This is a genomic window from Polaromonas aquatica, from assembly GCF_042659145.1.
Classification (GTDB): Bacteria; Pseudomonadota; Gammaproteobacteria; order Burkholderiales; family Burkholderiaceae_C; genus Polaromonas; species Polaromonas aquatica.
Genome location: NZ_JBHSRS010000079.1, coordinates 1 through 55,977 on the forward strand (window position 1 = coordinate 1; position 55,977 = coordinate 55,977).

Genomic DNA, 55,977 nt, shown 5'->3' on the forward strand with positions numbered 1-55,977 from the left:
TCTTTTCGATTCGCTCATCTCAATCTCCTAAAACTGATTTTTACCCATCAGCTAAGGAGTACGTTTTTCGGGGGCAAGGTCATAGGAGCACGCCTGGATACTTTCCGCAGAGGCATAAGCAGCGAGTCTTTGTGCCCACCAGTTCTTTTCCATCACCTCGTCTCGTTTGGTATAGCGCATCAAGGTAAGCCGCTCATCACCGGAGTCGACTGCGGCCTTCCTTTCCCCAATCAGCAAGACCATGGAATTCACCCTTGCCTGCTCCCCTCGCACCTGGAAGAAGTACTGGGACGCAAGATCACCGGACTCAATCAATTCCTTGAAGGCCTGCAATGACTTTTGCTTGCGGCCATCGATTTCAGCCATGTACGCATCCGCACCGTCACGCCGAGCTTGCAGTCGGGGTGATATCTCCTGAAGCTGTTTGAAGTTACCGCTGTAAGGCGAAGGCTCCTGACCAGCAAGCGCCTCAGACAGCGATTTAACCGACTCAGCATCCCTTTTCAGCATGCCGACGTAGTAGTCCTTGTTTGCCTTGACTACCTCGGTCAGACCTTTGTCTGCCAACGCTAGGGCCTGCTCCCGTACGTCACTAGACATGCTGCGGCTCAGCTTGCAAGTGGCTATGACGTACTTGTACCCGGCATCGTTGGTCGCCACAGCCCATTTGGTTGATCCGCAGTCTGCGAGGTCATCGAGGATTTTTCCATAGGTAGGCATTTCACTAAAGTGCCTGGCACCTTTGACCGTTTTGACTTCCGCATCAGTGCAGCCGACCAAGAGGCCTGAGAGAAAGACGATGCACAGCGGCATGATCAACCCGAGTTTGAGTTTGTTCATTATTGGTTTCTTTCGCAATGTAGATAAATGAATGAAGGGAAGAGCTAAAAAAGAAAAGATGTAATTCGCATGGTGATAACTCAGGAATCCTTAGTGTAAATATACGACATATCTAAGACTATCTGAGGATGCCTCGCGGTATTACTCGCTCAGAAGTCGATCCTGATTTGCCGTTGTTTGCGCGGCGGTTAAAGGCTGCGCGATTGAGTTCAGGCCTTTCGCAAGAACGCTTGGGGGTTGCTGCAGGTGTGGACGAGTTTTCTGCCAGCGCAAGAATTAACCAATATGAGCGCGGCAAGCACACACCGGATGTGTTGACTGCCGCTCATTTGGCAAAGGCATTGAAAGTGCCCTTGGCATATTTCTGGGCTGCTGAAGACGACCTGGCGAAACTCATCCTCTGGTACGGCCAACTCAATGCCAAGAGCCGCAAGACCCTGCTGGCAACAGCTGATGAGCTATCGCAGCAAGAATAATTCGATGATCAATCACCTTTAGCCGGTACCTGCCCCCTCTCCACATACCCCCAGAATCGAGCCTCAGCCTCGATCAATCGCTCAATCAAGGTATCGTCCCTCTGGATCCTGTGAATCCGCACAGACCTGCCCTCTTCCAACACAGCCAAATCCACCACCCGTTGACCCGTAACGGCCAGTAGGTGCATCAGATCAAACCGCACATGTTCAGGAGCCCCGCCCTGCCAGAGAGGCAAGTCCAGCGAGGTGACCTGCAAACATTGCAATAGCCCCACCTCGGGTGACTGAACCTCCCATCGGATGGCGGCACCCATCCAGGGGAATTCGGGATGGCGTACCGTTTTGGAAACCTGTTTGATCGGGTTTCCCGTGCGTTTCGCATACACAGTAGCCACCAGCGGACTCAGCAGGCTCTGCCAGCTGGACTGCCCATGCAGGTCTGAAGGCGTCTGGATCTGGGTCAGCAAGCCCTGCTTCTCATGCCAGATGTCCAGCATGCTTCGCGTGGGATCCAGCCCCATGATGGCTGCGGCCTCCGAACTGAAGATACCGCGTTCAAAGTGGGACTCATTGGCGGCTGTACCGCCGTTTTGACGTCTAGCCAACGTGACGGTCAGTCCTGTCGGGGCTGACGTCCAAGTTTTGTCTTGTTTCAGGTTGCTCATGGCTATTCCTTTCATGGATGGTGCAGTGGTTTGGATTTCTGAGCGTCTTGTGCATGGAACTGCCTGACGTTGACCCGCCAGTCCGCAGACTGCTCAGGTGCCAGGTCTAGGTAGTGCAGCGGGCAGTCGTAGTAATACGGGTGCACGCTTTCCTCCAGCGCTTTGTAGCCCCATCCTTCGGGGCTGGATTCCAACAGGTCGCAGCGGATGAAGTTGATGGACTCGCCGGATTTCAGTTGAAGGCAACCCTCGTGGATTGCCGTGAGGCACACCAGAGACCAGAGCACATTGCCGACAAGTTGGTGCTCCAGTACTTTGGATTTGACGAACTCGTTGTTGCACTCCCGTGTGAGCATTGCGATCAGCTGATCGCGGGTTTTATTGGTAAATAGCCAGCCCATGAGGCTTCTCCTTATTGATGGATTGAATGAAATGGATGGACGAGTTGCACCGGCCGGACTGGTCCGGACGGTGCGCTCGATGTCGGTTGGATAAATGGCTGGGCCGCTCAGACAATCAGCTCCATTGCTTGGCTTAAGGCACGGTCCTTAATTTGGGCGCCCAGTCCAAACCAGGCGGAGTCCATGCGGTAGTCGCTGCTTTTGGCGCGCCTCTCGTGATCCACAAACTCAGTGACTGAATTGAGCAAGCCCCAAGCTGTGCCTTTGGCCGACGAGAGTTCAGCCCCCCGCCCATGGCCGTTGAACAGGTCTTGGATTTTCTTGAGGGACCGGCCTTGTGCCACACGCTCGTTGGCGCTCACTGACACTTGGGGCAGGTCGAGCAGCTTGCGCAGGAAAGTCTCGGCTTCCGAGTCGTTCACCTTTCGCTGGCTCAGCTCCTTCATGCTGCTCATGAACTGATCCCACTGGGATACAGCGATTCCGAGTTGGGATTTCACGAGTGAGGGTTCAAACACGGTGTTGTGAGGAACTTTCACCGCGCCTCTGGCGTTGTTGATCGCGACTGCCAGCGTGTTTGCACAAACCACCCGCACAGTCGTGTGGGTCGCAGTGGTCGCCAGGGTTCCATCACAGGAGGTGGCCAACAGGATGTAGCCATCCACGCGGTCACCACCTTTGAGCACTGTCTGTTTGCCGGTTTTGGCGAGCGCCCAGAACTTGCGGCCTTCTTTGAGCACACCGGCGGTTTCCAGCTCATAACCAGAAGCCTGGGTCAGGTCCTTGTAGAAGTTCAAGACCGCCAGCGGCTGCACAGTCTTGTACCGGCGGCTCACTACCGACAGGGCCTTGTGGTTGTCGCTGCGGTAGAGGACCTTTTGGTCTTCGAAAGCCAGCAAGGAGGATTCCGCGAATTTGCCGGGTTGGAACCGGACAGGGGTTTCGCAGATGGTCCAGTCCATGCCGGCCTTTTGGGCCCAAACATCTATGGACTGTTTGACCGGAAGGCGGCTGCCCAAGGCGTGCCAGGGGGTTTCGCCGACATAAGCCATTTGTTGGATTTCGTGTGACATGTGAGTGTTTGCTTTCAATAAGTAAGCGTGACCGGACCTCTGCAGGAATGCAGAAGCCTGGTGTCGCCGGGGTTAGTGGATTTGCGGAGAGATGCGCGATGCGCAGGGAAAGCTAGGTGCGGGGTGCACCGCCTTAACCCGCATTGGGACGGGAATCCGGATCAGAGGGACGGTCAGGATCCGACCTTGGACCGCCATTGAAATCCAGTGCGAGATCGTGCGGTCCGAGTCCAAAGCCAAAGGGGGGCAGTCTGGAAGGAGAGTCACCGGGCACCCCGCCCTCTTCCTCCTCTTCGTCCAAGTCGACATCGGTGGGAGGTTCACCGAATCGGCCGTGGAAAAAGCCTGGGCCGCGCGGTCCGGCAAAGCCTGCAGCCTGCCGAGAAGCGGCTTCGAATGGGGTTGGACGCTGGACGTAGTCCATGCCGGCGTCAAACGGATGGCCGCAATGTTTGCAGGTCTGGTTTTCAAGCAGATGAGCGTCTAGGATTTCTCCCAGCCGAATTCCGGCAATGGCTCCTGCGGTAGCCCCCGCAAGCGCGCGCAGCGTCGCCGCCGCAATGGAGATTGGATCTGCCCGGAAGTCTTCCCACTCGTGGGGGAAGCGGACATCGCTCATTCCTATGCGGTCGCTGCCAACAATGCCATAGACACCGCAGGCGGCGCCTGCGACCGCACCCAGAACCCCGCCTATCTTTCTGGCGAGGTTTCTGGGGCGGGTGTCTTCCTGATGGCAGTTGGGACAGATACAGATAAGGGGTGGTGCTTGAGGCTGGGCCTCGGCTGAGGTTGGGGCTTTGGGGTCGCGTTTGAAGATGTTCAGGAGATTCATGGTGATGCGCTTTCTTGAGGGTTGAATCAATGAGGTCTCAGACAGCGGGTACGGAACCCAGGCTGCTGAGGGTGTTGAGGGCGCTGATGGCGTCCTTGCGGATGTGGGCGGTGTAGCGGGCAAGCAGGAGGCCACAGACCAGGCCGCCCACGAATGCGAGGGAGAACGCCGCAAGCGTTTCAAGGGGAGAGGTGTTGACGATCATGGGATCCTTGGGTGAGTTGAACAGACGGGCGAAGCGGAAAGAAATCGATTTGATGGACGCTCAGTGCCTGGGGTAGCCCAGGCCTTGGGAGACCATCCGGGTGGACAGGGTCTGCGCGGCTTCCCGCCTGCCCTTGACGGTTTTGCCTTGCTCGCCTCGTAGCCAGGCGTGGCAGGTGCCAAGCAGCTCAACTGCTTTGGCGAGCTGGGCCTGCAGGTTGCTGATCTGGGTGTTAAGGCTGGTAATGGTGGCCTTGACGTCTTCGCACAGGCCTTCGAGCTTGCCCGCCTCAAAAGAAGCGGTCTTCAGATACTCTTGATCATTGGCTAGGGTGAGGTTTTCTTGTTCGAGGTCGTGGGCAGCTTCGGCGAGGCTGGCGATCAGACCGTCACCGGCGAGGAAGGCGTAACGCTCCATTTCCTCGTGCGTGAGGTGGCTTGGGTATGGCAATTCGGTTTCCTTATTTGGTTGAAGTTGAGACTGGTGTCATAGGTGTTGGCTGGGCCTTACCCACACCACAGGCTGTTTGTCACGGCGATGCAGCGAGTCGCACAGTGCTGCACCGCTAGGTGCTCTCGGGTTGTCGGCCAGCAGTGCGCCAACCAGACGGCAACCGAAGCCGTCCTTCATGGCGCAGCCTTCGCATACACCGGCGTTGCCTCCCTTCTGTGAAAGAAAGCGCTCGCCGTGCAGCTGTACGCTGTTCTCATCGTCTGAAAACGTGACGCGGCTCATTCACTGGTCTCCCGTGATGGCAGCCACAACAGACTTGAAGTGGCTGACGTGGAAGTCGCACTCACAGGTGATGTGGCCGTCATGGCGCACCTTGAGGTGGGTTGGGCCCAGTGGCGGGCCTTTGCGGTACAAGTCCATGCTGTGGTGCTCACTGCCACGGGTGCCGTGCGCTTTCTCGAAGCCCATGCCTTCCAGCAGGGCGACGTGCTGGCGAAGGGCGTCGTGCCTGGCCTCGTACTCGGCCAGTAGCTTGCGCATCTTTGTGGCCACCTCGACAGCCTCGGCGTTCTTCAGCACGCGCTTGATGACAGCCTTGATGATGCGGTCTGCGTCGTGCGTGGCGTCAAAGGTTGCGTTGTGGCTGCTGCCATGCACGTCGCCGGTGTTGACACGAATGCCGTGCTTGCCCTCGATGGCGGAGACGAAGGCGCTGATGCGGTTTTCTCTATTCCAGTTTCCGCCCGTCAGGCTGAAGGTAAGGCCTCCGGGCGTGATGACCCTGGCTGTGATCCAGTCCGGGTTGCCCTCGATGCGAACGGGTTGTGCGGTCCACAGGCCTTGTTTCACGCCAACAGCCACAACCTCATGCAGCTTGGCGATGGATGCGGCCTTGTACGCATCTCGTTTGTTCAGGTTCATGTCGTTTCCTTTCGGGAAAAAGAAACCCCGCCGAAGCGGGGTGTTGGTGGGTAGATCTGTTGACTCCGTAGCGGTCGGAGTCACAGGCCGACAGTGCGGCGGCAAAACCGTCCCGATCTATGTCACGTAGAGCCGGGAGGTGTCCAGGCCTTGTGTCTCCCGAGCTGTGCGGATGAGATCGGCCATCACGAGGCCAAACGTCTCCGCCGATCTCTCTGTGGGGAAGTCGGCAACGATTTCGATGTGGCCAATTTCGAGGTGCAGTGCAACTGACCAGAACTGGGGTTGGGTGCCTTCGGGGTGTTCGTTGGTCTCGAAACGCTGGATACAGTCATCAGCCTCAACGCATCCGAACACTTCGACTGCGTCGTAGTGATGCAGGGGCATCTGGGGATTGGTCAGGTCAAACGGGACGGTTGAAGTAAAGCCAGCTCCGGGGCGATAGCGGGCTTGGGGTCTAAGGATGGTGGCGCCGTCTGGTAGGCTGTGTCTCTGAAGACCTAGACCGTCCAGCAGGCTTTGGTGCTGCTGGGTGGTCATCTTGAAATGGCTGCGGGCCCAGCACACGGCCCCGATGACAGCGGAGGTCACGAGGCCGCGCGGGTTCAGGCGCCAGCAGAGGTCGCGGTCAATGGTGATCAGGCCTGCGCCTTCGTTGGGTGGGATGTAGGGATGAAATTTGCGTGAATAGATATTGGGAATCGGGGTTGGCATGGATGACTCCGGTTTGGGTGCCATGAACGACACCCGGGGTTTTAAGGGGTGGGTCCGACCGCTCGCGAGAAGCGGGCATAAAAAAGCCGGCTTGCCTCTTGAAGCAACCGGCTATGCAAATCAGGGATGGGATTAGGGAGACGACATGACTTGTGCGGTAGTCAACCCTGATCTCACTAAAGAAATATGTAACTGAAAAATTCTAGATTCGACAATTCACGCTTCCTACTCCATTCGCCTAACGAGATTTATGAGAAGTCATTCGATGCGCCTCATAACGTTCCAGCAAGCAATCCGACAGATGTAATGTCACGCCAACGATAAACCTCGACTCCGCTCGTGTCGGGGCAAGCGCGCCAGGTGCCTTACCGTGCGAATCACCAAGAATGTTGCGAGCTTCGGCGATTTCGGTGCATAGACTTGCAATAGAACGGCTCATCTTGTGGGATGGATCGGAGCCTAAACCGCAGAAGGGCTTACAAAGCTTAAGAAGCTGCGGAATTGTTATGCCTCCGTGCATCTCCAAGTTTTCGGTATGGGCGATATATTTAAGAGTGGCTTCCAACGCCGACTTGGCTGAAGAAATAGCACCATCTGGTGCACTATTCAATTGAGACAAAGCTCGACCAGCCTTTTCATAGGCGTCTTCAACAAGCAGGAGTTTGTCGATCGAGAAGGTGTTCAGTCCTTGTCCTGTATTGTCGGGCGGACCGAAGATGCCGCTTCCCGATCGGGTGAGCATCTCCAAATGGGCACTGACGTAGCCAAGCAGCTTCTTTCCTTTCAGTGTCTCTTCTGAGAACTGAACCAGTTGCACACCACTGTCTGTGCTGACGTAAATTCCCAGTGATGACGTTCCAAGAAGTTTTAAGGCTGGCAAAGTGTACGGTGAAGTTTGAAGCTGGCTTGCGAATTCATCCAAACGAACCTGCGTCCTTAGTGGCTCATGGTGGAGCAAATCCAAGGCTCTGCCGATGATCAGCTTCATATCCTTGAACAATGACAGAGCAATACGTTTTCTCGCAGCCAGCATCACACAGAAAGCATTGAATTCTGGGATGTAGGGTGACCTCCCATCGCTGGCAATAAATCGCCGCTCTTCAAGCCACCGCAAAAGATGCCCATCTCGACGATGATCGCGACGAAATTCAGCGGCCGCAATTTTGGATCCTTGCACCCATTCCGTTGAAATGACCGCCAGAAGTTCCGTGGCCCGGTCGGTGATGCCGAACCTCTGTAGTGCTGAGAAGTGACGTTCTTTCAACGCGGTGAGCGTCGAGATTTGAATATCTTGCTTTTTGGTCATCTTTGGATTGTGGGGGACCACTGGACCGAGCAAGTCTGATGGTGCCTGTTGCGTTTCTTAAATCTGGACTTTCGCCATGTCGAAAAATGCTCTATCATTTACACAAGGCGTCTGAGCCGAACCTGTTCCCGGGTTAAAGCAGACATCACCTCGCAATGTCAAACGGACTTCAATCCGGGTTGATGCGTAATCGGGAAACATCGACCTTTGTTTGATTGGAGAACGTATGGCAGCCATTGCCCTGACGGAAGCATCCGTCGTTGCCGTTAAAAACTGTTTGCGGGATGAGTTTCCCGATGCCAAGTCGGCTCATGTCAGCGAGGCCTTAGCGTTCAGCTTAGGCTACAAAACGCATGCAGCTCTTCGGGCCGCATTGACCCCTACAGAACCAGATCCTCCATTTGTGCTGCTTCGTACTGACAGGATGCGCGCTCGATTGGTTGAATTCGGCTACCAAGACGACCCTGAGTTTGACTTTGAGCTGTTGATCAAACCACCTCCAGAGGTCATCTCGACGGTGCCGAGCTCCGCCTACGAAATCGAATACAACACTTTGCGAAAAAGGGCGTGGAGAAACTTGATGGTGCTCGCAGTCAACGCGGCGTTAGAACAAAAACTCTTTAGCCTAAAAGCTGGTGACAACCGTTTTCCGGACAACATGCGTCGCGGTCATCCCTTCGAATTCGTATTGCCGAATGGACTTGCGGCGCGTGGAGCTGTCAGCGATGCAGGATTTGATGAATTGAGCGTCCATGCTGCTGTGAATCCGAATCCCAGACATATGGACGTTCTTACTTTTGGGGCTGGCTTGGAAAGCGGTGATGCGGTGGGATCGACTTGGGTTGAGCGTCGCGACGGTGCATGGATTCAGACATCAGAGACCAGCTTTCATTGCCGCCGTGCGCTTTTACCGGTACTTGCAGGACTACGAGTTGAACCGGCAGGTTATGGAGATCGTGGCGGAATCATCATGTAAGCCAGAGGTGAGTGGCTCGCTTTGAGCCACTCATACTAGGGAAATATAGGCAGTTCTCTTGGTCAGCGCCATGGATTGAGAAATCTGCCTTCTCTGGCACTCATGATCGCGCAATAAAGACATTAGCCTCAATGGCTTCATGATTTTTTCTCATCGATCAAACCGATGCCTTGGGTTAGTCGGAATTGCAGACAGCCGTCGTAGTTTTCCCGGATCCACCGTCCTTCTGGTGACAAATAATGCTGAACCACGCCATGGCGCCTGAAAACATCCAGTGAGAGCGGGCGATTCGCGTGGGGATTATGAAAAATCTGAACCCCATCACTGATACCCTCCGAAGGGACGCCGATGCTTGCCCTACGCATCTCGGAACGACCGCTGCTGTCAGTCCCCCAAGATGCAGCCACGTATCCAGGCTTTGGAACTGAGGACATTGCGACAGTTTTCCCCCATGTTGCCACACAGGAAAAGAGAACGGCGCTGACCTCTGCCCAATCGTCATTCCCGAAAATTCCCATCTCGATAGTTGCGCCATTGTCTTTTTCCACCGAGCTCAACTGGACGCTTGGAGGTCCTTCTTTGTAGGTATCAGGATCTCGAAAATATGCAGTCTCATCGACATAGTCGTCGTAAAGCAGTGCGCGCATCGGGCGGTCGTACTGATATTGAAAATCAGGTTGCTCGAACGGTGCAACCGCGATCACAAAAGGCTTGCCACCGACATGCGGAAGCCGGCGATATGAATCCCTGTATTTCCGCAGCTTCGAGAGCAGCGCGCTCGACAGTCTGATGATCGCCTCACGATTCAATGGCCAGAAGTTCTTTCTGGCTACTTCCTCCGTCATCAGGCGCACTTTTTCCCACTCCGGCGTAGCACCGTCGGCTGCGTTGGCGGTTACAGCCTCTACCACCACCTCGCCATACTCCGTTTTTAGATGGAAGTCTGGACTGGCGTGCGACCAATCCATGGTAAAGCCGTATTCCCTGAAGAGCGCATGAAGATAAATTTCCCAGAACGACGAGTTGAAAGTGGTCTGGAACTCACGACCAAGCTTGTTATCACGGTCAGGAAATCCTTGGGCCCAGCCTTCAACGATCTCGCGCTCTGCTCGCCGGGAAGGCACGCTCGTACGCTTAAAGTTCTCGTGCTGCTTGTCCACGGCTACGACTGGCTTGAATAGATCCATAACGAGTTACGAAGAAGCTTTTTTGGAGGCAGGGGCTTGGCGCGGAGCCGATTTGGGCATCAGGGCGTCGCAAGCCGAAACCAGCCGAAGAGCGTATGAATCTCCGGCCTCTCGAACGCGTGATTCCGAAAAATAGAAAAGCCACATTAACAGCATCACCACAGCAAACAACAGCGTCACCACTTCATCTGCGCTAAAGATTGCCTCAAGGTTAGGGGCGGCGGAGATTCGCTGGGGTAACTGGAAAACGCCACGTCGAATGACGACCCAAGCGATTATCAGCAGACTTATGAGGAATCCGATCCAACGCAGCCCATAGCCGTTGCGCCGAAAGCCATAGGTCACATTGGCGTGAAACAAGAGTGAGAACTTCTTCGTGTCCCTCGTGTTTTCCCGCAGCCAGCCACATCCCGCAGAATAAATGCCGTCAGCTGCCGCTGGGTCAGTCGCCTCTTCCTGAACCGTTGGAAAGGGATTGTTAATTTTCTTAGCAAGAAACTGGTGGTAGCGAGCCGTGGTTGGCGCATCCAACATGTCATCACGATGCCTGAGTGCTTGGGTGCTCGGCGAACCACCCCAGCCATTCCACAGAGCCTTTTCATGCCTTTTTCCCATGCTGCGCGCTACGTCGGCAAGCAGGTAAACCAGGCCGATGCCTCCTATCACGCTGGAGAGGACGGCGAGCGCGCGAAGCTGGGGTAAATACATGGCTGCAGCCATGACTATTAGCGGTGAAAGACAGAGGAATGCAGGAGTCAATCGCGCTCTTCGCTCATAAGGGTCCAGCACAAGGGCTAATTTCGACAGCCAGTCGCCGTTCATGAGTGCCGCTTTCATTCCACGTCATCCTCGAAAAACGGGACCAATTCCATGGGCCCTTCCCCGTTTCGCGCTGGCATGTTGAAGGAATGCCTGATCCATTTACCCTTGGTTCTGCCTACCTTGAAACCGCGTCGAGCAAAAGCATTGGTCACAACCTTCTTGGGGTGTTTGGGCGCCTTTTCAGATGCAGATGCGAAAGCAATCCGCTTGGGCTCGTGGCTTCTGGGTAGACGCTTTCCCACCAGCCGATCCAGAGCATTGGTCGAGACGTTGTGCCGGCCACCGTGGTGTGGAATTTGCACGAAGGTCACCGTACTGGGCAAGTCGATCCCCCTGTCAGCCGCATAGTCGGCTGCCGCCACCAGAGATTCAACCCCCGCATCACCAGTGAGAAGATAACCACGACCACTATATCTAGCCAGCAAGATGGCGCTGCTTTCGTTCTCAGCGCTGGTTGTAACGGATTCCGGCAGAAATTCAGCATCCCATACGCCCTTCAGCTTTTCAAGGGCTAATTGACCTGTTTCCATAACTTGGTCCAGCAGCTTCCCCAGTCCCAACTCGGGTGTCTTTTCAAACTTCGGCACCAGCTCATGAACATATCGGTTTTGTTTGGGGGATAAAACCGTGAAGATACCGATCTGAGCTCCTGCAAATGGCTCGTAAATACGGCGGTCTTTTCGTATTGCTGCTTTTTCCAGCGCGTATGCTGCGGACATCTTTTGCTGAAACCGCTTCTTAAGGCTATCGTCCGTGATTCGGCCGTCGTGGAAGTAGTGACGGATCTTTTCCGAATGTGCCCACGGGCGATGCATCCAGACTTCGCCGACTGACATGTTGTTCACGACGTACTCTAAGCCGGCAGCATGGTCATTGTCCGGATGAGAATTGACCAGATAGTCAACGTGACCGGTGTTGTAGTTAGTTTTTAGGTGGGTGACGAGTTTGGGGCCGTATTCGGACGTCCCGCCGTCATACACCAACACGCGAAAGCGGTCCCCTTCGCGCCATCGAACCGTGATTGCGTCACCGCAATGCTCGCCGGTACCCACCGGTAAGAACTCAATTTCCAATCCATCAGCCATGCGCAACCCCTGTTATTTGTTACTTCCTTTGTAGATGGGTGCTGCCAAGCATCGGCTTCACACCCTTGGAAACCCTTACATATGGACACATCTGTAAAGTTCAAGAGGTTGGTGCGGCAAAAGACGTAGTCTGAAGCAGGCGTCAAGCCTGCCCCGTGATTCCCACCGCCTGCCGAAACGACTGGACGACGCCTTTTGGCGCTATTTGACTAGACCATGCAAGATCTGCAGAGGCCCTTCACCTACAATAATCTGGACCGCGGGCAGCCCATCGTCGCTCATCCCCAGTGACATCTGGATGAGTTGAATTAGGTCTGCCTGGCTGGGTGCGGCTGAATAGCCTGGAGGGTGGCTATGCCATTCGCCGACGTAGCCAACCACGTCTGCAGTTCGGCGCTGCGCCTCGGCGACAGCCTCTTTGAGCCCAGCTACGCCACGCTCGAAGGACGCGGCATCTCCCTTGCTGTCTGGCGGTGCCGGTAGCGCTGACACAATAAATAAAGCGTTGATATTCAGATCGTGATATCCCAAAAGGACGCCCCCCGTCTCATTGGGAAACGAAGCGTTTCTTAGCTCCCGAAGCTGAGCCTCAAATCCCTCGTCGAAAAACAGTTCGTGAGGGCCTAAACTCTCCCTGCGCTCTGGTTCAACGGTGATTTCATGTAGCTCTACAGAGCCTGCAGACGGGTTGCGCTGCCATACCCGAATAACGGCGGCCTCAACTGTGGAGAGCCTTTGAACCTGTTCAGCCAACGTGCTGGCCTGATTCAGCACTTTAGAGTAAGGCATGGCCACTGAGATGTCGCGGCAGCCCGCACCGCTCCAAAACGAAGACACAGTGCCGGCCAGGTGCTTCGCTCCCCAGTCTTGCTGAATCAATGCTCGGTAATACTGAGCTTCCAAGGTGCGGAGCCTTCGCAGGCGCTTTTTATCCTCGGCCAACATTACGCCCGCATTCCCGTCCGGCGTGATGAATACAGACACGTGGCGAACAACGGTGTCCACACTGCTGACTGCGCGTGGATATTCCAGGGTCGTTGAGGCGTCCACTACCAGTGCGCAACTGGAAATGGCCTCCATTACCGCCGGAACTTCGAGCTTGGATGCGTCCAAATTAAGTGGACGGATTTGCACCGCACCTTGCATCACCGCCTCATTCACGCTCGCGACTGCTGCAGCTTTGGGCACTCCGATATGCTGGGCAAAAGCGACATGTCTTGATAGGTTGTGAGGCTTGACGTGGTCTTTGTCGATCACTGTCCATTGCCCCCAGCCCGAGCGCGACCAAATATTCATCATGGCGCTGCCCAACGATCCGGCTCCAATCAACACCGCTTTTGGTCCCTCCTCCGCAAGTCCGGACTGTGCCCTGGCCCTTGCAGCACTGTTGCCATAAAGGATGGTCATTGGAAGGATTTCCAAAGCTCTCCAAGCATCAGTGTCTGGAGTTCCTGCCAATCCTGCCTCACGGTAGTAGGTCTTATCCAGCCTTGTCAGCGCTCCAGTCTTTTCGCCAAGCGCAAGGCCGCCTACAGCCACAATAAATGCGCGGCGGGTCATGCTCGACGGTTCGGACCCCTCAGTGCGGCGCACTGGGATATGAAGCAGAACGACGGAGCTTTGCGTGTCAGACGCTGCAGGAGTCCCCTTTTCGTCCACGCGACTTCGCAGCATTTCCTTGAGCGTAGGCAGGAGTTCAGTCCCACGACGGGAAAGCAGATCCGAAAGTTGACCAAGGGTGGCCGGGTCTCTCTCTACAAAGCCGTGAAGCACAGGCGCCAGCGTTAGTTCGAAGGGTTCACTTCTTCTGGCTTGAGGGTTTTGCTGTGCGGCTTCAAGAAACAACGTGACGCCAGCGTCCTCATCGCCATTGCGCTCTCCATACTGCGACAACATGAAACGAGAGTCTGGCGCCTTGTGCAGCGCATCGAAATTCCAGGGCAGCACCAGTTCGTAGCGTGACTGAAAAAATAGTTGCTCCACAGGTTGATCAGCGGGATGAAGTTCTCCGCGAGAATTCTTTTCAAGCCACCATTGGATGCGGCGCAGGAAATTCTGTGGCGTCCAGGTCCTATGGACAGCGGCTGGCGTTTCGAAATAAAGACACAGGTTTGCTGCATCGCCTGGAACACCTTGATTCTGGTGCATGAGAACCGGGAAGTCCCGGCGAAGAGCGAGAACGTTAACCAGCTGCTTTGGCTCAACGGGCACGCATATGGCCAAACGTTCGCGGAACTCGATGCCAAAGCTGCTTCGTGAAGGCACACCATCGCACTGGACGTTCACCACAAAAATTTCAAAAGTGGTTTTACCGTCAATAGTCTGCCGCAGTATTTCGAGCAGCTCATAGTCATCGTGGCGAACGATGGCATCATGCACACCGCTTGCACGGGTAATGCTCAACGCTGCAGCATCAGGCAGTGCTGCAACATTAACTAGCTCGTGGTATTCCACCGGCATTAGCCAGCTCGTGGTGGCGAAGAGATGATGGCCGCTGAAGATCCGATTGCTGCAGAGCGTGTCCAGCTCATGCCAGACGATGTAATTTCAAACTCGATAGGCTCGGGCTTGTTGGCGTTGGGTTCCTCCATCGTGACCAACACCTTGCGCCCGCCGACCTCGTCCAAGTAGCGCTTGTAGGCCTTTCGTGCCTGGATGTGCGGCGGTTGGATTTCCTTATACATGTCTTTGGAGTCGGGCACAGGCTTGCTGCAACTGACGATGTAGGAGTTCTTTCGACCCATGCCCAGCAGCTCTTTGATCAAGGGCTTGGGCTCGGTTTCCGTTTCACCTTTTTCGTCACTAAGCGCCTTGTAGCTGCAGTGGTGCGGAATGTTGTAAAGATCCCAGGCGAGGCGATTTTCGTTGCCGTGATATTTCGTAATCTTGACGATTTCCTCCATATCTTCCCAGTCGGCATCACCGACTTCCAAGTAGTCGAAATATTGGCCACCGGCCTTCAGTCGAACGTTAAACACCAAGGCTGCCCGATTGCGGATGATGTCCTCATCGTCGCAATGCTGGATGAAAGGGGAGTGGCAGAAAAATTCGACAAGATCGTCTTCAAGCGTGAAGCCTGGAACGATGGTGCCGGCATCAATGAACAAGTGGTCACGTGCATCCGCAGCTTCGCCACGTGCCTTGAGGAGAGGATGCAACCAATCTGTAAGCGCTATGGGGCGCGAGAAGACCAAAATGTCTTTGCCTTCAAGCAGTCGGTACCTAGCCTCTTGGCGCAGCAGCACAAACTCCTCGGTTTGGTGGTCGTTGTCGGCCTCTTCCAGCAGCATGGCCGCTGGCACCCAAAGCTCTTTTATCTTGATTCGGCCTTCGCCGTGATATTTTTTCGCATGCTGAAGTTCGAAGAACTCGGTGCTGCCCTGAATATGGTCGTTGTCCGCGTGGGTGAAGGCAACGACATCGAAATAGTCGCGATCGGCCTTCTTGAGGTCCTCTTTGAGCTTTGTCTTCAGGTCAATTTCTGGTGTATCGGGGTCTTCGGCCTTTTCGCGATGGCAGAAGTCAAATAGAACCCTCTTGCCACCGGACAGCACGATTTGCGTTGTGTCCCCATTCCCGACCGGATAAAACGTGATACTGTGTTTTTCAGCCATTTTTAACTTTCACTTTCGGGCTCGCGCCAAAGTTTTGGAAGGTGAAAGTTTGGGCCAACAAGCATAAGTTAACCAGCGCAAGCGCTATGGCTCAACTCTTATCCGGTATCAGCCAGCATAAGTATCCGGTCTTATGTGATCAACGATTTCGCCAAGGGCAAGGTCAGCGTAAAGATCACCCCATCCTCATGATTTCGAAAATCGAGCACTCCATCCATTCGCCGGAGTGCGTTCTGGGCAACATACAGGCCTATGCCCTGACCTTCAATGCCTGCCATTTCTGCGGTGGAATAACCGAAATCGAAAATCTCGGCCGATATGTCTTCCGAGATTGTTGGGCCTCTATTCCAGATTTCAACTGTTGCGCTATCCTTATCAACTAGCAACGTCATCCGAATCGGACTGCCTGCAATCCTATGCCGATTGGCGTTGCTGAGGACGTTGGTCAATGCGTCCTCAAACGCAAATATATCAGCTCGGCAAATCACTTCCTGCTGTGCGGCCTCATACACCACATTTTCAATATCTGAATGGATGGCGTTCTCGGCAACCTGCCTCAGAAAATCATCAATATTGAACTCTTCGATGGTCAATACACGGGAACCGATAGCATCATAGGTTGCTGCACCGCCCAGAAGATGCGGAAGTGCCCGAAGCATTCGATTGATATACCTTCGGCTTGGGGTATTGGAATCCCGATGCAAAGCCATCAGCGCCTGAAGAGGAGTACGTATTTCGTGCCCCATCACTTTAAGGTTTCGCATTCGATTCTGCATTTCTTCTACTTGCTTCTTGGCAGTTTCCGCAGCGCGCGCCTCTCTCTCCGCCTGAGCTCTAACGATCTGTTCACGCACCACCTGAATGAGCGAATTGATGGCACGAGCCAGTATGCCGATCTCGTTTTTCCGCTCACCGTACGGTAGAACCACGTCACTATCACGACGAACCTTGGTGAGCCTTTCAGAATACCTCGACCACTCCCATATCGGCTTCAGCAGGCTGCTGCTGAAATACAAAGTGACCAGGATTCCACCGATAAACAATATGCCCAGATACACGGCGATCTGCCAGAAACCCTTTTCAATGATCGTCCATGGATGCGAGACGACTAGCGTCAGTTCTGTATCAGGCAGGGGCTCGGGCTGGCTGGATTTCTCTGCCGGTAAAAGCATATCTCCACCAGTGAATTTGATACCGAGGGGGCTTGGTTCAAGTTTCTTGCGAAGGCTCTGGGGAGGCTCAACAGACATCACGCTACCATCCACCTCATTCTTCAGGTCGATACTTCCATAGGCATTGAAGATTTGTGTTCCAAGTGCGGACAGTGAAAGATCCGACACTCCAGAGGGTCGATACGTAAGCAATCTTGATTTTCCCGGTGTAGCAGAAAAGTCTTTTCTCTCCACTTGCAATGAGGTATCTCGCCAACCCGGTGGCGGCCAATCACTATCATCTTCGGCTTCCTGGTCCAGAAATTCTCTAAAGTCCAGCCGGGCGATGAGGTTGACGATCTGCGCGTCCTGATCACGCCGCTGGACGTAAGCCCAACCCTCTATTTTTTTGTCCCTGTCACGCTGATTTTCATCGACCTGCCTGAATGCTGTTATTTCAAAGCGGTCGCCCCGCGCAGGAGAAGGAGGCAGCTGGAAAGTCAGCCACCAGACCACCTTATGCCCGTTGGCATTGATGACGATTTTGACGGCATCAGCTTCCAGCTTGGAGTCGCCCTGCTTGAGCGGGACCAGTTCCTGATCAAGGAATGTCGCCGCAAGAAAAAGATAACGGCCAGGTGTTTTGCTCTCGCCAAAATATGAGCAGAATCGATCACCCACACGGCTCAAACCATCTACGGCCTCAAGATGCACAAAGCAATTTCGCGGAGGTTGACGCGGCAACATGGGCGCCGACCCAGGGGGTAAGCCTATGTAGTACTGTCGCGGCAACAAAAGCGGTCGCAGCGTTCTGCGCTCAGATGTGAGCTCCTGATAATTATTTTGAATGACATAACGCTCGTCGGCATCAAACCTGCCGACAAGGTCCCGCAGATCACGTTGAAACAATTCTCTGCGGATTTCCTTTGCGCGTTCGGACAAAAGGAAATACAGATGGACTGAGGCAGAGCCTGTGACGATCATCAGAATCGCCAGGCAGAGCATGGTTTTGATCCACAACACACGTTTGCGGTACCAATCTGCGGGAGAAGCGAAGAACTCTTCTGCCGACTCCTTCCCCTCCTCCAGTGACTTATGCCACCAGCGGCTTAATCTGTGCGCCACAGGTATCCATTCATAGGCACCGCCTGTATTCGATCAAAGTCCTTCTCGACGGTCCTGAACTCATCACGAATTTCGGACATCCTGACCCGCAGATTGCCAATATTCTTTCCGCTTGCAATAAATTCGAAAAGCTCTTTGTATTTCACGGGCATGCCGGCACGTTGAGCCAACGCCTCAACGATATCAATTTTGGACATCGGCAAGTGCAGGCGTTCGCCCTTCCACTGAACCGCCTGCCGAGAACGACGATTGATCTTCAGCTCGGGGACAAGCGGGAAGCTGCCATCGCTCACCTGTTCTGTCGCACCCGTCAGACCTTTGCGGTACGTCAATGCGCGTTTGACCTCTGTCTTGAAATCTGGTTCGTCGATGGGCTTCTGGAGGTAATCCCAAGCATCCAGTGCTTGAAAGACGCCCTCCTGCACGGAGAATCCAGAAATTACGAGAAGAGGCGTGCGACGGGTATCCAACGCCTTGGCGATCTTTACACCGCCGAACTTGTCCGACCCACTACCCATGTCAACGTCGGAAACGACGAGATCAAAGTCAGTCGTTGCAATGCCGTCCAGAGCCTTTTCCAACTCTGTAAATGGATGGACCTTGCAGTCAGAAATGATGTCATTAAGCCATTTAGTAAGAAGGTCGATGACTTCTGGGTCATCATCTATAACTGCAATATGCTGCATGACAAGCTCCTTGAAAGAATCTTGTGCGACGATAAAGCAAGAGTTGATCGTATGAAATAAGACTTCGCTTATGCCGTGCGCAACCCTCGTACGAATTTGCCGAATTACTGTCACTTAGATGGATATCCACCTACAGGAGCACCAAATGTTGGGGAAAGCGAACTGCCCGTCAAAGGGTGTAGTCGAATAAATGAATCAGATTCGATGTAAGTCAACACTGAAGGGGTGGCATGCGGAAGCGGCGAATCGTACATCTGTCCCTTACGAAATCGCGTCGCGCTTGACGCCCTCACGTCCAACAGCGTCCTATGGAATTCAACAGCAACCACCAAAAATCTGGCAACGATCTGGCAACGGCATAAAAAGAAAAATCCCCGCTACCGATTCGATAGCAGGGATTCCAGCACTGACGCTATATAAATGGTAGGGCGTCACAGACTTGAACTGTGGACCAAAGGATTATGAGGACGTTGGTGCCGGGGGCATCCCCTGTCCACTCTCTAGGCAACTCACGACCTGTCCCCAGTCCTCCATGATGAGCCGCCGCTCGACCAAGTGCTTACTGCGGGCATAAGCCGCCTTGACCATGTCATTCTCTTTGTGGTCAAGCTGCCGCTCCAAGGCTGCCTCAGACCACCCTCTTTCGGACAATAGAGTACGTGCCGTGGCCCTGAACCCATGCAAAGTCTGCTTTTGTCCATATCCCATGCGCACCAGTAGCCTCCCGATGGTGTTCTCACTCATCCACTTGTCATCCCCCTGGACATTCGGGAAGATGTACTCAGACCCAAATGAATCATCTTTGATGCGCTGGAATTCATCCAGCGCTTCATTTGACAGCGGGACAATATGCGCCTGCCTGAGGCCCTTCCCTGTCTTCATTCTTTCTGCCGGGATACGCCATTCACGCTTCTCAAAGTCGACCTCATCCCATTTTGCAAGCCTTAGCTCTTGAGAGCGAACAAAAGTGAGAAGAGCGAGCTTGGTCGCCGACAGAGTCAATTGATCCGCGGCATCCCACTCACGCAAATCACTCAGGAATTTTTGCAGTTCTCTTGGGTCGGTAATTGCCGGCCTATGAACCACTTTAGGCGTTTCAATAGCCCCCTTCAGGTCACCCGCTGGGTTGTATGTTCCAAGACCCGTGGCAATGGCGTACCGGAAGATCTGGCCGCAGATTTCGCGTAGGCGAGTGGCCGTGTAGGCAGCACCCCGCTTCTCCACTTTTCTGAGCGCAGCGAGAAGAAGTGGCGCAGTAATCTGCGCTACAGGCAGGCTCCCAATCGTCGGGAACAGATCGGCGTCCATGTGGGCCATGGTCTTATCAGCGGTCACCTCCGCCCACTTCTTTGACTTGCCTTTGTGCCAGGCCCTGGCCACCTCCTCAAAGGAATTGCCGGACGCTGCAATGGCAGCGAACTTGGCGATCTTTCGGGCTGACATAGGATCGCGCCCCTCCAGAAGAGCCTGCTTCTGCTCCATCTGCTTTTTGCGAGCACTTACTAACGTGACCTCAGGATATGTTCCCAAAGCCATCGTTTTGCGTTTTCCGAGGTGCCGATAGTCCCACCGCCAATACTTCCCTGATTGTTTCACAAGCAGGTATAGACCGCCTTGATCTGCTAGCTTTTTAGGAGCATCAGAGAACGAAATGGTGCGACATTGAAGATCTGTTAGGGGCATGATGACGGTACTTTTTAAATTCTTAGAAAAGTACCGTCAAATATACCGTCAAAAGTGACGGTATTTGGTTGGATGGCATTGGACGCGTTTGGGCATAAAAAAGCCGCTTTCCCTCTGAGGAAGCGGCTTTTTTGGATCCTTCTGGATCTCTTTGAACAAATAAATGGTGCCGATTATCGGAATCGAACTGATGACCTACCGCTTACAAGGCGGTTGCTCTACCAACTGAGCTAAATCGGCACAAAAACTATTTTACTTGACTCGCTTGAGCGAAGGACGCGAACCCTGCTTTGGTTTTGGTGGTTCCGGCGGTTCGGAGTCACCATCACCTGCCGGTGTACTGTTGTCTGTCGGCACCAGCTGCACGATACGGCCTTCCGGCGCAGACTGCTGCTGAGCAGATGCTGGTGGTGCTGCTACTTCGGCTGGCGCACCCGCTTGCGAATCATCCGCCGGCGCGACAAGACCCGACGACGATGGAACGACCAGCGGAAAGGCCATGCCCTGGCCATTTTCGCGGGCGTAAATCGCAATCACACGGCCTATGGGCACCATGATGTCGCGCGCGCTCCCTGCGAACCTTGCCTTGAACTCGATGAAATCATTGCCCAGCTTGAGCGATGAGGTTGCATCAAAACTGATGTTGAGCACGATTTCATTGTTCTTGACATACTCACGCGGGACCTGCACGGTCTCATCGACGGCCACGGCAACATAGGGCGTCAAGCCGTTGTCGGTGCACCACTCATACAGCGCCCGTACAAGGTAGGGGCGTGTTGAAGTTGCGTCCAGCGCGTTCATGAATTCAGCCAAGTTAAACCCGGACCATAGCGGCGCACTCTTCACCAGCCGGGGCCGCGGAACCGGCGTTGCCGGGCCGCAGGCGCAGCGCCCCCTCGGGGGGCAGTGAAGTACACGCAGTGACGAACGTGGGGGCCATATTACTTGCGCATGACTTTCTCGGATGGCGTCAGCGCTTCAATGTAGGCTGGGCGCGAGAAAATGCGCTCTGCATATTTGAGCAGCGGCGCAGCGTTCTTGGACAGGTCGATGTCGTAGTAATCCAGGCGCCAGAGCAGCGGTGCAATCGCCACGTCCAGCATGGAGAAGTTGTCGCCCAGCATGAACTTGTTTTTCAGGAAGATGGGCGCGAGCTGCGTCAGCCTGTCCTTGATGTGGGAGCGGGCTTTTTCAAGCGCCTTGTCGTTGCCCTTGGAGGCACGCGACTCCAGCGTGTTGACATGCACAAACAGCTCTTTTTCGAAGTTCAGCAGAAACAGGCGCACACGTGCGCGGTCGACCGGATCGCCGGGCATCAGTTGCGGGTGCGGGAAGCGCTCGTCGATGTACTCGTTGATGATGTTCGACTCGTACAGGATCAGGTCGCGCTCGACCAGGATGGGCACCTGGCCATAGGGGTTCATGACATTGATGTCTTCCGGCTTGTTGTACAAGTCCACGTCGCGGATTTCGAAATCCATGCCTTTTTCAAACAGCACAAAACGGCAGCGGTGCGAGAAAGGGCAGGTTGTGCCTGAATAAAGGACCATCATGGTACGGGACTCCTAAATGCAAAGGAGTGGACACATCAAAAGCATCCACTCCAGAAGGTGCCGGGGAACAAGCCCCGGCGAAAAATTACTTGACGTCTTTCCAGAACGCAGCGTTCAGGCGCCACGCGGCAAAGGTCAGGACCAGCAGGAACATCAGTACCCAGACACCGACACGAACGCGGGTGTTCTGCGCCGGTTCGGCCATCCACTGCAGGTAGCCGACCAGGTCACCCACGGCCTGATCGTACTGCAAGGGGCTCATGGCGCCGGGGGTCACCTGCTCCCAGCCCTTGAAGACGGACACCTTGTGGCCGTGCTCTTCCATCTCGTCGTAGACCGGCTTGCGCTGGCCCTGCAACTCCCACAGCACATTGGGCATGGCCACGCTGGGGAATGCCAGGTTGTTCCAGCCCGTTGCCTTGGTGTCGTCACGGTAGTAGGTGCGCAGGTAGGTGTAGAGGTAATCGGCACCAGTGCCATGGGCACCTGCGCGCGAACGGGCGATCACGGTCAGGTCGGGCGGGTTGCCGCCAAACCAGTCCTTGGCCTGTTTCGGATCGATCGAGGCCTTCATGGTGTCACCGACTTTTTCAGTGGTGAACAGCAGGTTGTCCTTGATCTGCTGGTCCGTCAGGCCGATGTCCTTGAGGCGGTTGAAGCGCATGAAAGCCGCCGAGTGGCAGTTCAGGCAGTAATTGACAAACAGCTTGGCGCCGTTTTGCAGGGCACCCAGATCATTGGTCTTGTTCGGTGCCTTGTCCCAGGCGATGCCGCCTTCCGATGCCTGGGCACCAGCCACCAGGCCAACCGCTGTAATCAGGGCGAGGATCAGTTTTTTCATTGTTATGGTTCTCCAGCTCAGTGGGCGGAAAAAATCACGCGATCAGGAACAGGCTTGAAGGTGCCCAGACGGCTCCACCACGGCATCAGCAGGAAGAAGCCGAAGTAAAAGAGCGTTCCCACCTGAGACACGCGTTCGCCAATCGGGGATGGCGGCTGCACGCCCAGGTATCCCAGCACGAGGAAGTTAAGCACAAAGATTGCGTAGAGGTATTTGTTCCAGCTCGGGCGGTAACGAATCGACTTGACTTCACTGTTGTCGAGCCATGGCAGGAAGAACAGGATGATGACAGCACCGCCCATGACCATCACGCCCCAGAATTTGGCGTCGATCATCAGCATCGCAGCGATCACGGCAACGGCGGCAACAACGATCACGGCCTTGAACAGGCCTGCAATTTTGGCTTTGACGACACCAAACACAGCCGCTGCCGCAACGCAGGCAATCAACGCATACATCATCTCGCTGGTGATGGCACGCAGCATCGAATAGAACGGCGTGAAATACCAGACCGGGGCGATATGCAAAGGCGTCTTCAGCGGATCGGCCGGGATGAAGTTGTTGTACTCGAGGAAGTAGCCACCGAATTCAGGCGCCAGGAAAATGATGGCGGTGAACACCATCAGGAACATGCAGACAGCAAAAATGTCGTGCACCGTGTAGTACGGATGGAAAGGAATGCCGTCCAGCGGATGGCCAGCTGCGTCCTTGGGGGCGTTCGGACCCTTGATCTCGACGCCGTCGGGATTGTTGGAGCCGACTTCATGCAGCGCAATGATGTGCGCGGCCACCAGGCCCAGCAGTACCAGCGGCACGGCAATCACGTGGAAAGCAAAAAAGCGGTTCAGCGTGGCATCACCGACCACGTAGTCGCCGCGGATCAGCAGCGCCAGGTCAGGACCGATAAAGGGAATCGCGGCAAACAGGTTCACGATGACCTGGGCGCCCCAGTAGCTCATCTGGCCCCATGGCAGCAGGTAACCCATGAAGGCTTCGGCCATCAGGCAGAGGAAAATCGCGCAGCCGAAAATCCAGATCAGCTCGCGCGGCTTGCGGTAGCTGCCGTAGATCAGGCCACGGAACATGTGCAGGTAGACCACCACAAAGAACGCGGATGCGCCGGTGGAGTGCATGTAGCGGATGAGCCAGCCCCATGGCACATCGCGCATGATGTACTCGACCGAACCAAATGCCAGCGCGGCATCGGGCTTGTAGTTCATGGTCAGGAAGATACCGGTGACGATCTGGATCACCAGTACAAGCATGGCCAGCGAACCGAAGATGTACCAGAAGTTGAAGTTCTTCGGTGCGTAGTACTCGCTCATGTGCTCTTTGTAGAGCTTGCTGGCGGGGAAGCGGTTGTCGATCCAGTTCATCGCCTTGTCGGCGAGCGGTGCATCGGGGGAAATTTCTTTGAATTCAGCCATAACTGATCCTGGTTCGGTGGGGTTCTTTGGCGAGCGCCTGTTCGTTGTTGTTCGGTATCGGGCGCTGGCTACAAGCTCTTTTGAGGGGACTCAGGGTTACGAGAGACGCCTTCAGGCCTTTTTGTCTTCACCGATCAGCAGCCGTGTGTCTGACAGGTACATGTGCGGGGGAACTTCCAGATTGTCGGGCGCGGGCTTGTTTTTATAGACGCGGCCGGCCATGTCGAAAGTGGAACCGTGGCAAGGGCAGAGAAAGCCGCCGCCCCAGTCCGAAGACATGCCACCAGCCGCGCCGGGCTGGAACTTGTCCGAAGGCGAGCAGCCCAAATGGGTACAAATGCCGACCGCCACAAAAACTTCGGGCTTGATTGAGCGGCCTTCATTGCGCGCATACACAGGGGTGAGTTCGTCCTGCTTGCGCTTGGACTCAGGGTCGGCCAGCAAGGCGTCGAGCTTTGGCAACTCTGCCAGTTGCTCGGGCGTGCGCTTGACGATCCAGACCGGCTTGCCGCGCCATTCGACGGTGATTTTTTCACCGGGCTTGACGGCCGAGATGTCGACCTCTACGGCTGCACCGGCTGCTTTCGCTTTTTCCGAGGGCTGAAAAGTGCTTACAAAGGGGACTGCGGTAGCGACTGCACCAATGCCGCCTACAGCGGCCGTGGCAACGATCCAGTTTCTTTTATCTTTATCTAGAGGCGCACCTTGTGGCGCACCATTCTCGCTTGCTTGGGTCATGAGAGTCCTTCAAGAACTTGCTTGAAAAAGGCTTAGTGGGGACAACCCCCAATTGTAGCGGAGCGCGAACTCGTTTTTCAAGGGTACCGAGCCAGGCACAGATGCGCACGTACCACAGGCGCGCGCTTTTTTGAGGCCGGGGCGGATTGCTGCGGGCAAATCAGGCGCAGGGCTGACTCAAACAACTCCAGCCCCCATAATCATGCTTCGAAAAACCTTTTCGAAAATCTCGCCAGGGTGCAATGCCCACCACTGAGCCAATGACCGAGCAACAAAAAGGAGAAACTCATGGGAATGATGCAGGAATTCAAGGAATTTGCCATCAAGGGCAGCGTCGTCGATCTCGCCGTTGGCGTGATCATCGGTGCAGCATTCGGCAAGATTGTCGACTCCGTGGTCAGCGACCTGATCCTGCCGGTGGTGGGGGCAGTGATAGGCAAGATTGATTTTTCCAACCTGTTCATCGTGCTGGGCAGCGTGCCTGCGGGAACCGCCACGACCCTGGACGCGCTGAAAAAAGCCGGCGTGCCGGTATTTGCCTACGGCAACTTCATCACGGTGGCGGTCAACTTTGCCATCCTTGCATTCATCATTTTCCTGATGATCAAGCAAATCAACCGCATGAAGAAAGAAACGCCGGCGGCACCTGCAGCACCGGCGCCCACGCCGGAAGACGTGATGCTGTTGCGCGAGATCCGCGACAGCCTGAAGAAATAAGCACCCCCTTGTGGCTCGCTCACTTCGTGTAGCGGGCCTCTCCCCTGCAGGGGACGGCGCCTGCCGGCTGGCAAGATCAGTTCACCCTGTCGGAAGCTCACTGCGTGTAGCGCCCTCCCCCTTCCAGGGGCGGCGCCTCCGCGCCGGCAAAGCCGGACGCGCGGCCCCTGCTTGCGAAGGCATGGCGATGCTATTTACTTAGTAGCAGCTTGCGCCCGAAAGCATTGGCTTTGAAGCCTTCTAGGTCTTTCCGGGGAGCAGTTTTCGCGCCATGCTGATGGCCGCCAGCAAGCTGGACGCATCGGCCATGCCGCGCCCGGCAATATCAAACGCCGTGCCGTGGTCAGGGCTGGTGCGTACCATGGGCAAGCCCAGCGTCACATTGACGCCCTGCTCCACCCCGAGGTACTTGACCGGGATCAGTCCCTGGTCGTGGTACATCGCCACCACCACATCAAACTCGCCGGGCCTGTCCGCCGTATTGCGGGCCCGCATAAAAACGGTATCTGGTGCAAAGGGACCGCTCGCATCCAGGCCCTCGGCCCGCGCGGCGGCGATGGCGGGCGCAATGATGGCCTGTTCTTCATCACCAAACAGCCCGCCCTCGCCAGCATGCGGGTTCAGGCCAGCCACACCGATGCGCGGCGGCCGGCCCAGGCTGGCGCCCACGGCGGCATGCGTGATGCGCAGGGTTTGCAGCACGTTGTCAAAGGTCACCGCATCTATCGCCTTGCGCAGTGACATGTGAATGCTCACCAGCACAGTCTTGAGTTCGTCATTGGCCAGCATCATGCGCACCGGCACGTCCTGCACGGGTTTGCCCAGAAAGGTGGCCGCCTCGGCCTGCAGCATTTCGGTGTGGCCCGGGAATGTCGCCACCCAGCCCCCGGCAGCCGCCAGCGCCTCCTTGTGCACCGGCGCAGTCACCATGCCAGCTGCCTCACCGGCAAGCACGGCGCGCGCGGCCCAGACAATGCAGTCGGCTGCGGCTTTTCCAGCCGAAGCGCTCACCCGCCCATAAGGGACAGGCGCAGCCAGCTCACATTTTTGCAGCACCGGGATGCAGCGTGGCGGCGCTGAAAAACCGGCAGGCGAGGTCTCCAGCTGCGCGACCGCCAGGGCCAAAGGCGCGGCTGTCAGCGCCGCAGCGCGCCGCATGGTCGCGACATCGCCGACCACTACACAGCCCTGTAGTTCTGCCGGTGAATCACGAAAAGCTTTGGCGATGATTTCAGGGCCTATGCCGGCCGGGTCGCCCATGGTGACGAGCAGGGGTTTGTTCATTGGAATACCTTCGTGCCGCGCACTGCGCTGCGCTTATGCCGGGTTGTCAATATCGATAAATTCGTGCGCCAGGCCCAGCTGTTCGGCCACATGCGCAGCGACTGCCGGCGCACCATAACGCTCGGACGCATGGTGGCCACAGGCAAAAAAGGGCACACCCATCTCGCGGGCGTAGTGGGCTTGCGGCTCGGAAATTTCGCCGGTGATGAAGGCATCTGCCCCGGCGGCAATCGCTGCTTCGAAATAGCCCTGTGCGCCACCAGTGCACCATGCTATCTTTTTAATAGCTGATTGCGCGCTTCCCACAACGACTACAGGCCTTTTTAATGCATTTTTAATGGTTTCGGCGAGCTCTTCGGCCGTATTGAAGCTGCCGCCATCGGTTTTGCCGCCCAGAAAGCCCAGGTCCTGCTCGCCGAAACGCGCAGTCGCCGTCAGGCCCAGTTGCACGCCAAGCTGCGCGTTATTACCCAGTTGCGGGTGCGCATCCAGCGGCAAATGGTAGGCATAGAGGTTGATGTCATGCGCCAGCAGCAGCGCCAGGCGCTGCTTCATCCAGCCTGTCACGCGGCCGTCCTGGCCGCGCCAGAACAGGCCGTGGTGCACAAAAATCGCATCCGCCTGCGCCTCTATCGCGGCGGCTATCAGCGCGCGGCTGGCGGTGACACCGGAGACGATTTTGCGCACTTCAGCCTTGCCTTCAACCTGCAGGCCGTTCGGCCCGTAGTCCTTGAAGCGCTCGGGCTGCAGCAGCGCATCAAAGGCTTGCAGCAGGTCTTGTCGGGTTGCTGGTGGGGAAGTGCTCATGACCCGATTGTCTCAGGCCCGGGCGTCTTCGCCAGGCCGGCCTTAACTGGCTGGACCGTCTTTTTTACCCATGTGCCCGCGGTGGCTCAGCGGCAGCAGGCCCACCACAAAACCCAGCACGGCCAGCCCGCCGACGTAGTGAGCCGGAGCCATCACATCCCTTTGCAGCCATGTCGTGATGATGATGGGCGTGAGGCCGCCAAAAATCGCATAGGACATGTTGTAGGAAAAGGACAGGCCGGTAAACCGCACGGCCGCAGGAAACGCCCGCACACCGACCATGGGCACGACGGCAATGATGCCGACAAACAGGCCCACCAAAGCGTAGCCGAGCACCAGCGAAACCGGCGTTCCGGGCAGGCCGGTATAAAAAAGGTAGGACGTGATGAACAGGCCGGGAAATCCCAGCAGCATCACAAGCCGCGTCCCGAAGCGGTCCACCGCCCAGCCGACCAGCACACAGCCCAGGGTCAGCATCAGCGTGGCCACGGCATTCGCCTCAAGTGCCAGCGTCACCGGGATGTGGTGCACTTTTTGCAGGTAGGTCGGCGTGAACAGCACCACCACCACGATGGCGGCCGACAGTACCCAGGTCAGCAGGCCGACCAGCACGCTGGCGGCCCGGTGCTCGCGCAGGATGGTTTTGACCGGCATCTCGCGAGCACCATGGCGCAGCGCCGCCATTTCCTGGAACACCGGGGTCTCCTGCAAAAAGCGGCGCAGGTAAACCGAGATCAGGCCAAAAATGCCGCCCAGGATGAAAGGAATGCGCCAGGCAAAGTCGTTCACTTCGACGGGCGTGTAGTGCTTGTTCAGCGCAATCGCAACCAGCGACCCGAGCAGGATGCCGCCCGTGATGCCCGCCGTCAGCGTGCCCACGCCCAGGCCGTAGCGTTTGGCTGGCACATGCTCGGCGACAAACACCCAGGCACCGGGCATCTCACCGCCGATTGCCGCGCCCTGCAGCACACGCATGGCCAGCAGCAGCAGCGGCGCTGCCACGCCAATGCTGGCGTAGGTCGGCAGCAGGCCGATCACCAGCGTGGGAACAGCCATCAGGAAAATGCTCAGGGTGAACATGCGCTTGCGGCCCAGCTTGTCGCCGAAGTGCGCAATCACAATGCCGCCTATGGGGCGCGCCAGGTAACCGGCAGCAAAAATGCCAAAAGTCTGCAGCAGGCGCAGCCAGTCGGGCATGTCGGCCGGGAAAAACAGGTTGCCGAGTACCGTGGCAAAAAAGACGTAAATCACGAAGTCGTAAAACTCCAGCGTGCCGCCCAGGGCAGACAGGCCCAGCGTCTGGTAATCGTGCCGGTTCAGGGTGCGCGAAGGCGCGGCAGTGGCTCCCCCGTTAGCGGGGTTCAAGGTGGTCATGAGGCTTCCCAATGCAATCAACAGGATTTGAAGCGGGCTGCGCGAGAAGGACAGGCGGGGTTGCCGCCTGCCGCCAGCGGCCGTTCAGGCGCGCCATGGATCCTGGCGCTGGGCGGGCGGCAGTCAGATGTGGGGACGGTCGCGAGGAACAGGTCGGCTTGCACAGCCAGCCCCATATTCTAAGGGTTTTTACCTATCCCGGCATTTCGCCAGCCCCGCAAGGCCGGCTGCCAGGGCTCAGGGCAGAAAACCTTCGACCGAAAGATAACGCTCGCCGGTGTCGTAGTTAAAACCCAGCACCGTGCTGCCCGCCGGGATTTCCGGCAGCTTCTGGGCAATCGCGGCCAGCGTTGCGCCCGAAGAAATGCCGACCAGCAAACCTTCCTCGACGGCACTGCGGCGCGCAAAGTCCTTGGCCGCATCGCCTTCGATCTGGATCACGCCGTCCAGCAGGCTGGTGTGCAGGTTCGCAGGGATAAAACCCGCGCCTATGCCCTGGATGGGGTGCGGTGAAGGTTTGCCACCGCTGATGACGGGTGATGCCGAGGGCTCCACGGCAAAGACTTTTGTATTCGGGAATTTCGCCTTGAGCACCTGCGCCACGCCGGTCAGGTGGCCGCCCGTGCCCACGCCCGTGATGAGGTAGTCCACGCCGTTGGGGAAATCCGCGAGTATTTCCGCGGCCGTGGTGCGGGCATGCACCTCGATGTTGGCCGGGTTCTCAAACTGCTGCGGCATCCACGACCCCGGCGTTTGCGCCAGCAGCTCCCTGGCGCGCGCGATGGCGCCGTTCATGCCCTTTTCACGCGGCGTCAGATCAAAACTCGCACCGTAAGCCAGCATCAGGCGGCGCCGCTCAATGCTCATGCTCTCGGGCATCACCAGCACCAGCTTGTAGCCCTTGACGGCCGCCACCACCGCCAGCCCCACACCAGTGTTGCCCGACGTCGGCTCGATGATGATGCCACCGGGTTTCAGCGCACCCGACTTTTCGGCGGCCTCGACCATGCTCAGGGCAATCCGGTCCTTGATGGAGCCGCCGGGATTGCTGCGCTCGGACTTGACGTAAATCTGGTGCGACTGGCAGGCCGCGCCAAACAGGCGGTTGATGCGGATGTGCGGGGTATTGCCTATCGTGGCGAGGACGCTGGAAGCTTTCATGGCTGTCTCCTGAGGGTGAAACGAACAAGGGGATGCGACCCAGTATGCCGAACAAATAAATTATCGCTTTTCGCGGCTCTGTCATGCATACCGCATCACGGGGCACAAACTGGGCGAAAATCAGGACAGGCAAAGGTTCGAGCCAATAACCCGGCCCACCCTGCCCGCCCCCAGCTGACACCTATCGCCTACTTACAGCCTTTTCCGGCCACCCACCATGCGCAAATTCTGGCTCCTGTTTTCCCAAACCGTCACGGTGTTTCTCGCGGCCTATTTTGTGGTGGCAACGCTCAAGCCGCAGTGGCTGGACCGCAGGCCGTCCTTTACTGCCGTGTCGGTCATAGAGGCGCCCGCCAGCAGCGTACAGCGCAGCACCGGCCCGGTCGGCAGCTTCAGCTCGGCGGCAAAAATCGCATCCGCAGCGGTGGTCAGCATCAACACCAGCAAGGCCGCCGCCAGGAACCCGCAGGCCGATGATCCATGGTTCAAGTTTTTCTTCGGCGACCAGGGCCGCGGCGAACCGCAGGGTGGCCTGGGCAGCGGCGTCATCATCAGCCCCAGCGGCTACATCCTGACCAACAACCACGTGGTCGAGGGTGCCGACGAGATCGAGGTCATCCTCAACGACACGCGCAAGGCCAAGGCCAAGGTCATTGGCACAGACCCCGACACCGACCTGGCGATCCTGAAAATCGACCTCGACAAGCTGCCGGTCATCGTGCTGGGCAACTCCGACGCGCTCCAGGTAGGCGACCCGGTGCTGGCCATAGGCAACCCCTTCGGCGTGGGCCAGACCGTGACCGGCGGCATCGTCAGCGCCCTGGGACGCAACCAGCTGGGCATAAACACCTTTGAAAACTTCATCCAGACCGATGCCGCGATCAACCCCGGCAACTCGGGCGGTGCGCTGGTCGATGTGAACGGCGCGCTGATGGGCATCAACACGGCGATCTACTCCCGCTCGGGCGGCTCCATGGGCATAGGTTTTGCCATTCCCGTATCCACCGCCAAGCAGGTGCTGGAAAGCATCGTGAAGGACGGCCAGGTGACACGCGGCTGGATTGGCGTCGAACCCCAGGAACTCAACGCTGAGCTGGCCGAAACCTTCAACATCAAGGCAGGCGCGGTACAAAAAGGCGGCGTGATCATCACCGGCGTGCTGCAAAACGGCCCGGCGGCACAGGCCGGCATCCGGCCTGGTGACGTGATCACTGCAGTGGACGGCAAGGCCGTAGGCAGCGTCACCGAACTGCTCAGCGCCGTGGCCATGCTCAAGCCGGGTATTGCAGCGCCCCTGACCGTGCTGCGCAAAGACAGCACGACGGATATTGCAGTCACCCCAGGAAAGCGCCAGCGACCCAAGGTGCCGCGCTGACCAGGCAGGTGTTTCTGTTTGATTTTGCTATTTAAACAATAGCTGGCTGCGCCCGTTTCCTGAGGGCTACAGGCCCAAAACGCTTGAGAAATTAAGGTTTGGCAGCTTCGGTGTCGGCGTCGGCATCAGGCGCCTTGGTGTGTTTGACGAACAGTTGTGCGGCCAGGATGCCGACCTCGTACAAACCGCCCACCACCATCAGCAGCATGATCATGGAGCCCGCATCGGGCGGCGTGACCAGCGCGGTGCCTATGGCGGCAATCACCCAGAAATAGCCGCGGTACTGACGCAGCTGGGCGACGCTGAGTATGCCCATGCGAACCAGCAAAATCACGGCAATCGGCACCTCGAACGCCAGGCCAAACGCCAGGAACATGCCCAGCACAAAGCTGAGGTATTCCTCGATGTCCGGCGTGGCCGTGATGGACTTGGGTGCAAAGCTCTGGATGAACTTGAAGACCTGGCCGAACACGAAGTAGTAGCAGAAGGCCACACCGATAAAAAACAGCAGCGTGCTGGAAATCACCAGCGGCATGACCAGTTTTTTCTCATGCGAATACAGGCCTGGCGCGACAAAGGCCCACACCTGGTAAAGCACCACCGGCAGCGCAATCATGAAGGCCGCCATGAAAAGTATCTTGATGGGCACCACAAACGGCGTGATCACGCTGATGGCGATCAGCGTGGCGCCCTTGGGCAGGGTCGCCACCAGCGGCGCGGCCAGGATGTCGTAAAGCGCGCTGGCGCCCGGGTAGATCGCCAGCACGGCGGCGACCACGCCAATGGCAATCACCGCCTTGATCATCCGGTCGCGCAGCTCCATCAGGTGCTGTACAAAAGGCTGCTCTGTGCCTGCGAGTTCGTCAGGCTTGTCGGTGTTGGAATCGCTCATGGGAAGAAGTTTGCGCCGTGTGAATCGCGCCGGTCAGCGCGCGGGAGTGGATTAAAGCAGCTCAGCCGTTGTCGCCGAAGCGGGCGCCCGGCCGGGGACGAAACCGCGCCACACGCGCTGCGCCGGATTGCGCCTTGGTCCGTGTGCCTGAGCGGGCCTTGTACCACTGCGGCGTGGCACCGGTCTTGAGCCGCCACTTCTTTTTGGGGTGTTTGTATTCGGGGAAGATCTCCATGCCGGGCAGCGCGCCTGAGGAGCTGTCACCGATCGCTTCAGACCAGGATTTCTCAAAATCGCTGGCATTGGTCTGGATGGAATTCTCGACGTCGCGGGCCGCACCCTCGACGGTTTCCTTCATCTTCTTGAGCTCGTCAAGCTCCATGGAGCGATTGACTTCGCTCTTGACGTCGGCCACGTAACGCTGCGCCTTGCCCAGCAAGGTGCCGACTGTACGGGCGACGCGCGGCAGCTTTTCGGGGCCGATCACGATCAGCGCGACCGCGCCTATGAGGGCGATCTTGGAGACGCCCAGATCAATCACGGCGGGCCTGCTTCCTGAAAGGACAAATGGCTGTCACTGAATCAGTTCAGGACTTTTGACGGGCTTCGACGTCGATGGTGGTCTTGTCGGCAGCCTGGGCGTTGGTCACCTGGCCGGCCGGTGGAACAGGCTTGTCTTCAGCAGCCTGGCTGCTGCCGTCCTTCATGCCGTCCTTGAAGCCCTTGACGGCGCCGCCAAGGTCGCTGCCCATGTTCTTGAGCTTTTTGGTGCCGAACACCATGACCACGATCAACAGCACGATCAACCAGTGCCATATGGAAAATGAACCCATGTTTTGCTCCTAATCCTAAATTTGCAGGTTTTGCAGATAACTCGGTCGATTCTAAGGGGCATGCCCGGTGGATCGCCGATTACACACATTGGCCTCCCGGGTTAGTGTGCCTTGCTGCCCCCGGGGTTCCCTTGTTTTTTTGCCGGCTCAGCCTTTAAGCCATGGCCGGGGGCCGCCTATCACGTGAAAGTGCAGGTGATGCACTTCCTGCCCGCCTTCGGCACCGGTGTTGGTCAGGATGCGGTAGCCGCCCTCTGGATAAGGATTGCAGCCCTGCTCCAGCGCCAGCCGGGGCGCCAGCACCATCATGCGCCCAAGCAGCGCCTCATGTTCGGGCCCTACCTGCGCCATCGAGGGGATGTGCGCCTTGGGAATCATCAGGAAGTGCACCGGCGCCCAGGGGTTGATGTCGTGAAAAGCGAACAGTTCTTCGTCCTCATAAACCTTGCGGCTGGGGATGGTGCCCGCGGCGATCTTGCAAAAAATGCAGTTGTCAGGATGGCTCATGCGAATGTTTGAGAGTCTGTATGTAAATGTTGTAGCGTCAGACCGGCTGCTGGCTGTTAAAACGCATCCAGCCGCGCACGCAGCGGTACAGGTACCAGAGCCAGACGATGCCGTAGGCGATAAACCCCGGCAGCACAAACAGCAGCCAGAGCGGCGACAGCACCACCAGCCACAACAGCGTCCACCAGAAAGTGGAAATCATGTAGTTGTGGTGCATGACGTAAAAAGCGTCGCTCTCGTCGGCCCGCCGCACGTAATTGATGATCACCGCGATCACCGCGAACACGCCGCCGCTGAACCAGGCCAGCGTGTGCAGGCCATACAGCACGTGCATGATGGTGCGGTCCTGGGGACTCTTGACTTCAAATTCGGCCAGATCGGTTTCCATGGTTTGGGCTCCTGTCCAGGTAAAAAATCAAAAAATGCCGGCCCGCTCAGGGCTTTTCAGCCGCGTCGCGGTGTTGCGCCTTGCGCAGTGCTTTTTCTTCAATGCCGCTGGTGCCCTCGCGGCGCTCCAGTTCGGCAATCACGTCCGCCGGGCTGAGGCCGTAATGCGCCAGCGCAATCAGGCTGTGGAACCACAAATCGGCCACCTCGCCGACAAGTTTTCCCTTGAGTTCCGGGCTTGCGCTGCCGTGGCTGGCCGCGCAGTCAATGTCCTTGGCGGCCATGACGGCTTCGGTGGCTTCCTCGCCGATTTTTTTCAGGAAGGCATCCGGGCCCTTGTGCAACAGGCGCGCCACATAGCTTTTTTCAGGGTCGCCGCCATTGGCCGCCTTGCGGCTTTCAATGATCTGCGCCAGGCGCAGCAGGGAGTCATTCGTGGTCATGTTTGCCGGGAGTTTGTTTGTACATGCTTTTCGGGTCTTTCAGGACCGGCTCGGTCACTACCCACTGGCCGTCTTTATACACGCTGAAAAAGCAGCTGTGACGGCCGGTGTGGCAGGCAATCCCGGGCTCATGGCCAAGCTGCGTGACCTTGAGCAGGATCACGTCGTTGTCGCAATCCAGGCGGATTTCATGCACCGTCTGCTGGTTGCCGGATTCCTCGCCCTTGTGCCACAAGCGCCCGCGCGAGCGGCTGTAGTACACCGCCTGGCCAAGTTCCGCGGTTTTTTGCAGCGCCTCGCGGTTCATCCAGGCAAACATCAGCACGTCGCCGCTGGCGGCTTCCTGCGCAATCACGGGAACCAGGCCCTTGTCGTCCCAGCTTATGTCATCTAGCCAATTCTTGGTCATGGGGTCTATTGTCCGGGATTTGGAGAGTGGCCGATTGCAGCACAAAAACCCTCCGGTCAAGGGCATCGAGGGGCCGGCTTTGCCGGACCGCAGATGCCGCCCCAGCAGGGGGGAAGGCGCAGCGACACGAAGTGCGCGAAGCCTACGGGGGTTGCGTCACAACCTCACCGGAATGCCGCGCGAAGCCATATATTGCTTGGCCTGCTGCACCGTGTATTCACCGTAATGAAAAATGCTGGCAGCCAGCACGGCGTCTGCGCCGCCGCTCTGTACGCCGTCGGCCAGGTGTTCCAGGTTGCCGACGCCTCCGGAAGCGATCACGGGCACGCTGACGGCATCGCTCACTGCACGGGTCAGGGCCAGGTCAAAACCTGACTTGGTGCCGTCGCGGTCCATGCTGGTGAGCAGGATCTCGCCGGCGCCGCGCCGCGCCATTTCAGTGGCCCAGGCGACGGCGTCGAGGCCGGTATTTTTACGTCCGCCGTGACTGTAGACGTCCCAGCCCGCGCCGCGCTTTTGGGCGTCTTCCTCGCTGCGGCGTTTGGCGTCTATGGCCACGACGATGCACTGCGCGCCGTATTTGGCGGAAGCGTCCTCAATCACCTGCGGATTGGCAATGGCAGCCGAGTTGAAGCTGGTCTTGTCAGCCCCGGCGTTAAGCAGGCGGCGCACATCTTCAACGGTGCGAACCCCACCACCCACGGTGAGGGGAATGAACACCTGTGAGGCCACAGCCTCGATGATGGGCAGGATCAGGTCGCGCCCATCACTGGTTGCCGTGATGTCCAGAAAAGTGAGTTCGTCGGCGCCCTGCTCGTTGTAGCGCGCGGCGATTTCCACCGGGTCGCCCGCGTCACGCAGCTGGGTGAAATTGACGCCCTTGACCACGCGGCCACCGGTGACGTCCAGGCAAGGGATGATTCTTTTAGCGAGCATTGGCTTGGCGGACTTTGGAGGTTTCCAGAAATTCGATTATCAGGATGCAGGGTGAGGCGCCCGGAGCGCAGGACACCGGAATGCACTCAGGTGCATGAGGATTCCGGGCACCGCGCAACGCCGCCATGCGCCCGGGAATCGGATTTATGGGAGCCTCTAGCCGTTCAATTCGTCGGCGCGCGCCTGCGCGGCAGCAAAATCCAGGTCGCCGCTGTAGATGGAGCGCCCGCAAATCACGCCCTCAACACCTTCGTCCTCGACTTCACACAGCGCTTCAATATCCGCCATGCTGGACAAACCGCCGGAAGCAATCACCGGAATGGTCAGTGCCTGGGCCAGCTTGACGGTGGCTTCCATGTTGATACCGGTCAGCATGCCGTCGCGGCCGATATCGGTGTAGATGATGCCTTCGACGCCGTAGTCCTGGAATTTCTTGCCGAGGTCAATCACCTCATGGCCGGTCATCTTGCTCCAGCCGTCGGTGGCGACCTTGCCGTCCTTGGCATCGAGGCCGACGATGATATGGCCGCCGAATGCGGTGCAGGCGTCCTGCAGGAAACCGGGATTTTTGACCGCTGCCGTGCCAATGATGACGTAACGCAGGCCGGCATCGAGGTAACGTTCAATCGTGTCCAGGTCACGGATACCGCCGCCCAGTTGCACGTCGACTTCGCTACCTACCTCGGCCAGGATTTTCTTGATGGCTGCTTCGTTTTTGGGCTTGCCGGCAAAAGCGCCGTTCAGGTCCACCAGGTGCAGACGGCGCGCACCCTTGTCAACCCAACTGCGCGCCATCGCGGCCGGATCCTCGCTGAAGACGGTGGATTGATCCATGTCGCCCTGTTTGAGGCGAACGCAGTGGCCGTCTTTCAGGTCAATCGCGGGGATAAGTAGCATGTTGCGGTAAAAAAGCGGAAAAGTTAGCGGTTAAAAGAGGTAATGGTGGCAGGTCACGGGTTCCAGAGCAGGAAATTGCGGTACAGGGCCAAACCCTGGTCCGCGCTCTTTTCCGGATGGAACTGTGTTGCAAAAATATTATCGCGTGCAATCGCCGCCGTAAAGCGCGTACCGTACTCCGCCTCGCCCGCAGTGTGGCGCGTATCAGACGGATGGGCATAAAAACTGTGCACGAAATAAAAATAGGCGCCATCGGGCACACCGGCCCAGACCGGATGGGCAGGCGACGACTGGTAAACCTGGTTCCAGCCCATTTGCGGAACCTTGTAGCGGCTGCCGTCGGGCTGTATGCGGCCAGCCAGGTCAAATCTCTTGACTTCGCCGGGAATCAGGTTCAGGCCTTTTGTACCAACACCGCCATCACCCGGCACACCTTCTTCGCTGTGCGTCAGCAGCATCTGCATGCCGACGCAAACGCCAAACAGCGGCTTGTTGGCGGCTGCGTGCAGCACGGCCTCCTGCATGCCGGATTCGGCCAGCTCGCGCATGCAGTCGGCAATCGCGCCCTGACCAGGCAGCACCACACGCTCGGCATTCATCACGTCTTCGGCTTTTGAAGTGACTACGACCTCAAAGCCGCTGCCTTTGGCCACATGCTGCACGGCCTGCGAGACCGAACGCAGGTTGCCCATGCCGTAATCGACCACCGCCACTGTTTTAGGTTTTGTCATCAGATAAAAGAGCGTCGCGCGCGTCGCACGGCGCTACTGAATTTATAGCTGGTTGCGCACGTATTGATTGGGCTGGAGGTCAAAAGTATGCCTAAAAGCATGTTTTAACCCAACAGCGAGCCCTTGGTCGAGGGAATGATGCCCGCGGCACGCGGGTCTATCTCCAGCGCCATGCGCAGGGCCCTGGCAAAGGCCTTGAACACGGTCTCAGCCTGGTGGTGCGAATTGTCGCCGCGCAGGTTGTCTATGTGCAGCGTCACAAACGCGTGGTTCACAAAGCCCTGGAAGAACTCGTAGGCGAGCTGGCTGTCGAAAGTGCCTATCATGCCGCTCTTGAAGGGCACATGCATTTCCAGCCCGGGGCGGCCGGAAAAATCAACCACCACGCGCGACAGGGCTTCATCCAGCGGCACATAGGCGTGGCCATAACGGCGCAAGCCTTTTTTGTCGCCAACAGCCTTGGCAACCGCCTGGCCAAACGTGATGCCTACGTCTTCCACCGTGTGGTGGCCGTCGATGTGCAGGTCGCCCTCTGCGTGGATGTCCAGGTCGATCAGGCCGTGGCGGGCGATCTGGTCCAGCATGTGGTCAAAAAAGCCAATGCCCGTGGACAGGCTGGACTTGCCGGTGCCGTCAAGGTTGAGCTTGACGGTGATTTTGGTCTCGGCAGTGTTGCGCGAGACTTCCGCGGTGCGGGGAGCGATGGTGGTGGGGGTAGTCATAAGGATTCTCTCAGCGCCGCCAGCATTTGCGTGTTCTCATCCGCGGTACCGACGGTCAGGCGCAAACAATTGGCCAGCAATACATGCATTTTAGAAACGTTTTTAACCAGCACACCCCTGGCCTTCATGCCCTCAAAGGTTTTGCTGGCATCGGGCACACGGATCAGGATCATGTTGGCATCGCTTTTCCAGGCCTTGACACCGTGCATGGCGGCCAGCGCTTCAAACAGCATGGCGCGCTGCGCAACCAGATCCTGCGCCTGCCCCGCAAACACGTCGCGGTGCTCAAGCGCAAACAGCGCGCACTCGTAGTTCAGCACACTGATGTTGTAGGGCGGGCGCACCTTGTCGATCTCGGCAATCAGGGCTTTCGGGCCCATCATGTAGCCCAGACGCACACCGGCCAGGCCGAATTTGCTCAGGGTGCGCATCAACAGCACATGGCTGTGTCCGGCCAGGCGGTCTATATAACTCTTGCTGGAAAACGGCTGGTAGGCCTCGTCCAGCACCACCAGCCCCGGCGCCGCCGCTATGATTTTTTCGATCACTGCGTCGTCCCACAGATTGGCTGTCGGGTTGTTCGGGTAAGCCAGGTAAATGATGGACGGCTGGTGTTCGGCTATCGCGGTCAGCATGGCCGCTTCATCGAGTTCAAAGTCGGCCGTCAGCGGCACCCCTATGAACTTGAGCCCCTGCAATTGCGCGCTCATGCCGTACATCACAAAACCCGGCAGCGGTGCCAGGATAGAGCCCCCTTCAACATCACAGGCCATGGCCAGTAGCGAGATCAGCTCGTCCGATCCGTTGCCCAGCATGATGTCAAAACCTTCGGGCATCTGCGCATAGTCAGCCAGTGCACGGCGCAAGTCGTTGACGCGGCCATCGGGATAGCGGTTCAGCGCCAGCGCGCCCAGGCGCTGGCCCAGGTGCGCCTGCAGCGCGGCCGGCAGGCGGTGCGGGTTTTCCATCGCATCCAGCTTGACCATGCCGGCGGATTCCTGGACGGCGTAGGCGTGCATGGACTGGACGTCCTGACGGATGAGTTTTTTGAACCTGGGGGCCAGCGCGCTCATTTTTTCACCTTCATGTCGGGTACGGTGTGCAGGCGCAATTCCGCGGCACGCGCATGTGCCTGCAGGCCTTCGCCGTAAGCCAGTTCGGCGGCAATCTTGCCCAGCACCTGGGCACCGGCTTCACTCACCTCGATCAGGCTGGAGCGTTTCTGGAAGTCGTAAACACCCAGCGGGCTGGAAAAGCGTGCCGTGCCGCTGGTGGGCAACACGTGGTTAGGGCCGGCGCAGTAGTCGCCCAGGCTTTCGCTGGTGAAGGCACCGAGGAAAATCGCACCCGCGTGTTTGAGCAGCGGCTCCCATTTGTGCGGATCGCGGCTGGATACCTCCAGGTGCTCAGGGGCGATGCGATTGCTAATTTCGCAGGCTTCTTCCATGCTGCGGGTATGGATCAATGCACCACGGCCGGTCAGCGATTTGGCGATGATTTCTGCGCGCGGCATGGCCGGCAGCAGGCGGTTGATGGCTTCCTGCACCGCATCGATATAGGCAGCGTCCGGGCATAACAAAATGCTTTGCGCGAGTTCGTCGTGTTCGGCCTGGCTGAACAGGTCCATGGCCACCCAGTCGGCGGGTGTTGTGCCGTCGGCCAGCACCAGGATTTCAGACGGGCCGGCGATCATGTCAATGCCAACCGTACCAAAAACGCGCTTTTTGGCGCTGGCCACATAGGCATTGCCGGGGCCGGTGATCTTGTCGACCTTGGGCACGGTCTGCGTGCCGTAGGCCAGCGCGGCCACGGCCTGCGCACCGCCAATGGTGAAGGCGCGGGTCACGCCGGCCACGTAGGCAGCAGCCAGCACCAGGGCATTTTTTTCACCCCTGGGCGTGGGCACGACCATGATGATCTCGCCGACGCCGGCCACATGGGCAGGGATGGCATTCATCAACACCGATGAGGGATAGGCTGCCTTGCCGCCGGGCACATAGATGCCGACGCGGTCCAGCGGCGTGACCTTCTGGCCCAGCAAGGTGCCGTCTTCGTCGCGGTAGCTCCAGCTCTCGCCGCTGGCTTTCTTTTGAGCCTCGTGATAAGTGCGCACACGGCGGGCCGCAGCCTCAAGCGCATCACGCTGGGCGGCAGGAATCGCTTCGAATGCGGCTTTCAGCTCGGCCTGGGTCAGTTCGAGCTCGCCCATGCCGGCAACATTGAGCCCGTCAAAACGTGCCGTGTACTCAAGCACCGCCGCGTCGCCGCGCTGCTGCACGTCCGCCAGGATATCGGCCACCCGCTGCTCGATCGCCGCATCGGTATCCGCCGACCAGTGCAGGCGCGCCTTGAATTCAGCATCAAAAGTGGCTGCAGCGGTTGAAAGACGGGCGGGAGAAGCTACCAATTTCATAGCATTTACCAGGGGTGTTACTTGTTCACTGCGGCCGAGAAGGCGTCGATGATCCGGCGGATCGGCGCCTGCTTGAGCTTGAGCGCGGTCTGGTTCACCACCAGGTGCGAGCTGATGTCCATGATGCGCTCGACTTCCACCAGGTGGTTGGCCTTGAGCGTGTTGCCGGTAGAGACCAGGTCCACAATAGCATCGGCCAGCCCGGTCAGCGGCGCCAGTTCCATGCTGCCGTAGAGTTTGATCAGGTCCACGTGCACGCCCTTGGAGGCAAAAAACTCGCGCGCGATCGCCACGTATTTGGTGGCCACGGTCAGGCGAGAGCCCTGCTTGACGGCGGCGGTGTAATCAAAACCTTCACGCACGGCGACGCTGATACGGCATTTGGCAATCTGAAGATCAAGCGGCTGGTACAGGCCCTGGTTGCCGGACTCCAGCAGGGTGTCCTTGCCAACCACACCGATATCTGCGCCGCCGTATTGCACATAGGTCGGTACATCGGTAGCGCGCACCAGCACCACACGCACATCGGGCTGGTTGGTGTCCAGGATCAGCTTGCGCGACTTGTCCGGGTCGTCCAGCACCTCGATACCAACGGTCCGCAGCAGCGGCAGGATGTCGTCGAAGATGCGGCCTTTGGAAAGGGCGAGGGTAATCATGCTTTAACCCTTTCAATATCAGCACCTATGCCGCGCAGTTTGGCTTCCATCTGGTCGTAACCCCGGTCCAGGTGGTAAATGCGGTCCACCAGTGTTTCGCCGTTGGCAACCAGGCCGGCAATCACCAGGCTGGCGGATGCGCGCAGGTCGGTGGCCATGACGGTCGCGCCTGAGAGTTTTTCAACGCCCTCCATGACAGCGACCTTGCCTTCGATCTGGATTTTTGCGCCCAGGCGCAGCATCTCGTTGACGTGCATGAAGCGGTTTTCAAAAATCGTTTCCGTCACCGTGCTGGAGCCCGTTGAAATGGCATTGAGCGCCATGAACTGGGCCTGCATGTCGGTAGGAAAGCCCGGGTATTCAGTGGTGCGGAAAGACTGCGCCTTCATGCGGCCCTGTGCCTGGATGCGGATAAAACCGTCTCCGGCCGTCACTGTGGCGCCGGCTTCACGCAGCTTGTCGATCACCGCATCAAGGTGGTCGGCGCGGCCATGCTTGAGCACCACGTCACCGCCGGCTGCGGCCACCGCGCACAAAAAGGTTCCGGCTTCAATCCGGTCGGCCACCACCTGGTGCGTGCAGCCGTGCAGGCCTTCCACGCCCTGGATGCGGATGCGGCGTGTGCCGTGGCCTTCAATCTTCGCACCCATCTTGATCAGCATTTCGGCCAGGTCGCCGATCTCGGGCTCCTGCGCGGCGTTTTCAAGAATGGTCTCGCCTTCGGCCAGGCTGGCTGCCATCAGGAAGTTTTCGGTGCCGGTCACCGTCACCATGTCGGTGGTGATGCTGCAGCCCTTGAGCCTTTTCTGGCCGGCGGGCAATTTGGCAATCATGTAGCCGTGTTCCACCGCGATCTCGGCGCCCATGGCCTGCATGCCCTTGATGTGCTGGTCAACCGGCCGGGAGCCAATCGCACAACCGCCGGGCAGCGATACCGTGGCCTCGCCAAAACGCGCCAGCAGCGGGCCCAGGGCCAGCACGGAGGCGCGCATGGTTTTCACCAGTTCATACGGTGCTTCGGGTGAACTCAGGCTGCCTGCGTTCAGGGTGACCGTACCGGGATCGCCCGGGCTGTGCTCGGCCGTCACACCCATGTTGCGGATCAGCTTGAGCATGGTGCTGACGTCCTGCAGGCGCGGCACGTTCTGCAATGTGACCGTATCGGCCGTCAGCAGCGCTGCGCACAGCTCCGGCAGCGCGGCATTCTTGGCGCCTGAAATGGTGACCGTGCCGGCCAGCGACTTGCCGCCCTTGATGAGTAACTTGTCCATGTTTTGTGCTTGTCTATGACTGGGCTATGACTGGGGATGGGCTGCCCATTCGGCAGGCGTGTAGGTTTTCATCGACAGGGCATGCACCTCGTCGGTCTGCATGCGCCCGCCCAGGGTGGCATACACCTTCTGGTGGCGCTGTATCAGGCGTTTGCCTTCAAAGACGCTGGACACAATGGTGGCATACCAGTGCCTGCCGTCGCCGGACAGCTCAATGTGTTCGCAGGGCAGGCCCGCCATGATGATGGATTGAAGTTCTTCGCTGGTCATATTCTGTTCAGTGTCTTATCTTGTAGCCGGTGCGCAGCATGTTGATCGCAATGGCGCTGACAACAAGCAGGGCCGTGCCGACAATGCCTATGCTGACCCACGGCGACACATCGCTCACGCCGAAAAACCCGTAACGGAAACCGTCGATCATGTAGAAAAACGGGTTCAGGTGGCTGACCTTTTGCCAGAACGGCGGCAGCGAATGGATGGAGTAAAACACGCCGCTCAGGAACGTCATCGGCATGATGATGAAGTTCTGGAAAGTAGCCATCTGGTCAAACTTTTCGGCCCACAGGCCGGCAATCAGCCCGAGCGCGCCCAGCAACGCGGCACCCAGCACGGCAAACACAATGATCCAGAGCGGCGCGACAAATCCCGGCTGGCCGAAAAATACCGTCACCACAAACACCCCCAGGCCAACGGCCAGCCCGCGCACGACGGACGAGGCCACGTAAGCCCAGAACCAGGCCCAATGCGACAGGGGTGTGAGCAGCACAAACACCAGGCTGCCCATGATCTTGCTCTGGATGATGGACGAAGAGCTGTTGGCAAAGGCGTTCTGCAACACGCTCATCATGACCAGGCCTGGCACCAGGAAGGCGGTGTAGCCGACCTGGCCGTAAACCAGTTCCTTGCCCTGCATGACGTGGCCAAAAATCAGCATGTACATCACGGCCGTGAGCACGGGTGCGCCCACGGTCTGGAAGCCGACCTTCCAGAAACGTAAAACTTCCTTGTAGAAAAGGGTCTGCCAGCCGGTCATGTTGCCACTCCAGCCAGATTGAGTTCCAGCGGTTCTTCCACGGCCTTTTCGGCCATCACATCAAGAAATACGTCTTCCAGGTCGGCCTTGCGGATTTCAACATCTTCGGCCACCAGGCCGGCCTCGCGTATGGCAGCCAGGTATTGCTCGATTTCATGGGCGCTGTGCGCCGGGAATTGCACGATTCGGCCTGTAATCCGGGCCTGGTCGGCGAGATGCCTTGGCAGTTCGCTATCAATTTTGAAACGCAGCACATTCGACGATGCGGCCTTGAGCAGCTCGGAGGTCTGCGCCAGCGCCACCATCCGGCCCTGCTTGAGCATGGCGATGCGGCTGCACAGGGCCTCGGCTTCTTCAAGGTAATGGGTGGTCAGCAGCACGGTGCTGCCCTGCTTGTTGAGTTTGGCGATGAACTGCCACAGGGTCTGGCGCAATTCGACGTCAACGCCGGCCGTCGGCTCGTCGAGCACGATCACCTGGGGTTTGTGCACCAGTGCCTGCGCCACCAGCACGCGGCGCTTCATGCCGCCCGACAGCTGGCGCATGTTGGCATTGGCCTTGTCGGCCAGGCCCAGGCTGACCAGCAGTTCGTCAATCCAGTCATCGTTCTTTTTGATGCCGAAGTAACCCGACTGGATGCGCAGCGCCTCACGCACGGAGAAAAAGGGGTCAAACACCAGCTCCTGCGGCACGACCCCCAGCTTGCGGCGGGCGCTGGCGTAATCGGTCACCACATCACTGCCCTGCACCTTGACGGTACCACTGCTGGCCCGCGAAAGGCCTGCGAGGATGCTGATGAGCGAGGTCTTGCCTGCTCCGTTGGGGCCCAGCAGGCCGAAAAACTCACCTTGCTGGATGTCAAAGCTCACGTCATCAAGGGCCCGGACCACGGGGCCCGTTTGACTTCGTGCAGATGAGTAGGTTTTGGAGACGGACTGGAATGAAATGGCTGGCATTAGCCCGCCATTTTAAGGGGCTGATGCATTTTTGGGCCGGCGGGCTGCCGGAAAGCCCTGCGCGACGCGGACAGACGCCCGGGAGGACGGCGGAAAAACAGCCTCAGGCCGTCGCCGGAATCAGCTCGGCTACGCCGTAAAGGCCGGCCAGCTGGCGCAGGCGCGCCGGCAGGCCACGCACGGAAAAGGCCTTGCCCGCCACCAGCGCCTCGCGCCGGCAAGCGAGCAAAACCGCCAGCGCGGACGAATCAAACTCCTGCAGCGTGCTGGCGTCAGCCACCACCTCCGCCGCTTGCGATAACACCAACGGCTTCAGGCCGCGTGCGAAATCAGCAGCCACGGCGTGCGTCAGGATGGAGGGAAGTGTCAGCACAGCGGTCAACGCAATCAGGATTTCTTGGCGGTACCGGCATTGGCCTGGTTGCGCTGCACCAGGGAAGCAATCAGGCCGTCTATGCCCTTGGCACTGATTTCCTGCGCAAACTGCGTGCGGTAGGTTTCGACCAGCCAGACACCCAGCACATTGAGGTCATAGATTTTCCAGCCGGTGGCGGCTTTTTCCATGCGGTAGTCCAGCTGGATGGGGTCGCCACGGCCCAGGACTTCGGTGCGCACCGTCACTTCGGTATCCGTGGGCGCCGCACGCAGCGGCTTGACGTTAACGGTCTGGTCCTTGACCTGCGCCAGCGCGCCTGAGTAGGTGCGGACAAGCAGGGTCTTGAATTCGTCCTGCAAGCGTTTTTGCTGCTCGGGCGAGGCCTGGCGCCAGTTGCGGCCCACGGCGGCAGCCGTCATGCGGGTGAAGTTGACGTTGGGCATGATCTGGCTGTCAACCAGCGCAATCACCTTGCTCATGTCACCGGCCTGCACGGACTTGTCGGCCTTGATGTTGTCCAGCACTTCAGCGGAAACACGCTTGATCAGCATATCGGGCGCCTCGTCGGCAGCACGCGCCAGTGGAGCGGATGCCAGCAGGGCTGCGCCTATAAAAGCTGTGAAGAGGTGGGCCAGTTTTCTACGGTTCATATTGTTCCTTCAATAGCGAATACGCGTTTATCAATAACGCCCCAGCACGATTCAGGTGCACCCGGAAGGCTCGCCCGCCATGAGCGAGCGCTCCAGAACCGTTGGTCGGACACCCATTCTCGGGCATTGATGGGCGGAAAACGGTCAAGTTTTACGACTGCCCTGTAAACCCTGTGAGATCAGGTGCTTTTTTACTTGGCCGCAGGCGGTGTACCTGCACCGGCGGGAGCAGGTGCGGCCTCCGGCAGGTCATAGCGCTCTTCGGGCTCCGGTGCACCATCACGGATCAGGCTCTGGCGGCGCTGCAGGTACGCGTCGCGGGTAAAGCTGTATTTGTCAAGCGAGGCCTGCTCAAGCACGTTGCCGGCATCCAGGTAATTGGCGCGCAGGTTGACCAGGCGCAACACGCCCAGGGAATTGCGCACCGGCACCCTGTCGGTCCGGTTGACGAGGTCGGCATTGATGTCCACCACCGTGCCCACCGTGTCGCGAACGGAAGAAGGCCCCAGCAAGGGCAGCACCACGTAAGGGCCTGAACCCACGCCCCAATAACCCAGGGTCTGGCCGAAATCTTCCGTGTGCTTTTCAAGCCGCATTTCGGTGGCGATATCAATCACGCCGGCAAACCCGAAAATGGTGTTGAAGCTGATCCGCATCAGGGTCTCGACGGACTCCTTGGGCTTGAGCTGCAGCACGTTGTTGACCAGCGACCAGACATCGACGATGTTGCCGAAGAAATTGGTCACGCCGGTACGCACGGGTGAGGGCGTGATATCGCGGTAAGCCGTTGCCACGGGTTTGAGGACGGCGCGGTCCAGGCCTTCATTGAAGCTGAAGACGCTTCGGTTGAAAGGCTCCAGCGGATCGGCCGGGTTGGCATTGGGGCCGGTGGCGCAGCCCTGCACCAGCGCAAGGGTCAGGGCCGCTGCGGCCATACGCAAGGCCAGGGCCGGTTTCATCATCGTTCGTATCATCATTTTTTTTCTGGCGTCCCTGGTGACGGTGCTGCCCCTGATCCAGAGCTGCTGTCCGCCGCCTTACTGTACAAAAACTGGCTGATCAGGTTTTCAAGCACCACGGCGGACTGCGTCTGTTTGATCACGTCCCCCGCGGCCATGTTTTTATCGCTGGCACCGGCCTCTATGCCTATGTATTGCTCACCCAGCAGGCCGCTGGTCAGGATTTTCAGCGAACTGTCTTTCGGGAAAACATATTTGCTGTCCATCGCCAGGTTGACACTGGCCTGGTAGGACTTGTCGTCAAAGCTGATCTCTTCCACCCGGCCGATGACAACGCCCGCACTTTTGACGGCTGCGCGCGGCTTCAGGCCGCCAATATTGTCGAATTTGGCCGTGACCTTGTAGGAGCTGTCGAAATTCAGGGAAAGCAGGTTGGCGGACTTGAGTGCCAGGAACAGAATGGCGACTCCGCCAATCAGGACAAACAAACCGACCCAGAGGTCATTTTTCGAGCGTTGCATCGTTCTTTCTTTCAGTGCCCCGGCAGCCCAGGTTCAGGGTGCAAAAAAGGTGCGAAAAGGCGTTGTCCGGATTCTCGCATGGCTTGTTTGGACAGGTATTGCGGCGCTTTAAACACTAAACATCAGTGTGGTCAGCAAAAAGTCCAGCCCGAGCACGGCCAGCGAGGCCACAACCACGGTCCGGGTCGTGGCGCGCGACACGCCTTCGGGCGTGGGCTGGGCTTCAAAACCCTGGTAGAGCGCCACAAAGGTGACGGTCACGCCAAACACAAAACTCTTGACGATGCCGTTGCCCACGTCGCGCCAGACATCCACGCCCGACTGCATCTGGCTCCAGAATGAACCCGCATCCACGCCAATCATCACCACGCCGACGACCCAGCCGCCAATGATGCCGACGGCGCTGAACACAGCCGCCAGCAGCGGCATCGCGATGATGCCGCCCCAAAAGCGCGGCGCCAGGATACGTTTGACCGGGTCCACCGCCATCATCTCCATGGCCGACAACTGCTCGCCGGCTTTCATCAGGCCGATTTCGGCGGTCAGGGCCGTACCGGCGCGGCCGGCAAACAGCAAGGCGGTCACAACAGGGCCAAGCTCCCTGACCAAGCTCAGGGCGACCAGCAGGCCAAGCGCCTCCGACGAGCCATAGCGCTGCAAGGTGTAATAACCCTGCAGCCCGAGCACAAAGCCGACAAACAGGCCGGACACCGAAATGATGGCCAGCGAATAATTGCCAAGAAAGAATATCTGGTCACGCACCAGCCCAAAGCGTGCCAGCGCCGGCCCTGTCATGGCCAGCAGGCGCGACAGCAAGCGGGTGGCATAACCCAGTTGGGTCAACTGGTCGCGCACGGCAAAACCGAGGTTGGAGATCAATCGCACAGGGCTGTAACGGCTCATCGGTATACCTTCGTGCTGCGCACTGCGGTGCGAGCTTGCTTGGGGCGGCCCGGCGCGGCGCTCATGAACGCTCCCCCCTGCGCTTTGCGGCCGGATTGCCAAAGTCATCGGCCACTTCCGGCCCGGGGTAATGGAATTTCACGGGGCCTTCGCTCAGCGCGTTGACAAACTGGTGTACCAGCGGGTCGGTGGAATGCCTGACCTCGTCGGGCGTGCCCTGCGCCGCAATGCCGCCGTTGGCCAGGATGATGACCTGGTCGGCGATGCGAAAGGTTTCTTCCAGGTCATGCGAAACCACGATGCTGGTAATGCCCAGGGTGTCATTGAGCTGGCGAATCAGCTGCGCGGCAGTGCCCAGCGAGATCGGGTCCAGCCCGGCAAAAGGCTCGTCGTACATGATGAGTTCGGGATCCAGCACAATGGCACGCGCCAGTGCCACACGCCTGGCCATGCCGCCTGAAACTTCGCTGGGCATCAAATCCCGCGCCCCGCGCAGGCCGACGGCATTGAGTTTCATCAGCACGATGTCGCGGACCATACGCTCGTCCAGCCCCGTGTGCTCGCGCAGCGGGAAAGCGACGTTGTCAAACACGCTCAAATCGGTAAACAGCGCGCCAAACTGGAACAGCATGCCCATGCGGCGGCGGGCTGCGTAGAGCGCGGGCTGCGTCATCTGCGCCACGTTTTTGCCGTCAAACAGCACTTCGCCGTGGTTGGCCTTTTGCTGGCCGCCTATGAGGCGCAGCACGGTGGTCTTGCCACCGCCGGAAGCACCCATGAGCGCCGTGACCTTGCCACGCGGCACGGAAAAAGTGACCTTGTCGAGGATGACTCGATCCCCCACCGATGCCGGGTAGGAAAAGGTCACGTCCTTGAATTCAACCAGCGCGGAAACAGGGGACATGGGGGTATCGGGCATTAAAAATCGCGGCGCCGGCATGCAGCCCGGGCCTTGTAAACAGGTGCCTGAATGATAAGGGCATTGGTCCATCCGCTTCCGGCCCAAGGCCTTGGACCCGGGCGGGCTTGCGATTTGCTCCTGATTTAATAGCTGGCTGCGCTTATGGTTATTGGGCTACAGGCAAATTTCATCTCAACCCAAAAGCAAAATCAGGCAGTTTTCACAGGAAAATCCCGAAAAACGACCTGATTTATGAGCCCAATATGCCTGTGGCCGCCGTCCAATAAGCGCGACCAGCTATTATTTTTATAGCGAAATTTGCAAGGCCTAGCGAGGCAGATCGCTATAGCCCATGAGGAACTCGTCCACCGAACGCGCGGCTTGCCGGCCTTCCCTGATCGCCCAAACTACGAGTGACTGGCCGCGCCGGATATCGCCTGCCGCAAAGACCTTGGGCACATTGGTGGCGTAGCCGCCCGTGAATTCCGTGCTGGCTTTGGCGTTGCCGCGGTTGTCTTTTTCCACCCCAAAGGCCTCCAGTACCGAGGCCACCGGCGAGACAAAACCCATGGCCAACAGCACCAGGTCGGCCTTGAGGGTCTGCTCCGAGCCCGGCACTTCAACCATCTTGCCGTCTTTCCATTCAACACGAACGGTTTTCAGGCCTGTGACCTTGCCTTTTTCGCCAAGCAGTTCCTTGGTGGAGATGGCAAACTCACGCTCGCAACCTTCTTCATGGCTGGAGCTGGTGCGCAGCTTGATAGGCCAGTAAGGCCAGGTCATGGGGCGGTTTTCTTCTTCGGGCGGCTGGGGCATCAGCTCGAACTGCGTGACGCTGGCAGCGCCGTGGCGGTTGCTGGTGCCAACACAGTCAGAACCCGTGTCGCCGCCACCAATCACGATGACGTGTTTGCCGTCAGCCCGCAACTGGCCCTTGACCTTGTCGCCGGCATTGACCTTGTTCTGCTGGGGCAGGAACTCCATGGCGAAATGCACGCCGTCGAGGTCGCGGCCGGGCACCGGCAGGTCGCGCGATTGTTCTGCGCCGCCGGTCAGGATCACAGCATCAAAGTCTTTTTGCAGTTGCTCGGCGCTAATGGTTTCCTTGGCCCAGTTGGTGACCTTGGAACCCTTGGGCAGGCTGCCTATCATCACGCCACAACGGAAAGTCACACCCTCGGCCTGCATCTGCTCAACGCGGCGGTCAATATGGATCTTTTCCATCTTGAAGTCAGGAATGCCGTAACGCAACAGGCCGCCCACGCGGTCGTTCTTTTCAAACAGCGTCACGTCGTGTCCGACGCGCGCCAGTTGTTGTGCTGCGGCCATGCCTGCAGGGCCGGAGCCCACAACAGCAACCTTCTTGCCGGTCTTGTGTTTTGGCAGCTGCGGCTTGACCCAGCCCTCGGACCAGGCGCGGTCGATGATGGCGTGTTCAATGGACTTAATGCCCACCGCGTCGTCGTTCACGTTGAGCGTGCAGGCAGCCTCGCAGGGCGCCGGGCAGATACGGCCGGTGAACTCGGGGAAGTTGTTGGTGCTGTGCAGCGTGTCGATGGCGTTTTTCCAGTCGGCACGAAACACCATGTCGTTGAAGTCCGGAATGACGTTGTTGACCGGGCAGCCGTTGTTGCAAAACGGCGTGCCGCAGTCCATGCAGCGTGCTGCCTGCTTGTTGGCCTGTGCGTCGTCAAGGCCAACGACAAATTCCCTGTAGTTCTTCAGGCGCTCGGCGACGGGCTTGTAGCCCTCTTCGATGCGCTCGTATTCCATGAAGCCGGTGATTTTTCCCATAATGAAATCCTGTCGATTCGATTGTCTTTTTCAGTGCAAGCTGGATGTGTTTAGGTGCCCGGCCTTATTTGGCCGCTACAGCTTCCTGATTGGTCGCCACTTGCGCACTGGTGGTTTCGGTCGAGGCCTCCAGCTTGCGCTCCTTGCGCTCGATCAGGGCCCGTTTGTATTCATTGGGGAATACCTTCACAAACTTCAGGCGCGATTCGCTCCAGTTGTCCAGCAGTTCGCGGGCGCGTTTGCTGCCGGTCCAGCGGTGGTGGTCCTGCAGCAGGCGCTTGAGCAATTCCTCATCGCTTTCGCCCGCGTGCCAGTCGGCCTTGTCGTGGGTGTGCTGCTCAGCGGTGGTGACGATGCGGTCCATGGAGACCATGGAGGTGTTGCAGCGCGTGGCGAACAGGCCGTCTTCGTCATACACATAGGCCACGCCGCCGCTCATGCCGGCTGCGAAGTTGCGGCCGGTCTTGCCCAGCACGGCGACCGTGCCGCCCGTCATGTATTCGCAACCATGGTCGCCCGTGCCTTCAACGACGGCCGTTGCGCCTGACAGGCGCACGGCAAAACGCTCGCCGGCCACACCGCTGAAGAAGGCTTCGCCGGTGGTCGCGCCATACAGCACGGTGTTGCCGACGATGGTGTTTTTATGCGACTCACCGCGAAAGTCGATACTGGGGCGCACGATAATACGGCCGCCCGACAAGCCCTTGCCGGTGTAGTCGTTGGCATCGCCTATCAGGTACATGGTGATGCCCTTGGCCAGGAAGGCGCCGAAAGACTGGCCGCCCGTACCTTCGAGCTGGATGCGCAGCGTGTCGTCAGGCAGGCCCTGCGGATGGTGGCGCGTCAATTCACCTGACAGCATGGCACCGACAGTACGGTTGACGTTGCGCGCCACTTCGATGAACTGGACTTTTTCGCCCTTTTCAATTGCGGCTTTCGATTTTTCGATCAGGCGCACGTCCAGCGCCTTTTCGAGCGCGTGGTCCTGCTCCATCACATGCAGGCGCGGCACGTCGGCCGGTACGCCAGGCTGGTAGAACAGGCGGCTGAAATCAAGACCGCTGGCCTTCCAGTGGGCAATGCCTTTTTGCGTGTCCAGCAGATCGGCGCGGCCAATCAGGTCGTCAAACTTGCGCACGCCCAGCTGCGCCATCAGCTGGCGCGCCTCTTCGGCGACAAAGAAGAAATAATTGACCACATGCTCGGGCTTGCCGCTGAATTTCTGGCGCAGCACAGGGTCCTGCGTGGCAACACCGACCGGGCAGGTGTTGAGATGGCATTTGCGCATCATGATGCAGCCTTCAACCACCAGCGGTGCGGTGGCAAAGCCGAACTCGTCGGCCCCCAGCAACGCGCCAATGACAACGTCGCGACCAGTCTTCATCTGGCCGTCTGCCTGCACACGGATGCGGCCGCGCAGGCGGTTCAGCACCAGGGTCTGCTGGGTTTCGGCCAGGCCGATTTCCCAGGGCGAGCCGGCATGTTTGATGGACGACCAGGGCGAAGCGCCCGTGCCGCCGTCATGGCCGGCGATCACCACGTGGTCCGACTTGGCCTTGGCCACGCCCGCCGCGATGGTGCCGACACCGACTTCGCTGACCAGCTTGACGCTGATGCTGGCGCGCGGGTTCACGTTTTTCAGGTCGTGAATCAGTTGTGCCAGGTCTTCAATCGAATAAATGTCGTGGTGCGGTGGTGGCGAAATCAAACCGACACCGGGCACGGAGTAACGCAGCGAACCAATGTATTCGCTGACCTTGCCACCAGGCAGTTGGCCACCCTCGCCGGGCTTGGCGCCCTGCGCCATCTTGATCTGGATCTGGTCTGCAGACACCAGGTATTCCGCAGTCACGCCAAAGCGGCCTGAAGCCACCTGCTTGATCTTGGACCGCAGCGAATCGCCGTCCTGCAGCGGCATGTCGACCTCGACCTGTTTCGGGCCGATCACGCTTTTCAGCGTTTCACCTTTTTTGATCGGGATGCCCTTGAGCTCCTGGCGATAACGGTTCGGGTCTTCACCGCCCTCGCCCGTGTTGCTCTTGCCGCCAATGCGGTTCATGGCGACGGCCAGCGTGGCGTGCGCCTCCGTGCTGATCGAGCCCAGCGACATCGCGCCGGTGGCAAAACGCTTGACGATCTCCTTGGCCGGCTCGACTTCGTCAATCGGGATGGCCTTGGACGGATCAATTTTGAATTCGAACAGACCGCGCAAGGTCATGTGGTCGCGGTTCTGGTCGTTGATCAGCTGGGCGTACTCCTTGTACGTGTTCCAGTTGTTGGAGCGTGTGGAATGCTGCAGCTTGGCAATCGCGTCGGGCGTCCACATATGGTTTTCGCCGCGCACGCGCCAGGCGTATTCGCCGCCGGCGTCCAGCATGTTGGCCAGAACCGGGTCGTCGCTGAAGGCGGCGCGATGCATGCGCAGCGCTTCTTCGGCAATCTCGAACACACCCATGCCCTCCACCTGGCTGGCCGTGCCGGTGAAGAACTTGGCGATGGTGCTGCGGTTCAGGCCAATGGCCTCGAACAGCTGCGCGCCGCAATAACTCATGTAGGTAGACACGCCCATCTTGGACATGATCTTGGACAGGCCCTTGCCGATGGCCTTGGTGTAGTTGTAAACCGCCTTGTCGGTGCTCAGGTCGCCCGGCAAGCCTTTGGACAACTCCGCCAGCGTTTCCATCGCCAGGTACGGATGGACGGCCTCAGCGCCGTAACCTGCCAGCACGGCGAAATGGTGCACTTCACGTGCCGAGCCGGTTTCAACCACCAGGCCGGCGGTCGTACGCAGGCCCTCCTTCACCAGGTGCTGGTGGATGGCCGACAGGGCCAACAGGGCTGGGATCGCAACCTGCGTGGCGGTCACGCCGCGATCGCTGATGATGAGTATGTTTTTACCGGTCCTGATCGCGTCCACCGCTTCGGCGCAAAGGGAGGCGAGCTTGGCTTCCACGCCCTCATGGCCCCAGGCCAGCGGATAGGTGATGTCCAGCGTGTAACTCTTGAACTTGCCCTGGGTGTGCGCCTCGATGTCGCGGAGCTTTTGCATGTCGGCAACATTCAATACCGGCTGGCTGACTTCCAGCCGCATGGGCGGATTCACCTGGTTGATGTCCAGCAGATTCGGCTTGGGGCCCACAAACGACACCAGCGACATCACGATGGCTTCGCGAATCGGGTCTATGGGCGGATTCGTCACCTGCGCAAACAACTGCTTGAAGTAGTTGTAGAGCGACTTGTTCTTGTTCGACAGCACGGCCAAAGGGCTGTCGTTGCCCATGGAGCCCGTGGCTTCTTCGCCGTTGGCGGCCATGGGCGACATCAGGAACTTGATGTCTTCCTGCGTGTAGCCAAAAGCCTGCTGCCTGTCCAGCAAGGTGATATTGGACGCAGCCAGGTTTTTGGTAGCACCGTCAGATGCAGCCGCCTTTTGCGGAACGTCATCGAGCTTGATGCGCAGGTTTTCAATCCACTGCTTGTAGGGCTTGCTGTGGGCCAGCGTGGCCTTGATTTCCTCGTCGTCGATCATGCGGCCCTGTTCCAGGTCGATCAGGAACATCTTGCCGGGCTGCAGGCGCCACTTGCGCACAATCTTGTTTTCAGGAACCGGCAACACGCCGGACTCGGAAGCCATGATGACCAGGTCGTCATCGGTCACGCAATAGCGCGATGGGCGCAGGCCATTGCGGTCCAGCGTGGCGCCTATCTGGCGGCCGTCGGTGAAGACGATGGAGGCCGGGCCGTCCCAGGGTTCGAGCATGGCTGCGTGGTATTCGTAAAAGGCCTTGCGGCGCTCGTCCATGGTGGTGTGCTGCTCCCAGGGCTCGGGAATCATCATCATCACGGCCTGGCTGATCGGGTAGCCCGACATGGTCAGCAGCTCAAGGCAGTTATCGAACGTTGCGGTGTCGGACTGGTCGGCAAAACTGATGGGGTAGAGCTTTTGCAGGTCGGTACCCAACACTGGCGAGGACATCACGCCTTCGCGCGCCTTCATCCAGTTGTAGTTGCCCTTGACGGTGTTGATTTCACCGTTGTGGGCGACGTAGCGATAAGGGTGGGCCAGCGGCCACTCGGGGAAGGTATTGGTTGAAAAGCGCTGGTGCACCAGGCCCAGGGCCGACACGCAACGCTCATCCGTCAGGTCGCGGTAATACGTGCCGACCTGGTCGGCCAGCAACAGGCCCTTGTAGACCACGGTGCGGCTGGACATGCTGGGAACGTAGTATTCCTTGCTGTGCGTCAGGCGCAGATTCTGGATGGCTGCACTGGCGGTTTTGCGGATCACATACAGCTTGCGTTCCAGCGCATCCTGCACGATGACGTCGTTGCCGCGGCCTATGAAAATCTGGCGCAGTATGGGTTCTTTTTCGCGCACGGTGGGCGACATCGGCATGTCGCGGTTGACCGGCACGTCACGCCAGCCCAGCAGCACCTGGCCTTCAGCCTTGACGGCGCGCTCCAGCGCCTCTTCGCAGGCCAGACGCGAGGCATGCTCCTTGGGCAAAAACACCATGCCCACGCCGTACTCGCCGGGCGGTGGCAATTGCACGCCCTGCTTGGCAAGCTCTTCACGGTAAAGCGCATCGGGCAGCTGGATCAGGATGCCGGCGCCGTCACCCATGAGCTTGTCGGCACCGACAGCACCCCGGTGGTCCAGGTTTTCAAGAATCTTCAGGCCCTGCTGGACGATGGCATGGGATTTATGCCCCTTGACGTGCGCCACAAAGCCCACGCCGCAGGCGTCATGTTCGTTGCTGCCTGAATACAGGCCATGGTCTTGAAGATCTTTAATTTCAGCAGCCGTCGTCATGGCGCACTCCTAGTCAATTTATTTCGCGGGGATACGGATGATAAAGGGATGCAACAACAATGCCAAACAAAATAATAAGGGTCAGATCATAATTAATTTCCGACAAAATTTATCAATTCATAATTAGGGACATATTAAATTAGAATAAAAAATCCCATTAAATCAACAACTTATTCAACATTTAATCCGATACAACCTTGGCTGGAGGGCGTCCAGCCTGGTTTTTCTGGACGCGACGTGTTGTTCGTTTTTGCAGTTCAGCCACAAATTTGGCTTCACCCAATGCCCAGCCGCTGAGCACGGATTGGGTCAGTGCTGCCTGCTGGTCAGGGTGAATGCCGGCTCGCACCAATTCGGCGTAAGCGGCCTCACGGGCAAAAGGAGTGTTGCCCAAAGACCAGTACAAGGGGTGCGGCGTGACGAGCTTGTCGGCACGCAGCCCGGCATAGTGCCCATGGCTGGACCAGGGATAGTCACCAGCT

Annotated in this window: 59 protein-coding genes and 1 tRNA gene (1 of these 60 only partly in view); 4 read left to right on the plus strand and 56 right to left on the minus strand. The window is 58.2% G+C overall.

Features of this window, described 5'->3' with window-relative positions; translation table 11 throughout:
• Positions 1-51: 51 nt before the first annotated feature.
• Positions 52-840: a hypothetical protein gene (locus tag ACFQND_RS15130; RefSeq protein ID WP_377414044.1), complete on the minus strand. Its 789-nt coding sequence runs from the start codon at positions 838-840 to the stop codon at positions 52-54.
• 128 nt (positions 841-968) lie between these two features.
• Between ACFQND_RS15130 and ACFQND_RS15135 the strand changes: the two genes are divergently transcribed.
• On the plus strand, positions 969-1,316 hold the full coding sequence (locus ACFQND_RS15135) for a helix-turn-helix domain-containing protein (RefSeq protein WP_371439386.1): 348 nt from the start codon (positions 969-971) through the stop codon (positions 1,314-1,316).
• 8 nt (positions 1,317-1,324) lie between these two features.
• Here ACFQND_RS15135 and ACFQND_RS15140 read toward each other — a convergent pair whose 3' ends face one another.
• The 10 genes from ACFQND_RS15140 to ACFQND_RS15185 form a co-directional block, all read right to left on the minus strand.
• Complete coding sequence (locus ACFQND_RS15140; protein WP_371439385.1) at positions 1,325-1,981, minus strand: YqaJ viral recombinase family protein; 657 nt, start codon at positions 1,979-1,981, stop codon at positions 1,325-1,327.
• Between the two features lie 11 nt (positions 1,982-1,992).
• The gene (locus ACFQND_RS15145) at positions 1,993-2,382 is read right to left on the minus strand and encodes a hypothetical protein (protein ID WP_371439384.1); all 390 of its coding nucleotides are present in this window, start codon (positions 2,380-2,382) and stop codon (positions 1,993-1,995) included.
• Between the two features lie 107 nt (positions 2,383-2,489).
• Positions 2,490-3,455, minus strand: coding sequence for a DUF932 domain-containing protein (locus ACFQND_RS15150; protein WP_371439383.1), 966 nt, complete (start codon positions 3,453-3,455; stop codon positions 2,490-2,492).
• 133 nt (positions 3,456-3,588) lie between these two features.
• Entirely contained in the window at positions 3,589-4,287 is a 699-nt protein-coding gene (locus ACFQND_RS15155; protein ID WP_371439382.1) for a hypothetical protein, read from the minus strand.
• Positions 4,288-4,324: 37 nt separating this feature from the next.
• Positions 4,325-4,492 carry a hypothetical protein gene (locus ACFQND_RS15160; protein WP_371439381.1) on the minus strand — a complete coding sequence of 56 codons (168 nt, stop codon included), beginning with the start codon at positions 4,490-4,492 and terminating at the stop codon, positions 4,325-4,327.
• Positions 4,493-4,552: 60 nt separating this feature from the next.
• On the minus strand, positions 4,553-4,942 hold the full coding sequence (locus tag ACFQND_RS15165) for a hypothetical protein (RefSeq protein ID WP_371439380.1): 390 nt from the start codon (positions 4,940-4,942) through the stop codon (positions 4,553-4,555).
• Between the two features lie 36 nt (positions 4,943-4,978).
• A complete protein-coding gene (locus ACFQND_RS15170) occupies positions 4,979-5,227 on the minus strand; it encodes a hypothetical protein (protein WP_371439379.1) in 249 nt (82 codons plus the stop codon).
• Positions 5,228-5,866: a hypothetical protein gene (locus tag ACFQND_RS15175; RefSeq protein WP_371439378.1), complete on the minus strand. Its 639-nt coding sequence runs from the start codon at positions 5,864-5,866 to the stop codon at positions 5,228-5,230.
• Positions 5,867-5,983: 117 nt separating this feature from the next.
• Positions 5,984-6,580: a hypothetical protein gene (locus ACFQND_RS15180; RefSeq protein WP_371439377.1), complete on the minus strand. Its 597-nt coding sequence runs from the start codon at positions 6,578-6,580 to the stop codon at positions 5,984-5,986.
• 238 nt (positions 6,581-6,818) lie between these two features.
• Positions 6,819-7,886, minus strand: coding sequence for a hypothetical protein (locus tag ACFQND_RS15185; RefSeq protein WP_371439376.1), 1,068 nt, complete (start codon positions 7,884-7,886; stop codon positions 6,819-6,821).
• Positions 7,887-8,112: 226 nt separating this feature from the next.
• Here ACFQND_RS15185 and ACFQND_RS15190 point away from each other — a divergent pair, with 226 nt between their 5' ends.
• Positions 8,113-8,862, plus strand: coding sequence for a hypothetical protein (locus ACFQND_RS15190; RefSeq protein WP_371439375.1), 750 nt, complete (start codon positions 8,113-8,115; stop codon positions 8,860-8,862).
• A 137-nt stretch (positions 8,863-8,999) separates the two neighbouring features.
• Here ACFQND_RS15190 and ACFQND_RS15195 read toward each other — a convergent pair whose 3' ends face one another.
• The 14 genes from ACFQND_RS15195 to petA all read right to left on the minus strand — a co-directional run bounded on the left by ACFQND_RS15195 (position 9,000) and on the right by petA (position 24,774).
• Positions 9,000-10,022, minus strand: a complete 1,023-nt coding sequence (locus ACFQND_RS15195) for a hypothetical protein (protein ID WP_377414050.1) — start codon at positions 10,020-10,022, stop codon at positions 9,000-9,002.
• A gap of 33 nt (positions 10,023-10,055) precedes the next feature.
• Positions 10,056-10,886: a hypothetical protein gene (locus tag ACFQND_RS15200; protein WP_371439373.1), complete on the minus strand. Its 831-nt coding sequence runs from the start codon at positions 10,884-10,886 to the stop codon at positions 10,056-10,058.
• Positions 10,883-11,956, minus strand: coding sequence for a ComEC/Rec2 family competence protein (locus ACFQND_RS15205; protein WP_371439372.1), 1,074 nt, complete (start codon positions 11,954-11,956; stop codon positions 10,883-10,885). Before ACFQND_RS15205 ends, ACFQND_RS15200 begins: the two co-directional genes overlap by 4 nt.
• Positions 11,957-12,157: 201 nt before the next feature.
• Positions 12,158-14,416, minus strand: coding sequence for a ThiF family adenylyltransferase (locus ACFQND_RS15210; RefSeq protein WP_371439371.1), 2,259 nt, complete (start codon positions 14,414-14,416; stop codon positions 12,158-12,160).
• Positions 14,416-15,570 (minus strand): hypothetical protein, encoded by a 1,155-nt coding sequence (locus ACFQND_RS15215; RefSeq protein WP_371439370.1) that lies wholly within the window; start codon positions 15,568-15,570, stop codon positions 14,416-14,418. Before ACFQND_RS15215 ends, ACFQND_RS15210 begins: the two co-directional genes overlap by 1 nt.
• A 131-nt stretch (positions 15,571-15,701) precedes the next feature.
• Positions 15,702-17,846 (minus strand): sensor histidine kinase, encoded by a 2,145-nt coding sequence (locus ACFQND_RS15220; protein ID WP_371439369.1) that lies wholly within the window; start codon positions 17,844-17,846, stop codon positions 15,702-15,704.
• Positions 17,831-18,532, minus strand: coding sequence for a response regulator transcription factor (locus tag ACFQND_RS15225; protein WP_371439368.1), 702 nt, complete (start codon positions 18,530-18,532; stop codon positions 17,831-17,833). Before ACFQND_RS15225 ends, ACFQND_RS15220 begins: the two co-directional genes overlap by 16 nt.
• 459 nt (positions 18,533-18,991) lie before the next feature.
• On the minus strand, positions 18,992-20,215 hold the full coding sequence (locus ACFQND_RS15230; RefSeq protein WP_371439367.1) for a tyrosine-type recombinase/integrase: 1,224 nt from the start codon (positions 20,213-20,215) through the stop codon (positions 18,992-18,994).
• Positions 20,216-20,379: 164 nt separating this feature from the next.
• Positions 20,380-20,455: transfer RNA gene (locus ACFQND_RS15235), tRNA-Thr, on the minus strand.
• A gap of 12 nt (positions 20,456-20,467) precedes the next feature.
• Complete coding sequence (locus ACFQND_RS15240; RefSeq protein WP_371439366.1) at positions 20,468-21,016, minus strand: ClpXP protease specificity-enhancing factor; 549 nt, start codon at positions 21,014-21,016, stop codon at positions 20,468-20,470.
• Between the two features lie 140 nt (positions 21,017-21,156).
• Positions 21,157-21,768 (minus strand): glutathione S-transferase N-terminal domain-containing protein, encoded by a 612-nt coding sequence (locus ACFQND_RS15245; RefSeq protein ID WP_371439365.1) that lies wholly within the window; start codon positions 21,766-21,768, stop codon positions 21,157-21,159.
• Between the two features lie 85 nt (positions 21,769-21,853).
• Positions 21,854-22,609, minus strand: coding sequence for a cytochrome c1 (locus ACFQND_RS15250; protein ID WP_371439364.1), 756 nt, complete (start codon positions 22,607-22,609; stop codon positions 21,854-21,856).
• A gap of 17 nt (positions 22,610-22,626) precedes the next feature.
• Positions 22,627-24,036, minus strand: a complete 1,410-nt coding sequence (locus ACFQND_RS15255) for a cytochrome b (RefSeq protein ID WP_371439363.1) — start codon at positions 24,034-24,036, stop codon at positions 22,627-22,629.
• 111 nt (positions 24,037-24,147) lie between these two features.
• A complete protein-coding gene (petA, locus tag ACFQND_RS15260) occupies positions 24,148-24,774 on the minus strand; it encodes a ubiquinol-cytochrome c reductase iron-sulfur subunit (RefSeq protein ID WP_371439362.1) in 627 nt (208 codons plus the stop codon).
• A 288-nt stretch (positions 24,775-25,062) separates the two neighbouring features.
• Here petA and mscL point away from each other — a divergent pair, with 288 nt between their 5' ends.
• Complete coding sequence (mscL, locus tag ACFQND_RS15265; protein WP_371439361.1) at positions 25,063-25,491, plus strand: large conductance mechanosensitive channel protein MscL; 429 nt, start codon at positions 25,063-25,065, stop codon at positions 25,489-25,491.
• Positions 25,492-25,731: 240 nt separating this feature from the next.
• On the opposite strand, the gene pdxA is transcribed toward mscL, so the two are convergent.
• The 4 genes from pdxA to cysK all read right to left on the minus strand — a co-directional run bounded on the left by pdxA (position 25,732) and on the right by cysK (position 30,117).
• Positions 25,732-26,775, minus strand: a complete 1,044-nt coding sequence (pdxA, locus tag ACFQND_RS15270) for a 4-hydroxythreonine-4-phosphate dehydrogenase PdxA (protein WP_371439360.1) — start codon at positions 26,773-26,775, stop codon at positions 25,732-25,734.
• 33 nt (positions 26,776-26,808) lie between these two features.
• The gene (locus ACFQND_RS15275; protein WP_371439359.1) at positions 26,809-27,582 is read right to left on the minus strand and encodes a Nif3-like dinuclear metal center hexameric protein; all 774 of its coding nucleotides are present in this window, start codon (positions 27,580-27,582) and stop codon (positions 26,809-26,811) included.
• A 42-nt stretch (positions 27,583-27,624) separates the two neighbouring features.
• Positions 27,625-28,956, minus strand: a complete 1,332-nt coding sequence (locus ACFQND_RS15280; RefSeq protein ID WP_371439358.1) for an MFS transporter — start codon at positions 28,954-28,956, stop codon at positions 27,625-27,627.
• A gap of 237 nt (positions 28,957-29,193) precedes the next feature.
• Positions 29,194-30,117 carry a cysteine synthase A gene (cysK, locus tag ACFQND_RS15285; protein WP_371439357.1) on the minus strand — a complete coding sequence of 308 codons (924 nt, stop codon included), beginning with the start codon at positions 30,115-30,117 and terminating at the stop codon, positions 29,194-29,196.
• 217 nt (positions 30,118-30,334) lie between these two features.
• On the opposite strand from cysK, the gene ACFQND_RS15290 reads away from it, so the two are divergent.
• Positions 30,335-31,492 carry a S1C family serine protease gene (locus tag ACFQND_RS15290; protein WP_371439356.1) on the plus strand — a complete coding sequence of 386 codons (1,158 nt, stop codon included), beginning with the start codon at positions 30,335-30,337 and terminating at the stop codon, positions 31,490-31,492.
• A 91-nt stretch (positions 31,493-31,583) separates the two neighbouring features.
• Here ACFQND_RS15290 and tatC read toward each other — a convergent pair whose 3' ends face one another.
• The 27 genes from tatC to ACFQND_RS15425 form a co-directional block, all read right to left on the minus strand.
• Positions 31,584-32,384, minus strand: coding sequence for a twin-arginine translocase subunit TatC (gene tatC, locus ACFQND_RS15295; RefSeq protein WP_371439355.1), 801 nt, complete (start codon positions 32,382-32,384; stop codon positions 31,584-31,586).
• Positions 32,385-32,445: 61 nt separating this feature from the next.
• The gene (gene tatB / locus ACFQND_RS15300; RefSeq protein ID WP_371439354.1) at positions 32,446-32,925 is read right to left on the minus strand and encodes a Sec-independent protein translocase protein TatB; all 480 of its coding nucleotides are present in this window, start codon (positions 32,923-32,925) and stop codon (positions 32,446-32,448) included.
• 46 nt (positions 32,926-32,971) lie between these two features.
• On the minus strand, positions 32,972-33,217 hold the full coding sequence (tatA, locus tag ACFQND_RS15305; RefSeq protein WP_371439353.1) for a Sec-independent protein translocase subunit TatA: 246 nt from the start codon (positions 33,215-33,217) through the stop codon (positions 32,972-32,974).
• Positions 33,218-33,364: 147 nt separating this feature from the next.
• Positions 33,365-33,724 (minus strand): histidine triad nucleotide-binding protein, encoded by a 360-nt coding sequence (locus ACFQND_RS15310; RefSeq protein WP_371439352.1) that lies wholly within the window; start codon positions 33,722-33,724, stop codon positions 33,365-33,367.
• A gap of 37 nt (positions 33,725-33,761) precedes the next feature.
• A complete protein-coding gene (locus tag ACFQND_RS15315) occupies positions 33,762-34,112 on the minus strand; it encodes a DUF4870 family protein (RefSeq protein WP_371439351.1) in 351 nt (116 codons plus the stop codon).
• Between the two features lie 46 nt (positions 34,113-34,158).
• Entirely contained in the window at positions 34,159-34,554 is a 396-nt protein-coding gene (locus tag ACFQND_RS15320; RefSeq protein ID WP_371439350.1) for a phosphoribosyl-ATP diphosphatase, read from the minus strand.
• The gene (hisI, locus tag ACFQND_RS15325) at positions 34,541-34,963 is read right to left on the minus strand and encodes a phosphoribosyl-AMP cyclohydrolase (protein WP_371439349.1); all 423 of its coding nucleotides are present in this window, start codon (positions 34,961-34,963) and stop codon (positions 34,541-34,543) included. The genes ACFQND_RS15320 and hisI overlap by 14 nt, the downstream gene beginning before the upstream one ends.
• Before the next feature lie 156 nt (positions 34,964-35,119).
• Positions 35,120-35,899 (minus strand): imidazole glycerol phosphate synthase subunit HisF, encoded by a 780-nt coding sequence (gene hisF / locus ACFQND_RS15330; protein ID WP_371439348.1) that lies wholly within the window; start codon positions 35,897-35,899, stop codon positions 35,120-35,122.
• Between the two features lie 156 nt (positions 35,900-36,055).
• On the minus strand, positions 36,056-36,796 hold the full coding sequence (gene hisA, locus ACFQND_RS15335; RefSeq protein ID WP_371439347.1) for a 1-(5-phosphoribosyl)-5-[(5-phosphoribosylamino)methylideneamino]imidazole-4-carboxamide isomerase: 741 nt from the start codon (positions 36,794-36,796) through the stop codon (positions 36,056-36,058).
• Positions 36,797-36,849: 53 nt separating this feature from the next.
• Positions 36,850-37,527, minus strand: a complete 678-nt coding sequence (hisH, locus tag ACFQND_RS15340) for an imidazole glycerol phosphate synthase subunit HisH (protein WP_371439346.1) — start codon at positions 37,525-37,527, stop codon at positions 36,850-36,852.
• Between the two features lie 104 nt (positions 37,528-37,631).
• Positions 37,632-38,249, minus strand: coding sequence for an imidazoleglycerol-phosphate dehydratase HisB (gene hisB / locus ACFQND_RS15345; RefSeq protein ID WP_371439345.1), 618 nt, complete (start codon positions 38,247-38,249; stop codon positions 37,632-37,634).
• On the minus strand, positions 38,246-39,322 hold the full coding sequence (gene hisC / locus ACFQND_RS15350; RefSeq protein ID WP_371439344.1) for a histidinol-phosphate transaminase: 1,077 nt from the start codon (positions 39,320-39,322) through the stop codon (positions 38,246-38,248). The genes hisB and hisC overlap by 4 nt, the downstream gene beginning before the upstream one ends.
• The gene (gene hisD / locus ACFQND_RS15355; RefSeq protein ID WP_371439343.1) at positions 39,319-40,662 is read right to left on the minus strand and encodes a histidinol dehydrogenase; all 1,344 of its coding nucleotides are present in this window, start codon (positions 40,660-40,662) and stop codon (positions 39,319-39,321) included. Before hisD ends, hisC begins: the two co-directional genes overlap by 4 nt.
• A 17-nt stretch (positions 40,663-40,679) precedes the next feature.
• Positions 40,680-41,318 (minus strand): ATP phosphoribosyltransferase, encoded by a 639-nt coding sequence (gene hisG, locus ACFQND_RS15360; RefSeq protein WP_371439342.1) that lies wholly within the window; start codon positions 41,316-41,318, stop codon positions 40,680-40,682.
• The gene (murA, locus tag ACFQND_RS15365; RefSeq protein WP_371439341.1) at positions 41,315-42,589 is read right to left on the minus strand and encodes a UDP-N-acetylglucosamine 1-carboxyvinyltransferase; all 1,275 of its coding nucleotides are present in this window, start codon (positions 42,587-42,589) and stop codon (positions 41,315-41,317) included. The genes hisG and murA overlap by 4 nt, the downstream gene beginning before the upstream one ends.
• A gap of 24 nt (positions 42,590-42,613) precedes the next feature.
• A complete protein-coding gene (locus tag ACFQND_RS15370) occupies positions 42,614-42,859 on the minus strand; it encodes a BolA family protein (RefSeq protein WP_371439340.1) in 246 nt (81 codons plus the stop codon).
• Between the two features lie 7 nt (positions 42,860-42,866).
• On the minus strand, positions 42,867-43,622 hold the full coding sequence (locus tag ACFQND_RS15375; RefSeq protein ID WP_371439339.1) for an ABC transporter permease: 756 nt from the start codon (positions 43,620-43,622) through the stop codon (positions 42,867-42,869).
• Positions 43,619-44,578, minus strand: a complete 960-nt coding sequence (locus tag ACFQND_RS15380; RefSeq protein WP_371439338.1) for an ABC transporter ATP-binding protein — start codon at positions 44,576-44,578, stop codon at positions 43,619-43,621. Before ACFQND_RS15380 ends, ACFQND_RS15375 begins: the two co-directional genes overlap by 4 nt.
• Before the next feature lie 103 nt (positions 44,579-44,681).
• A complete protein-coding gene (locus ACFQND_RS15385) occupies positions 44,682-44,951 on the minus strand; it encodes an STAS domain-containing protein (protein ID WP_371439486.1) in 270 nt (89 codons plus the stop codon).
• Positions 44,952-44,965: 14 nt separating this feature from the next.
• Positions 44,966-45,604 (minus strand): MlaC/ttg2D family ABC transporter substrate-binding protein, encoded by a 639-nt coding sequence (locus ACFQND_RS15390; RefSeq protein WP_371439337.1) that lies wholly within the window; start codon positions 45,602-45,604, stop codon positions 44,966-44,968.
• Between the two features lie 191 nt (positions 45,605-45,795).
• Complete coding sequence (locus ACFQND_RS15395; protein WP_371439336.1) at positions 45,796-46,581, minus strand: MlaA family lipoprotein; 786 nt, start codon at positions 46,579-46,581, stop codon at positions 45,796-45,798.
• On the minus strand, positions 46,578-47,084 hold the full coding sequence (gene mlaD / locus ACFQND_RS15400; protein WP_371439335.1) for an outer membrane lipid asymmetry maintenance protein MlaD: 507 nt from the start codon (positions 47,082-47,084) through the stop codon (positions 46,578-46,580). Before mlaD ends, ACFQND_RS15395 begins: the two co-directional genes overlap by 4 nt.
• Positions 47,085-47,192: 108 nt before the next feature.
• On the minus strand, positions 47,193-47,987 hold the full coding sequence (gene mlaE, locus ACFQND_RS15405) for a lipid asymmetry maintenance ABC transporter permease subunit MlaE (RefSeq protein ID WP_371439334.1): 795 nt from the start codon (positions 47,985-47,987) through the stop codon (positions 47,193-47,195).
• A 61-nt stretch (positions 47,988-48,048) separates the two neighbouring features.
• Positions 48,049-48,891, minus strand: a complete 843-nt coding sequence (locus tag ACFQND_RS15410; protein ID WP_371439333.1) for an ABC transporter ATP-binding protein — start codon at positions 48,889-48,891, stop codon at positions 48,049-48,051.
• Between the two features lie 324 nt (positions 48,892-49,215).
• Positions 49,216-50,682, minus strand: a complete 1,467-nt coding sequence (locus tag ACFQND_RS15415) for a glutamate synthase subunit beta (RefSeq protein WP_371439332.1) — start codon at positions 50,680-50,682, stop codon at positions 49,216-49,218.
• 64 nt (positions 50,683-50,746) lie between these two features.
• On the minus strand, positions 50,747-55,495 hold the full coding sequence (locus ACFQND_RS15420; protein WP_371439331.1) for a glutamate synthase-related protein: 4,749 nt from the start codon (positions 55,493-55,495) through the stop codon (positions 50,747-50,749).
• 181 nt (positions 55,496-55,676) lie between these two features.
• A protein-coding gene (locus ACFQND_RS15425) for a transposase (RefSeq protein WP_371439330.1) crosses the window boundary here: on the minus strand, positions 55,677-55,977 show its end. Its footprint extends 398 nt past the window's final position; only the last 301 of its 699 coding nucleotides appear in the window; its start codon lies beyond the right edge, outside the window; its stop codon occupies positions 55,677-55,679.

Bases quoted from the DNA above. Each gene is read 5' to 3' on its own strand.
- ACFQND_RS15145 (WP_371439384.1), bottom strand. From the start codon at position 2,382: ATGGGCTGGCTATTTACCAATAAAACCCGCGATCAGCTGATCGCAATG.
- mlaE (WP_371439334.1), bottom strand. From the start codon at position 47,987: ATGAGCCGTTACAGCCCTGTGCGATTGATCTCCAACCTCGGTTTTGCC.
- hisH (WP_371439346.1), bottom strand. From the start codon at position 37,527: ATGACAAAACCTAAAACAGTGGCGGTGGTCGATTACGGCATGGGCAAC.
- hisD (WP_371439343.1), bottom strand. From the start codon at position 40,662: ATGAAATTGGTAGCTTCTCCCGCCCGTCTTTCAACCGCTGCAGCCACT.
- ACFQND_RS15230 (WP_371439367.1), bottom strand. From the start codon at position 20,215: ATGCCCCTAACAGATCTTCAATGTCGCACCATTTCGTTCTCTGATGCT.
- ACFQND_RS15155 (WP_371439382.1), bottom strand. From the start codon at position 4,287: ATGAATCTCCTGAACATCTTCAAACGCGACCCCAAAGCCCCAACCTCA.
- ACFQND_RS15210 (WP_371439371.1), bottom strand. From the start codon at position 14,416: ATGCCGGTGGAATACCACGAGCTAGTTAATGTTGCAGCACTGCCTGAT.
- hisF (WP_371439348.1), bottom strand. From the start codon at position 35,899: ATGCTCGCTAAAAGAATCATCCCTTGCCTGGACGTCACCGGTGGCCGC.
- ACFQND_RS15420 (WP_371439331.1), bottom strand. From the start codon at position 55,495: ATGACGACGGCTGCTGAAATTAAAGATCTTCAAGACCATGGCCTGTAT.
- ACFQND_RS15375 (WP_371439339.1), bottom strand. From the start codon at position 43,622: ATGACCGGCTGGCAGACCCTTTTCTACAAGGAAGTTTTACGTTTCTGG.
- tatA (WP_371439353.1), bottom strand. From the start codon at position 33,217: ATGGGTTCATTTTCCATATGGCACTGGTTGATCGTGCTGTTGATCGTG.
- murA (WP_371439341.1), bottom strand. From the start codon at position 42,589: ATGGACAAGTTACTCATCAAGGGCGGCAAGTCGCTGGCCGGCACGGTC.
- ACFQND_RS15175 (WP_371439378.1), bottom strand. From the start codon at position 5,866: ATGAACCTGAACAAACGAGATGCGTACAAGGCCGCATCCATCGCCAAG.
- ACFQND_RS15395 (WP_371439336.1), bottom strand. From the start codon at position 46,581: ATGATGATACGAACGATGATGAAACCGGCCCTGGCCTTGCGTATGGCC.
- cysK (WP_371439357.1), bottom strand. From the start codon at position 30,117: ATGAAAGCTTCCAGCGTCCTCGCCACGATAGGCAATACCCCGCACATC.
- hisB (WP_371439345.1), bottom strand. From the start codon at position 38,249: ATGACTACCCCCACCACCATCGCTCCCCGCACCGCGGAAGTCTCGCGC.
- ACFQND_RS15390 (WP_371439337.1), bottom strand. From the start codon at position 45,604: ATGAACCGTAGAAAACTGGCCCACCTCTTCACAGCTTTTATAGGCGCA.
- hisA (WP_371439347.1), bottom strand. From the start codon at position 36,796: ATGCTACTTATCCCCGCGATTGACCTGAAAGACGGCCACTGCGTTCGC.
- ACFQND_RS15245 (WP_371439365.1), bottom strand. From the start codon at position 21,768: ATGATGGTCCTTTATTCAGGCACAACCTGCCCTTTCTCGCACCGCTGC.
- ACFQND_RS15320 (WP_371439350.1), bottom strand. From the start codon at position 34,554: ATGACCACGAATGACTCCCTGCTGCGCCTGGCGCAGATCATTGAAAGC.
- ACFQND_RS15240 (WP_371439366.1), bottom strand. From the start codon at position 21,016: ATGAACGCGCTGGACGCAACTTCAACACGCCCCTACCTTGTACGGGCG.
- ACFQND_RS15180 (WP_371439377.1), bottom strand. From the start codon at position 6,580: ATGCCAACCCCGATTCCCAATATCTATTCACGCAAATTTCATCCCTAC.
- petA (WP_371439362.1), bottom strand. From the start codon at position 24,774: ATGACCCAAGCAAGCGAGAATGGTGCGCCACAAGGTGCGCCTCTAGAT.
- ACFQND_RS15255 (WP_371439363.1), bottom strand. From the start codon at position 24,036: ATGGCTGAATTCAAAGAAATTTCCCCCGATGCACCGCTCGCCGACAAG.
- ACFQND_RS15205 (WP_371439372.1), bottom strand. From the start codon at position 11,956: ATGGCTGATGGATTGGAAATTGAGTTCTTACCGGTGGGTACCGGCGAG.
- ACFQND_RS15150 (WP_371439383.1), bottom strand. From the start codon at position 3,455: ATGTCACACGAAATCCAACAAATGGCTTATGTCGGCGAAACCCCCTGG.
- ACFQND_RS15415 (WP_371439332.1), bottom strand. From the start codon at position 50,682: ATGGGAAAAATCACCGGCTTCATGGAATACGAGCGCATCGAAGAGGGC.
- ACFQND_RS15380 (WP_371439338.1), bottom strand. From the start codon at position 44,578: ATGCCAGCCATTTCATTCCAGTCCGTCTCCAAAACCTACTCATCTGCA.
- ACFQND_RS15290 (WP_371439356.1), top strand. From the start codon at position 30,335: ATGCGCAAATTCTGGCTCCTGTTTTCCCAAACCGTCACGGTGTTTCTC.
- ACFQND_RS15315 (WP_371439351.1), bottom strand. From the start codon at position 34,112: ATGGAAACCGATCTGGCCGAATTTGAAGTCAAGAGTCCCCAGGACCGC.
- ACFQND_RS15160 (WP_371439381.1), bottom strand. From the start codon at position 4,492: ATGATCGTCAACACCTCTCCCCTTGAAACGCTTGCGGCGTTCTCCCTC.
- ACFQND_RS15310 (WP_371439352.1), bottom strand. From the start codon at position 33,724: ATGAGCCATCCTGACAACTGCATTTTTTGCAAGATCGCCGCGGGCACC.
- ACFQND_RS15140 (WP_371439385.1), bottom strand. From the start codon at position 1,981: ATGAGCAACCTGAAACAAGACAAAACTTGGACGTCAGCCCCGACAGGA.
- ACFQND_RS15250 (WP_371439364.1), bottom strand. From the start codon at position 22,609: ATGAAAAAACTGATCCTCGCCCTGATTACAGCGGTTGGCCTGGTGGCT.
- ACFQND_RS15370 (WP_371439340.1), bottom strand. From the start codon at position 42,859: ATGACCAGCGAAGAACTTCAATCCATCATCATGGCGGGCCTGCCCTGC.
- ACFQND_RS15135 (WP_371439386.1), top strand. From the start codon at position 969: ATGCCTCGCGGTATTACTCGCTCAGAAGTCGATCCTGATTTGCCGTTG.
- pdxA (WP_371439360.1), bottom strand. From the start codon at position 26,775: ATGAACAAACCCCTGCTCGTCACCATGGGCGACCCGGCCGGCATAGGC.
- hisC (WP_371439344.1), bottom strand. From the start codon at position 39,322: ATGAGCGCGCTGGCCCCCAGGTTCAAAAAACTCATCCGTCAGGACGTC.
- ACFQND_RS15200 (WP_371439373.1), bottom strand. From the start codon at position 10,886: ATGAAAGCGGCACTCATGAACGGCGACTGGCTGTCGAAATTAGCCCTT.
- ACFQND_RS15170 (WP_371439379.1), bottom strand. From the start codon at position 5,227: ATGAGCCGCGTCACGTTTTCAGACGATGAGAACAGCGTACAGCTGCAC.
- ACFQND_RS15215 (WP_371439370.1), bottom strand. From the start codon at position 15,570: ATGGCTGAAAAACACAGTATCACGTTTTATCCGGTCGGGAATGGGGAC.
- hisG (WP_371439342.1), bottom strand. From the start codon at position 41,318: ATGATTACCCTCGCCCTTTCCAAAGGCCGCATCTTCGACGACATCCTG.
- ACFQND_RS15130 (WP_377414044.1), bottom strand. From the start codon at position 840: ATGAACAAACTCAAACTCGGGTTGATCATGCCGCTGTGCATCGTCTTT.
- ACFQND_RS15225 (WP_371439368.1), bottom strand. From the start codon at position 18,532: ATGCAGCATATTGCAGTTATAGATGATGACCCAGAAGTCATCGACCTT.
- ACFQND_RS15185 (WP_371439376.1), bottom strand. From the start codon at position 7,886: ATGACCAAAAAGCAAGATATTCAAATCTCGACGCTCACCGCGTTGAAA.
- ACFQND_RS15190 (WP_371439375.1), top strand. From the start codon at position 8,113: ATGGCAGCCATTGCCCTGACGGAAGCATCCGTCGTTGCCGTTAAAAAC.
- ACFQND_RS15275 (WP_371439359.1), bottom strand. From the start codon at position 27,582: ATGAGCACTTCCCCACCAGCAACCCGACAAGACCTGCTGCAAGCCTTT.
- tatC (WP_371439355.1), bottom strand. From the start codon at position 32,384: ATGAGCGATTCCAACACCGACAAGCCTGACGAACTCGCAGGCACAGAG.
- mlaD (WP_371439335.1), bottom strand. From the start codon at position 47,084: ATGCAACGCTCGAAAAATGACCTCTGGGTCGGTTTGTTTGTCCTGATT.
- ACFQND_RS15410 (WP_371439333.1), bottom strand. From the start codon at position 48,891: ATGTCCCCTGTTTCCGCGCTGGTTGAATTCAAGGACGTGACCTTTTCC.
- ACFQND_RS15280 (WP_371439358.1), bottom strand. From the start codon at position 28,956: ATGACCACCTTGAACCCCGCTAACGGGGGAGCCACTGCCGCGCCTTCG.
- hisI (WP_371439349.1), bottom strand. From the start codon at position 34,963: ATGACCAAGAATTGGCTAGATGACATAAGCTGGGACGACAAGGGCCTG.
- mscL (WP_371439361.1), top strand. From the start codon at position 25,063: ATGGGAATGATGCAGGAATTCAAGGAATTTGCCATCAAGGGCAGCGTC.